Here is a 57,671-nt window from a genome sequence, read left to right as displayed (position 1 = left end):
ATTTTAAGAGATGTTCTTTATTAAATGCAACTTCCATATCCTTAGTATAATGGAATACACATTGACTGGCCCCTATAAACTCTGCTAAAAATGACGAATGGCAGAATTTACGCAATTGGGGCTATCCCAAACTATTGAAGAAGCTCTTTTAAAGAAGGGCTATACAAAACCAACTCAGATTCAAGCTGAAGGAATCCCAGCTGTATTAGAAGGCAAGGATCTTCTTGCGATCTCTCAGACTGGAAGTGGGAAGACTGCCGCATTTTCGACGCCTATTCTTGATTTAATCTCAAAGAGTAAGTCAAAACTTAAACCATTTCATATTAGATCACTTATTATTGCACCAACTCGCGAACTAGCGATGCAGGTCGAAGAAAGTTTTAAGGAGTATGGTAAGGGCCTAGCTCTTTCAACTCTTGCTGTTTATGGTGGAAGTGCAAAAAAGTTACAAGTTCAAAAGCTTGCGAAGGGGATTCAGATCCTCGTTGCAACTCCAGGACGCTTAGTTGATCTTATAAGAGATGAAAAAATCTTTTTAGATGAAGTAACGCACTTAGTTCTTGATGAAGCGGATCGTATGCTAGATATGGGCTTTAAAGATGATCTTGAATTTGTATTAAAGAGACTTCCTGAAAGTAAGCAGTGCCTTTTCTTTTCTGCTACGATGGCCAAAGAAGTAGAAGCTATTGCAAATAAACTTTTACAGAATCCTCATAAAATTGAAATTGCACCTGTTAAAGCAAGGTATGAGGGGATTCGTCAGATGGCCTATCTCGTCGAAGAAGAAAGAAAAGCTGACTTCCTATTAAAGTTTTTAAAAGATCGCCAAGTAAAAAGTATCATTGTCTTTGTAAAAACAAAGTCAGATGCCAATAAGCTTGAGAGGCATTTAAAAGCAAATCAAATAAAAGCATGTGCCATTCATGGTGATCGAGACCAGCGCCAGAGAATCTATAACTTAAAAGAATTTCAAAAAGGTAATATGCATGTTCTTGTTGCTACAGATATTGCGGCAAGAGGGCTTGATATCGATGGCGTAGGATATGTATTAAACTTTAGTCTTCCACAACAAGTTGAAAATTACACTCACAGAATAGGGCGCACTGGACGTGGGGGAAGAAGAGGTATTGCTATCTCTTATATCTCACCAAGTGAAGAAAAATATTTTAAAAGAATTCAAAAAGAACTTGGACTTGATATCCATATAAAAGGGCCTACTAAGTAGGCCCTTTTTTTATGCAATTTTATGAAAATTATTTTTCGATATTTGCACCAACAACAGCTGCCATTTGCATCATGTTGATCGTTTCACCTTCCTTCATATTACGAAGGTCAGTTACTTTACCAGACTTTGAAGTCGAGTGTGTGTGCTTAAAGATTGAAAGAAGAGTTGCATCAGCTACGATGAACTTACCTGCGTTCTCTGGCTTTCCATTTTCAGTCTTAGTTTGAAGACCTTTTTCTTTAATATAATCCCACAGTCTTTTAGTGATTTCAGTTCTTGGTAGTTCTGTCTCACCAAGCATTGCTGCTAAGTCTGATTTTAGTTTTACTGGTTTTTTTAATCCTTTTTCTTCACTCATAATTTAATCCTTTAATTAGTGTCTCTAATAATTGTTTAGGAAAAGACTTTCTTTGTACAGAAAAATCAATTACCCATCAAGTCTATCATCTGCGATATGAGTATTTAAATCCTCAATAACAGATAATTCAACTATATTTGATGCCTTATCCAATAGAATAAGACAGTCTTTACTTAAATTAAGAAGGTGTAGCTTCTTACCTTGCTGTGCGTAGCGCTCAGTAATATTCTGTAGGGCCTCAATACCAGAGTGATCCCAAACACGTGAGTTGTCAAAATCAATATACACATGCTCTTTGTCATCTTTAAAATCAAAAAGATCTTTAAATGATGTTACTGAACCAAAAAATAGTGGGCCATCTAATTCATAGATTGTCTTGTCGTCTTCATCTCTTTTCTTTGCATGCATTGTCTTTCCGTGCTCCCAAGCAAATACAAGAGCAGAAACAATAATACCAACTAGTACTGCAACAGCTAGGTCCGCTAAGATTGTCACGACAGAAACAAGAATAATAACTAAGAAGTCTGAAAGTGGAACTTTCTTAAATAGACGTAAGCTTGACCATTCAAATGTTCCAATAACAACCATAAACATTACACCAACAAGTGCTCCAAGAGGAATCATCTCAATCAAAGGTGCACCAAAAAGTACAAATCCTAGTAGTAAGATTGCCGCCGTGATACCTGAGAAGCGACCTCGACCTCCACCACGGATATTAATCATTGATTGACCGATCATGGCACAACCACCCATTCCACCAAAGAATCCGTTTACTAAGTTGGCAAGACCTTGACCAACTGATTCACGGTTACCTTGACCTCTAGTATCTGTAAGTTCATCAACTAATTGTAGTGTCATTAGTGATTCAATTAGACCAACTGCTGCTGCAAGGAATGCATATGGAAGAATTAGCTTTAGATTATCCATTGTTAATTCAACGTATGGAATTTTAAATGTTGGAAGACCTGCTGCAATTGTTGTGATTGTCTTATCTTGGTCTTGAACAAAATCAAGTACAGTTCTAACAAGGCCTGGATTTGCTTCATTTAAGAAGTAGCCAATAACAGTAGACGCGACGATACCAACGAGTGTTGCCGGTACGGCCTTTGTTAGTTTTGGTAGGAAAACACTGATCCCCATTGTTAAAGCGATCAATCCACACATTACCAGAAGTTGAGTTGAAGCAAGAAGTTCTCCACCAACCGTAAATTGAGAAAATTGAGCACGGAAGATAATGATAGCTAGACCATTAACAAATCCAAGCATTACTGGATGAGGAACGAGACGAATAAATTTTCCAAGTTTTAGTAATCCAAAAATAATTTGGATTAGTCCCATTATAATTACGGCCGCAAAAAGATAGCTTAATGCATTTTCCATTGCCGCATCAAAAGTCATTCCACTATCTTTGCTCATTTCCATTACTTTATAAACAAGGGGAGCAAAAATAACTGCAACGGCACCTGTCGCACCAGAAATCATTCCTGGACGTCCGCCAAAAATTGCTGTGATAAGTCCCATCATAAAGGCCGCATAAAGACCAACCTTTGGATGAACACCTGCTACGAAAGCAAATGCGATGGCCTCAGGAACAAGTGCTAAAGCAACTGTTAGTCCTGAAAGAAAATCATTTTTTAAGTTCTCTGGTTTCTTGATTGTTAAATCGATAAAACGATTTTTAAGCGAAGCACTCACATCTTCACTATGCTTGATTTTATCAGCTGACATGTCTCTCTTCCTATTTAAGTGTAAGGCTAAATACTATAGTATTTGACGCAACATTTAAAGGTTTTGTTCATTAAATCAAATTATCTTTTCGTTAAAATCACAATAAAAATTATTATTCACGGCGAATTGACCAATTCTCCACAAACTTTACGCTACAAAATTCCATAATAGGCATGTGGTTATCACACAACTACTACATGGAGACTTATTTATGAAAACTTTTATTGTGAACGAAATCAATCCAATGAGCTTCTCTCAAATAGAGGTGGACCGCCCAAAAGCAAAGGGACGAGATCTCCTCATTGAGGTTAAGTCTGTCTCACTTGGCTCATATGATAATGAAATGAGACCAACACATATGGGAAAGACTTTGGGCTTTGATGCTTCAGGTATTGTGGCAGAAGTTGGTGAAGGCGTTCAAGATTTTAAAGTTGGTGATGAAGTTTATTACACTAGTGATATGAAAAGAAGTGGTACTAATTCAGAATTTCAAATTGTGGATGAGAGACTTGTTTCACATAAGCCAAGTAATCTAAACTTTGCACAAGCGGCAACGCTCCCTTTAGCATCAATTATGGCCTTTGATAGTCTATTTGATAAATTACAAGTTGATCCCGAACGTAGTCGTGGGCAAACAATTTTAATTATCGATGGAGGCAATAGTATTGGTGCCATGGCCACGCAACTGGCCAGCAAAATAACGAATTTAACAATTATTACGACTGCTGATGATATGGAAACGAAGGAGTTTTCAAAGAAGATGGGAGCAGACTTGACCATTAATAGCTCCCTTCCAATTGCTACACAATTAAAGCGAATGGGAATTGATAAAGTTGACTATATTCTTTGTGCTAGCTCTCCGAATCAATACATTCGTAGGCTAAGGGCAATAGTAAGTAAGAGAACTCGTATGGTATCTCTTTTTTCGACTCGAGATGAATTTTTACCTAACGATTTTGTGAGCGCTTTACCAGAAGTTGAGCAAGAGTTTGTTTTAGTTTCTTCAAGTGGAATAGTTGATCATGAAGAATACGGAAATTACTTAAGAGAGGTGACTCATTTAGTTGAAGCGGGGGCGCTTAAGCCTCTTGTTGCAATGGACTTAGGTGAGATCTCTACTGAAACACTAGAGAAAGGACATGGGCTGATTAATCAACGAGATGTTCTTGGAAATATAAGTTTAAGTTTTTAAGCCTCATCAAAACTCCTCCAGGTTTTGTCCGGCCTCTACTCTTCAATTTTATTAAAAGGAGGCCGGTTTTTTCAAATAGACTTCGATGTGATTTCATTTATAATGATCTCTATGGAAAATAAAATTGATGTATCAGACAAAGTTAAGCAGGCATATGACATTGCAATTAAAGCGCGCTCAAATGCACATGCCCCGTATTCAAAATTTCAAGTAGGTTCGGCCTTAAAACTAAACGGTATTGATGATCCAATCCCAGGTTGTAATGTTGAAAATGCTAGCTACGGTGGAACAATTTGTGCGGAAAGGGGAAGTGTTCTATCAAGTGTTGCACAATTTGGTAAGAAGGATTTCGAATTTATCGTAGTTGTGACAGACCAAGAAGAGCCAGCAGTTCCTTGTGCTTTTTGCCTTCAAGTCATGTCTGAATTTGTAAAGGCAGACTTTCCTGTTTATCTAGGAAATCTAAAAGGAATTACGAAAAAAGTTCTATTTAAAGAACTTCTTCCGCATCCATTTACTGAATTTACTGTTTAGTTTTAGCTTCGAGAAAAAACACTTTTTGTATGGGCACTATAGATTTCGAGATCATTGAGATCTTTTAGTTGCCCAATAAGCTTCTTGTCGTCACTATCTGGAAGATCGTTTTCTAAAATCGTAAAAAAAGACTGGCGATCACTTGCTTCAAATGAAGCCTTTTGAACCACGCGGTATAGGTCTTCTCTTGTATTATTAGAAACTTCAATTAATTTATGTAAAACGAAGCTAGAAAGGTGTTTAAAGTTTTGAGTAACTTTAGATTTCATTGCTTCTTTATCAATGACGAGATCTTCTACAGTGCTATTCATACGCTCAATTGAGTAGAGTAGGATTCCAAACATATCAGGTAGAAAGAACCTTTCAGCACTTGAGTGGCTGATATCTCTTTCATGCCAAAGCAGGCAGTTGTCCATTGCTACTTGGTTATATGTTCTAAGCATTCTTGCCATTCCTGTAAGGTTCTCACTTGAGATAGGATTTTTCTTGTGTGGCATTGTCGATGAACCTTTTTGACCTTTTTTAAAGCCTTCAAAAACTTCTGCAACATCAGAGTGTTGAAGATGGCGAATCTCGACACATAGTCTTTCTAAGGCGCAGCCAAATAGTGAGATAATTGTCGTTAGCTTTGCAATGCGATCGCGAGGAATGACTTGTGTTGAAACAGGTTCAACTTTTAGTCCAAGAAAGTTTAAAACTTCAGCTTCAATTGCCGGAGTTAAAATAGTGTAATTTCCAACTGCACCTGATATTTGGCCTGTCAGTTCGTTGTCATAAAAATCTTTGAGATCACTGTAGCGTCTTTTGAACTCACAAAGATGTCCTCTCAGTTTTTGGCCAAAACTCATTGGCTCTGCAAAGATACCGTGAGAGCGTCCAATGCAGATTGTTTTCATATGCTCATTTGATTTTTCATCAAGTGTTTTAATAAGCATTTCAAAAGCTGGTAGAATACGATTGAGTGTTTCTTTTATTTGAAGTGTTAGAGCTGTATCAATGATGTCGGATGAAGTGACTCCAAAGTGAAAATACTTTCCTTCATTAGTCTCTAGTTGCTCAGTAATTGAAGTACAAAAGGCAATAACATCATGTCTTGTTTCACGTTCGATCTCCTTGATTCGCTCAGGATTAACAGTCACAAGATTTAACTTATTTGAAAATGCTTCTTTTATAATTCCGGCATTCTCAAGGGCCTTTGTCAGTGCAATTTCGACTTCAAGAAATTTTTCAAATTTAAATTGCTCGCTCCAAATTTCACTAATCTCTTTCTTTTCGTATCTTTCAATCATAAGTCTTCCAGTTAATTAAAATATAAATCCAACTCCAAGCTGAGCACTTACCCAACTCGCTGATGCTTCAGTCGTAATTGTTTCATCTGAGCTTTCTAATGCCATTAGGTTATAAATAAATCGTGCAGAGAAGTGTAGGCCACTACTTGCTCGATAAATTAGGCCATAGCTTGCATTAAAGCCAATCCCTGATAATTCTGTACCGAAAGCCTCTGAGTCACTTATATTATAAGTAAGATGTGCCTGAATTTCATCGTAAATAGACTTAATATTGATGAAGTCGTTGATTAGGATTGAGCGTCTACTTAGCCCTGCTCCGACTGAGTAAACACTTAGGCTTGCATCAAGGTTATCAAATTGTGTTACACTCGCAACATCAAGTGTATTAAGAGCGCCGTAGAGGTTTAGTGAATACCTTTCGCTGTAAAATGTAATTGTACCACTGATTGTATTTGTCGAAGCAAATTCACTTAAGTTTGTAATTCCACCATAATTAAATTCAAGTGAAAAATTATCATCTTTGATATTATAGCGTGAAAGTTCATAGCCATAATCTTCATCAGTGATATTGATATCTTCAAAACTTGTTAAGTCTTGTGCAAAACTAGTTGAGGCTAGTGTTAATAAAAGTAGAGTAGAGATAAAACTTAATTTTTTCATTATTGTCCTCCTCCCTTAATAATGGCCTTATCAAAGGCTTGGTCAGGAAGATTTTCTAGACCTACAATTTGGGCCAGTTCAACTCTCTTGGCCAGGTATTGAAATTTAATAATCGACTCTCTCGTTAGTGAGTCAAAGTAGTCCTGCATCGCTAATTGGTACTCAAGATAACGTGTCTTACGATTTGTATATTGATAAAGAGCTGTCTCCATTCTCTTTTTTAACGAGTCATTACGGGATTTAATAATATTTAGATGCTCAACTGCAGAGTTTAAAAAGTTGAAGATATTAACAATGGCCTCTTCAACCTTTCTTCTTGTAAGACTTAAATCATACATGGCCTTTTCTTTTTCTAGTCTTGCATTTGCAAGTTTTCTACGATTAAAAAGTCCACCGTCCCCAAAGATTGTCCAACTTGCGTTTAAGCTGGCCACAAGATCAATATTTGAATTACCAACTGATGTCGTGTAGTAGTCATTTGTTACAGAGCTGCCGTCAAAAATTTGAGAGTAAGTTCCAAAATTTACTGTGATTTTTGGCAGCGGAAGATTATCTCTAACTGCTATTTCATACTCGCGATTCTTAATATTTCTTTCGACTTTCTTATCAAGAATAAATGGTGAAACTTTTCTCGCTGTAGCGATGGCATTGTCTCTGCTATAAGTCGACTTTTCGTATTGATAATCGTCTTTGATGAAATAAAGTGTTCCCGGAGGATCATTTAAACGTTTGGCCATATCTTCTGAAGCGATATTTTCATTTGTCTTAGCGTCAGTATAGGCTTCTTGAGCTCTTAAGTACTCTGAGCGAGATTGGTAGTACTCGTGTTTTGTAATTTTCTTTTGTAATACTTTTTCTCGGTTCATACGATAAACAAGAGTAGCGCGTTGAAGGTATTGGCGAGCAATGATCTTCAAGTCTTTAGCGTGAATCAGTCTTACATATTCACGAACGAGTTCCTGTTTAAACTCACGAAGCGTTTCTTTGTCGCGGTCAATTTGACGCTCAAGTGATTCTTTTTCATTCTTATAATTAAGGTAGTCCTTACCCCAATTGAAAAGCGTATATTCTCCAAGCTCCAGTCCAACACTTCCGCTCGCTGTACGAGGTAGGCGAGTTAGGTCATTACTTCCACTCTTAAGTGTTCCAATTCGCTGTGGGTTTAGTTGCAAGTTAATTTTTGGATTAGGCGTCCAGAACTCTTCTTTTGTATCCTTTAATCTATTTTTTAGAATCTCAATATTTTTGCGACGGATAACATTGTCTTGGTAGCTTCTCATTCCTTGCTCGATTACTGTTCCAATATCGAGTGGACGATAAGCATTTTCATCAACTTTATCTTCACTGGCCTCTTGGATAAAGATTTCAGGAGATTGTTCTAATGCATAAGAAAAGCTTGATAGAAATAGGTAGGCGCAAACAAAGCCTATTGTTTTAGTCATAAGTGAAGTCCCTCTCATTTAGCTAATTGCTAATTTTGTGCGTCTGCTAAAATTATGACTTGCGTGATATGAGATGGCAACACTTGCTCGCTAGAGAGTCAATCCTGGACATCCACGGCGAACAATTTGTTCTTCGAGCTTAATAACTTTCAAGTTCGTAATCTTTAATTCTTGGATGACGCGGTATTGATTGTCTCTTAGCTTTGAGGAAATCGACTTTTTATTATCAGGTGTCGTCTTTAGAAGATTCTTGTTTCGATCTAAGAGAAAAAGCAGTCTTTGACGGTGTTCAACTTTTTCTTGTCTTTGGTTCATTAGTGAGTCGCAACGACGAGAAATACTTGGGTCAGTAATAATTGAATCGGAAATAGTTTGCGCATTAAGTCTATTCTCAATTGAGGCCGTATAAATAAAAACAATGGCACTGAGTGTTAAGGCGAAGTATTTCATGAGATTTATGATATCACACTTTGCAAGTATCACAGGTATTTGTTATTATTTACTGTCAAAAAGGTAAATAATGAACTTAAAAGCTTTGGTATTAATACCATCAAGATTCGCCTCGACTCGTTTCCCCGGAAAACCTCTAGCAAATATCGCCGGCAAGGCAATGGTCTCTCATGTTTATGATGGATGTGCTGGTATTGTTGAAAATTTTCCTGGTTCAAAAGTTTGTGTCGTTACGGATAATGATGAAATTGAAAAAATGTTAAATGAGTCTGGCCGCAATGTGGTTCGAGTCGATGATGATGTTCCGTCGGGAAGTGAAAGAATCTTCTTGGCCTACGATCGTTTTTTTAAAGATGAAAAGTATGACTTCGTTATCAATGTGCAAGGTGATGAGCCATTGATTAAAGCTGACTTACTAACTGAACTATTGCGAATTCATAATTCTCAAAATTTTGATGTAGCGACTGTTATAAAAGAGATGTCGATTGATAATGATCATGAGGATTACTTAAATCCAAATAAGGTGAAGGCCGTCTTTTCAAAAGAGAAAAATATTTGCCATTACTTTACAAGAAGCCCTCATCCATTCAATCGTCAAAAGACACCGGGGCTAAACTGGTATTTACATATTGGTATCTATTCATTCAAACCAGAAGTCCTTAAGAATTTCTGCTCTCTAGGTGAGTCGACTAATGAGAAGATTGAATGTTTAGAGCAATTAAGACTACTTGATAACGGCTACACAATTGGTGCCGCAATTACAGATATGACATTATGTGGAGTTGATACTCCGGAAGATATTCCATTCGTGGAGGGAGTGATAAATGGCAAATAGCCAAAAGAAGTATATTTTCATTACTGGTGGAGTTACAAGTTCTCTTGGAAAAGGCTTAGCAGCTGCATCGATTGCATCTTTACTAGAAAGACGTGGAATTCGCATTAATATGCTTAAGATGGATCCGTATATCAATGTTGACCCAGGGACAATGAGTCCGACTCAACACGGAGAAGTTTTTGTAACGGACGATGGTGCTGAAACAGATCTCGATCTTGGTCACTATGAAAGATTCACTTCTTTAACACTTTCAAAACAATCAAACTTTACGACAGGTCAAGTTTACCTAGAGGTAATTGAGAAAGAAAGAGAAGGGAAGTATCTTGGTAAGACGGTTCAAGTTGTTCCTCACATCACGGATGAAATTAAACGTCGTATTCATATTGCAGCAGAGGATGCAGATATTCTAATCGGAGAAATCGGTGGAACTATTGGAGATATTGAATCTCTTCCATATGTTGAATCAATTAGACAATTTGCTCATGACGTTGGACAAGAGAATGTTTTATTTGTTCACCTTGTTTTAATTCCTTATTTATCTGCAGCGGGAGAGTTAAAGTCCAAACCAGCTCAACACTCAGTTAAAGAGCTTCGTTCACAAGGTCTATTCCCACATATTATTATTTGTCGCAGTGATCGTGAGATCGATCAGTCGATTATGGATAAAATCTCACTATTTTGTAACGTACCAAAAGACAATGTATTCCAATCTCTAGACTTGGATTCAATTTATAAAGTACCACTTAACTTCCATTCTCAAGGGCTAGATGAAAAGATCACAAAGATCTTAGGGATTTGGTCTTCATCGCCAAAGATTGATGACCTTGAAAAGGTTGCATATAACTTCGATCATCCACTAAGAGAGGTGAAGATTGGTGTTGTTGGAAAGTATACGGAATTAGTAGAGTCGTACAAGTCTCTGGATGAGGCCTTAAGACACGGAGCTCTTGCTCACCAACTTAAGCTTGTTCCTGTATATGTTGACTCGGAAGATATTGAAAAAGAAGGAGCAGATAAGCTTCTTAAAGATGTACAAGGTATTCTTGTACCAGGTGGTTTTGGAGAGCGTGGTACGGAAGGGAAAATTTCGGCCATTCGTTTTGCTCGTGAAAATAAAGTTCCATTCTTTGGAATATGTCTAGGAATGCAGCTTGCAATTATTGAATATGCTAGAAATATTTGTGGATTAACAGATGCTACATCAGAAGAATTTAATGCTGGTGGAGATCTTTTAGTTCACTATATGGAAGGTCAAACTCGAGATGGTGCTAAAGGTGGAAGTATGCGCCTTGGTAGCTATGAGTGTGAGCTTCTTGATGGAAGTCGCGCAAGACAGATGTATGGTGAAAAACTAATTAATGAAAGACACCGCCATCGTCTAGAAGTTAACAACTTCTATGTTGAACAATTAAAAGAGTGTGGTCTTGTTATTAGTGGAAAGAATCCTGAACTTAACCTCGTTGAAACAATTGAGATTAAGGATCATCCTTTCTTCTTTGCATGTCAGTACCACCCAGAGTTTAAATCGAGGCCATATGCGGCCCACCCAGTATTTAGTGAATTTATTAAAGAGGCAGATAAATATGGAAAATAAAAAATTTGATCTATTCATGGGGACTTGTGTAATCGAGTCTGAACAAATGTGTATGGATGTTTGTGGACGTCTTTTAGAAATGCTTGAGCCTGTAAAGGATGAAATCAACTTTTCTTATAAAGGGAGTTTTGATAAGGCAAACCGCTCATCAATCGATTCTTTCAGAGGTCCTGGACTTGAAAAAGGTCTTCAGATCCTTGAAAAAGTGAAGAAGCAATATGGAGTGCAATTAATCACAGACTTTCACACTGCTGAACAAGCCGATGCTGTTGCAAGTGTTGTTGATACAATTCAAATTCCAGCATTTCTTTGCCGTCAAACAGATATGATCTTAGCAGGTGCTGAAGCTTGTAAGAAATACGACGCTCAACTTAAGATTAAAAAAGGGCAATTCCTATCTCCTGAAGAGACAGGAAATATCGTTAAGAAGGCCGAAGAATTTATTTCAAAGGATAAGATCCTTCTAACTGAAAGGGGAACTTCATTTGGATATAATAATCTAATTGTTGATATGGCATCTTTCCAAATCATGAAGTCTTTTGGTGTTCGTGCAATTCACGACGCTACTCATTGTGTTCAAAGACCTGGAGGTCTAGGGACTTCAACTGGTGGAAAGCGTGAGCAGATTCTAACTCTTGCTCAAGCGGCCGTGGCAGCAGGTGCAGACGGAATCTTTATGGAAGTACATCCGAATCCAAGTGAAGCTAAGTCTGATGCGGCCACAAGCCTGCCTCTAGACCAAGCGGGTGTTATTATCCAAAGACTATTAAGAATTAGAAACGCTATTACGGAATAATTAATGGATTTATTTACAAAAGCTCAAAAATATAAAGAAAAATTAAAAGATATTAAAGTACTCGCTTTTGATATTGATGGAGTTCTAACTCCAGGTCATGTTTGGTACCAAGATGATGAAATGGGCTTTAATCGCTCATCACATACTTCGGATGGCTATGCTTTAAAACTACTTATGAAAGCAGGATTTAAAGTTGGTGTTATTTCTGGAGGTGCATCAAAAGGTGTTCAAGAGCGTTTTGTGAATAACTTAAAACTTGATTTTGCCTTCTTGGGTGACGAGGATAAAAGAGTCGCATTTAAAAAAGTCTTAGATCTTGGATTCAAACAAGAAGAAGTACTTTTTATGGGTGATGAATTCTTTGATGTTCCTCTACTAAAAGCAGCAGGATTTGCTGCAACAACGCCACATGCATCTCACGAGATTCAAATGTATTGTGACTATGTAACGCAAAGAGAAGGTGGACACGGTGCTGTTAGAGAAGTTATTGATATCTTCCGCTATGTCCATGGCATCGTTCCTGAAGTTTTAGACTTTGACGGAAGTCCTATTGATTTTAAGGATACATGGCCAAAGTAGGAGTTGATTAGTATGGATTTAACAAAACTAAAGGCCTTATTGGATGACCAATATGAGTGGCCAGCAGTCTATAATTTTAAGTTTATTGGAAATGAGACAAATCGTGATGAGTTAATCATGGCCGTAGGAGAAAAGCCTCACCATGAAAAACCATCTAAAACAGGCAAGTACATCTCTTTCACATTCAATGTAAAGTGCAATAGTTCTGATGAAGTGTTAACGATTTATGAAAGAGTCGGGCGCCTACATGGTATACTAGCACTATGACAAAAGATAACTTTGAATATAAAACAGCTCTAGTTGTTGGAGCTGGTGCTTTCGGAACTTCGATTGCATCAATTCTGGCAAATAAATTTGAAAATGTAATTTTAAAGGTACGCTCAGAAGATATCTATAAAGATATTAATGAGGACCGTATCAATTCTGTCTATCTTCCTGGTATTAAGCTTGACGCTAATATTAAGGCAATCCTTGATTGGAGTGAGCTAGATCCTAGTGAAGAAGATAGTTTAGAGCTTATTGTTTCAGGGTTACCTACTCACGGAATTAGAACTTTCTTTAGTGAAAACCTTGTTCGCTTTAATAGCTACCTTGGTAAAGGCATTCCTTTAATTAGTCTTTCAAAAGGGATTGATCCTGATACTCTTGAGTTAAGTGATGATCTACTAAATGATTTCTTTCCGCATTATCGTGACAATATCACATTCTTATCTGGCCCAAGTTTCGCAAAAGAAATTATGGAAAAACAGATTACTCTTGTCACAATCGCAGGACGATCTAAAAAAGTGTTAATGGATGTTGCCACTAAATTAGAAACTCCATATTTTAAGGCCCTGCCAAATTACGATATAAAAGGTGTCCTTCTAGGTGGTGCTCTTAAAAACGTTTTGGCCATTGCTGGTGGTATCGTTGAAGGCCTAGGCTACAATCACAATACGCGTGCCGCTATGATTACTCGTGGAATCGTCGAAATGCTACGCTTTGGTAAGGTATTTAACGCTCGTCCTGAAACATTTTATGGCCTAAGTGGAATGGGGGATCTCATTCTAACAACAACAGGTGGACTGTCTCGTAACAAAACTTTTGGACTTGAGATCGCTAAGGGAAGAAAGCCTCTTGATATTATCAATTCACAACGTACAGTTGTTGAAGGTTATAAGACGACAAAAGCGGCTTTCTTACTAGCTGAGAAATATGAAATTCGCGCACGAATTTTTAAAGGACTTTATGAAGTTCTATACAATGATGCAAACGTTGAAGAAGTTCTAAGTCAACTAATGCAGGCACCTATTAAGTTTGAAATCGATTAAGATTTAATTGGAAAGAGCACTGTAAAAGTTGTTCCCTTATCTACCATACTATCAACTTCGATTGATGCCTTCATTTTTTGTGCAGAGTGCTTTGCAATGGCAAGTCCTAGGCCTGTTCCACCAGTATTGATACTACGAGATTGATCAACACGATAGAAGCGTTCAAAGATTCTTGCGATTTTATCATTTGGTATACCAACACCTTCATCAGTAATTGCAATGTAACGATGATTTTCTCTTTGACCACTTTCAATAGTAATTTGAGTATTTTCTCGCGAGTACTTAATCGCATTTGATACGAGGTTCGAAATACAGTGATATAGTAGCTTTCCATTAGCAACGATTGTATCAGCTCCCGTATTTGAGTAGTTTACACTCATATTCTTTGCATTTATTTTGAGCTGTTGATCATTAATGAGAGCATTAATAAAAGAAGGAAGATTAATTTCTTCTACTTCAATTTTTCCTTCATTTTCAATCTTTGATAGTGAAAGAATTCCATTGATTAACTCGTCAAGGCGATCAACGTTTTGAATAACGATATCCATAATCTCTTGTTGATCTTCGTCCGTATTAATGGACTTTAGAGTTTGAGTATAGCCTTTAATCGATGTCAGAGGTGTCTTAATCTCATGTGAAACATTTTCAAAGAAGTCACGTCTCATATTATTTACATCTTGAAGTTTTGTAATATCACTAAAGTAGAAAAGAATCTCTTTGTCTTTATTCTTAGATTCAATATCGCTAATCTTTAACTGGAATGAGTTCGTTTTCCCACTAACTTTTGTTAAGGCGATTTGAGTATTATGGATCAGATTGGCCTGGTAACCATTCTTTCTTATAAGATTAATAAAGTCATAGTCTCTAATTATACTAATAAGTTCTACGCCTCGATATCGTCCATTAAAAGGTGCAAAAGATTTCTTAAATGCATTATTACAGAAAATAACTCTGCCCTTACTATCAGTTACAACGACAGGGTCATCTATTGAGTTAATAATGACTGAATAATACTGTTTTGTATTAAAGAGATCTCTTTGAAGCTTTCGTCTCTTATTGAAGTTCTTAATAGACTTAGACTCAATATAATCCCAGTAATCACGACTATCAGTAGTATCAATAACTCCTTTCATTCTAAAAATATGAAAGAGGTCGTATAGAGGAGTAAAATAGTGGCGGAAGAGAAAGAATTGTCCTGCAATAAAGAGAATTCCTAAGATTCCCATCGCCATAAAGAGTTTGGAAAAGACTTCTGATGAAATTAGTTTTAGTGCATCAGACTCAATCCTTAAAAAGAGAGTATAGCTCTTTCCTTTTGAGTGAAGTACACGGTGATGATAGATATATCGATCATCACTATCATATTCGCCAATAATAATATTTTTAAAATCCTCAATCTTAAAGCTTGGGGCCGCACATCTAATCGTACGATTTGCATTTAGAATATAAAATTGTGTTCTCTTTGTTTGTTTGTCACACATTTTCGCAATACCATCTTGGCGTAGCGACTGTAATTCCTGATCTACGATCGAGTGAATAAAGTTATCTTTAAAGTTTATGATAAAGAATGTGCCCAGAAAGAGTAGGGATAAACAAAAGATTAGCGTTTGATAAAAGATGATATCATTTAGAAACTTTATTTTAAGGAAGTTAAAAAAGTTATTCTTCACTCTTTACTCGATATCCTATCCCGCGAACTGTTTCAACAACTTTTGATTTACTTCCAAGCTTCTTACGAAGAGCGAAAACATGAGTGTCAACAGTGCGGTCTGTAACATAAATATTTTCACCTTTTATAAGATCAACGATTTGTTTACGTGTAAAAACCTTACCTGGAGAAGAGATTAGGACACAAAGAATTTTAAATTCAGAAACTGTCAGCTTAATTTCTTTTTCATCAATAATAGTTTTTACTCCATCGACATCAACTTTTATTCCCATATGGTTATATGTGTTCTTGTTGTTGATTGGAGAGCTTGTGTGATGACTTTCAACTCGTCGTTTTAGACTGCTTACTCTTGCCTTTAGAATTCCAATATCAAAAGGCTTCGTAATATAGTCATCAGCACCGGCATCAAGTCCTTCAATAATGGATTCGCTAGAAGTTAAGGCAGTAACAAAAAGAATTCCTACATTCTTAAGCTTCTTAGTATTTCGAATATACTGACAAATTTGTACACCACTAAGGTCCGGCAGCATGCGATCCAAAACAAAAAGCTCGTACTGATTATTCTCAATAGCAGTGATGGCATCATTACCTGTATTTGCCATGTCATAATCAATGCCTATGGCCTTAAGGTTTACCCCAATTAGTTTTGCGATTGATTGTTCGTCCTCTACAATTAGTGCTTTCATTATTTGCCTTATTGATCCTCTGTATGTCTTACGTCTTTACCTGACTCTAAGAAGATTATATCTTCACAAATATTTGTTGCGTGATCACCACATCTTTCAAATATTTTCGAAACACGAATGACAGCAAAACCTTCATCAACCTCTGCCTTTCCATCTTTAAGAAGTTGATAAAACTTCTTCACTAGATCTCTATGAAGAGAGTTAACTTCGTGATCGGCCTTGATTACATCTGTTGCCATTTGAATATTGTTAGAAGCAAAGGCAATTAAACTCTTTCTTACCATCTCAAAAACTTCTGCTTGAATGATGCTGCAATGTTTTTCTCTATTTGAAATTCGCATTAAGTAGCGCTTTAAGTTAACTGCTTCATCTCCGAGTCTTTCAAGTTCAGAGTTGATCTTCATGATGGCCAATGCCGTTCTTAGATCAATTGCAGTAGGCGACTTAAGAGCGATAAATTTAAATACATGATCATCCACAAGCTTATGAAATTCATTGATTTCATTCTCAAGCTCATAGAGATTTTCCATTGTTGATTTTTCATCAACAGCAACATGTAGAATCTTTTCTACAATTGCGGCCATTTCTGTAATATCTTTTCTTAGTGTTTCAACAGTCAATTCCATTGAATGCTCCTTAGCCAAAACGGCCAGTGATATAATCTTCAGTTTTCTTTTCTTTTGGGTTGGTAAAGACATCACTACTTAGTCCATGCTCAATAAGCTCTCCAAGGATAAAGAAACTTGTATAGTCTGCAATACGTGCTGCCTGCTGCATATTGTGTGTAACAACGATTACCGTATAGTCTTTCTTTAGTTCACTCATAAGATCTTCGATCTTTCCGGTCGCAATTGGATCAAGGGCCGATGTCGGCTCATCCATTAATACGATTGGCGGGTTTGTTGCTAGTGTTCTAGCAATACAGAGTCTCTGTTGCTGACCACCTGATAGTGAAGTTCCTTCTTGATGAAGTTTATCTTTTACTTCATTCCATAAGGCCGCTTTCGTTAGACAATTATAGGCGATTTCATCGAGTTCACTTTTTTTCTTCTTTCCCCAAAGTCTTGGCCCGATGACAACATTGTCATAGATACTCATGGCCGCAAATGGGTTAGGCTTTTGAAAAACCATTCCAATTTTTCTGCGAATTTCAACAGGATCGGCAGATGGAGCGTAGATGTCATTTCCTTCAAGAATAACCTCTCCTGAAACACGTGCACCTTCGACTTCTTCATGAATACGATTTAGGGTTCTAATATAAGTTGATTTACCACAACCTGAAGGGCCAATAATCGCATTGACAGTATTCTTATGGTACTTAAGATCAATACCTTTTACAGCGTGAAAGTCTCCAAACCATGCTTGAATATTTTTTACATCTAATATGATATCGCTATTTGCCATTATGATTTCCTCACAAAGAATTTCTTAAGCTTCTTTGAATTGAATAAGAATTTTGCACTTAAGTTCAGTCCAAGAACAATAATAATTAGGGTGAATGAACCGGCCCAAGCTTGTTGTTGCCATTCTTTATATGGACTGATTGCGTAGTTATAAATTTGTACCGGAAGTGAGGCCATTGGACCTGTTACATTGTAGCTCATGTACATGCTTCCAAATGCCGTAAATAATAGGGGGGCTGTTTCTCCGGCCGCACGTGATATTGCTAGAATAACACCTGTCATGAGAGAGTTTCTTGATCCTTTAAGAATAATATTGAAGATAACTCGCCATCTTGGAAGTCCAAGAGCAAGTCCTGCTTCTCTAACATGTCTAGGGATTAGCTTTAAGATTTCTTCCGTTGTTCTAGTTACAATTGGAAGAATAATAATACTTAGAGCAAATGCTCCGGCCAGTGCTGAAAATGATTTAAAGCTTACAACAAATATTAGATAAGAAAAGATACCAACTACAATTGAAGGCACGCCTGTTAAAAGATCGATTGTAAATCTAAGGGCCGTTGCAATTTTACTTTTCCCGTATTCACTTAAGTAGACACCACATAGTGTTCCAACTGGAACCGCAATTAGTGAACCTATTGATACCATAATAAGAGTACCTAGGATGGCATGTCTCATACCACCACCGATTTCTCCAACTGGTTTAGGATCATTTAAAAAGAAGTCTAAACTTATTGAAGTTGAACCTTTTTGAAGAAGGAAAATAAAAACTAAAATTAACGGTAGAATCACTAATAAAGCAGAAAGAACTAACAGTCCCTTAAAAATTAGATTCTTTATGACACGACTTTTTGAGAGTTTCACTTTGATGCTCCCTTTGTTTGCTTCCATACAATTGTACGTGCTACTAAGTTAACTACAAAAGTAACGACAAATAAGAGAAGTCCAACGAGGCATAGAGCGGATAAGTGTAGATCACTTTCTGCTTCTGCATATTCATTTGCCATAACTGAGGCCATTGTTGAAGCTGGAGCAAAGATTGATTTAGTGATTTGAGGAGTGTTACCAATAACCATGGCCACGGCCATTGTCTCTCCAAGGGCGCGTCCTAAACCTAGAACTAGTGCTCCTACCATTCCTGAAAAGCTTGGCCTTAAAACTGCAATTTTAATCATCTCAAATTTTGTGGCCCCAAGCCCTAGGGCAGCTTCTTTGTGGAGTATATTAACTGAACGAAATACCTCTCGTGCAACAGATGTGATAGTTGGGATAATCATAATGGCCAAAATAATTGAGGCCGTAAGAATACCAATCCCAAAGCTTGGGCCTTGGAAAAAAGGTAAAAATCCAAATACTGCCTTTAGGGCAGGAGTTAGAAGGTCTTTAACAAAAGGAGCTAAGTAGTAGAGGCCCCATAAACCAAAAATGATACTTGGAACGGCCGCAATAAGTTCAACAAAAGTTCCTAGAATACTTGAAATTGATTTAGGTAAATATTCTGTAATAAAGAGGGCCACTGCAATACTAACAGGACCTGCAATTAGAAGGGCAAGAAGTGAAGTAACAACAGTACCAAAGATAAATGGAAGTGCCCCAAACTCGTCATCAATTGGATTCCAGAAATCATCGAAAATAAATTTAAATCCAAACTCACTAAATGCTTCACGACTGGCATAGAAAAGCTGACCAATCATAAGTATCAGTAGAATAATGACAATAAGTGAAAAAAAGCGAAGTGTTATATAGGCCAACTTATCCTGTTTTGAAGGAGAAATTGGCCCTAATTTTTTAAGTAGGTTCATTAAAGAGATTTTACCCTTTCTAATACCTTTTTGGAAAGTTCAGTTGGTAGGGGAGCATAGTAAAGTTCTTTAGCATAACTTTGGCCTTTACTAATTGCCCATTCAACGAATTTGTAAATCTCAACTCTTTTCTGGTCTTTTTCTACCATTGGTAGAAGGATATACGTCAGAGCACTGATAGGATATGAGTCTTTAGCGCTGCTGTTAATAAGTGAACCTGTTAACTCTTTTCCAGTTGTTTTAAACTCTTTAGCTGAAGCTGATACGGCCTCAACAGTTGGATTGATAAAGATACCAGACTTATTCTTAAGGGCCACTGTCTTAATATTATTCTTTCTAGCGTGAGCAAGATCCATATATGTGATTGAACCCTTAGTGTTGCTTACAATTGAAGTTACACCATCATTTCCTTTTGCTCCAACTCCAGTTGGCCAACGAAGTGATTTACCCGTACCAACTCTTTGCTTCCACTCTGTGCTGACTTCCACAAGGTAGTCTGCAAAGTTCTTCGTTGTACCTGATCCGTCTGCACGACGAACAACAAGAATGTCATCAGATGGTAGAGTTACACCAGGGTTAAGAGCTGCAATTTGCTCAGCATTCCACTTTGTAATTTTACCTAAATAGATATCTGCAAGAGTTGCACCATCAAGCTTAAGCTCATCTGGAATTTGTGGGTGATTATAAGCAATGGCAACGGCGCCAAGAACCATCGGAACGTGTAGAACTGGCCATTTTGCTTTCTTCTTATCTTTTTCTTTCATTGGTGCGTCTGATGCACCAAAATCAACAGTCTCTTTTAAAAGTTGGCGTATACCACCACCTGAACCAATTGGTTGGTAATTGAATTGAATTTCTGGATGAATTTTCGAGTATTCAGAAAACCATTTTGAGTAAATAGCATATGGAAATGATGCTCCAGCTGCGTTGATCTTTAAAGCGAAAGTACTTGAACTCGCCAGCAGTAGGCAAAGTGCAATTATTCTCTTAATCATGTGTGTCTCCTAAATTCAGTGTTTTCTTGAATTTAGCACATGGTAAATATGGTGTTTATTAAGATTTTGTTAAAAAAAAAGGGCGACATTGTCGCCCTGCGTGATTATTGTAATGTATTTGATACGTAAAGTCTGAAGGACTTATCTTGATTACGACGAATCGTACAGATTCCTTCTTCTCTTTTGTTTACGAGATACTCGTAATAATCAGGTAGAGTGTCCTGAATTTCAAGGATTGATTTTCCTTCGTGCTCACCAAAATCGATAAAGACGTTTTCTTCTGCGATAATTCCCGTAACTGGGCTTACTTCGTTGGCCATGTTCCCTCCCTGGATCATTTAGCAATCTATAGTTTTATTTAAATATATGTAATTAAAAATATATTAACCGGTTCCTTGGTTAATTATTATTTTGAAATATTTGAAACGTAATGAAAAGTTTTTTTTACTTGACTGAACTTGTAAAGAAATTCCTGAAATAGTTAATGATAATTTTAAACTCGTGAGGGTAGTCTTTACTAATATGTGTGCGTACTTTTTCTAGAGCATCAAAAATTGTTAAAGCCTCTCTATATGGGCGTGGAGAGATCATCGCCGCTACGATATCACAAATATTAACCATGATTGTTTCAAAACCTGTCACTGTTAAGTTTTTTAGATACTGATTATCTGAATCATACTTATCTAGAATACTGAACGTGTGATGGTTTTCTATTACTTTCATGTGAGCAGGGCTTAGTTGAATACGACCTTGTAAAATTCTCGCTGAAATTATTGGATGTTTTGCAAGTAGTACCTTATCCATCTCTGATAGGTTCTCTTTGTCATATTTATCAATTGGAATGGCAGACATTCCAATATCTTTAAAATAACTCGTGATAAAAAAGTTCTCAATATCTTTGTCATTATAAAGTTGAGATGTCTTTAATATCCCTACTAGAAAAATTGATGAAAGTAGGGGTTGTGCAAAAATATAATGATGACCTTGGGCCGCAAAAAAACGATAGAGCGCTTCGTGCATTTTTGGATTCTTAATCAAGAAAGATGCCAGTACTTTTAAGCTTTGATACTGAAGATTGAGGGCATTATCATCAGTAGGATCTTCAAAGAGATATCGAAGGTTTATGGTAATAAGATTAAGTTGATTCTTACAATTTTGATAAGTATCACCCATTGAAAAAGAGCGAGTTACTTGCCTGAGGCAATCTTGTTGCAGCTCTTTCAGTTCTTGCCTTTGTTCTTTGCTTGCAAAAACAATCGTGTGACCTCTTTCAATCATCTCTTTAAGAGTGTCATTAGAAACATATGTTCCACGGTAGAGGTTGTGCTTAAACTTACCATCTTCGAAGATATAAACATCACAAGGTGTTGTCGGAATATTAAAAAGCTCCCTAATCGTAAAAGGGGTCAAGTTTAGTGCCAAATGTGATTTACGGAATATATCCTCTGCTCTCATGTTCATATTATAGCTTAAGTCGCTAAAATCATTAAATACCAAGAATAATAGGCAATATTTCGCAATTTTGTAATTTCTTGGAAAAAGCCTAACGTTCTAAGTTAAGAGCCCGAAATCAATAGAATATAAAGGCTAATTTTAATAAGGCTCGAATTTATTAACTAAGTTGCTATATTGGTTGAATACAACGAATGTTGAGCTAATTTTGACAAGAGAGAAGGCCATGAGTGCGCTTAAGAATCTAGAAGATTACATTGCTGATCCGAAATTATTTGAATCAATTCAACTATTTGATGATAGTTCGTACAGTTTACACTGGTCGAATTGGTCGAAATTAATTTGTGCAATGAAAGAGCGTCATATCAATGGTGATTCTTCAATGAGTATTGAAGAAGTGAAGGAAGAGCTTGAAACTTTCAAAGAAATTCCTGTATGGCTTGTTAATAAGAAAGGTGAGATGGAGACGACTCTATTTGATCTTTATAACTTCTATATAGACCCAAGGCTTAAGCACTTATGGTTTGATGTTAATAAGCAAACTCTTATTTCTCTTAAGCATAAGGCCGGTCCATTCATGCATCTCCATTCAATGAGATGGGTTGATTACGATATCTACAAATTATTTGTATATGACCGTCTATTAAATAATCTTTCTCTAAGTCATCGCGACTTTAGAATGAACACAAATTTAAAAGCAAAATTTTCATTTTGGAATTCAATATTAAAACCTGTTGATGGACAGATTGTTCAGTTGAGTCGCAAGGGAATCCTTGTATCAATTGAAGGTCATAAGAACTTCTTAAGTCTATCGCAGTCCGACCAAATATCTCTTAGTGCTGAGGTTGGGGGACTCCTCAGCGCTACAGGGAAAAAATTCGAAGAATTTGATGAAGTTATTGGAAATTGTACAAGAGCAAAAACAGTTAAAATTGATTTCGATGAGAATATCTTTAAGGACTTAAATGCTCTTGAGACATGTAAAGGGGAGACATATTATATGTTCATTCCTTTTGCTAAGTTTCCAATCAAGCACCACCGCATTGGAAAAGCTATCCAACACGTCATTGATGAAGTTGAAGGTGCAGCTTCTCAAATTCTTAACAATTTAATCGACTAGTAAATAATATTATTCAAAGGGCTTGGTCTAAAAGATTTAAGCCTTTTGTATAATACATTTAGATACTCTTTGCTTACTAAGAAAGGGTGCTCTCTATTTGAAGCTCGTATAATAAAGTTCTCTTTTTTCTCAATATTAAGATCTGGAAGACTAGTTAATACCCAAGAAAGATCATATTCAATCTCTTCACCAGTTTTAATTTTTACAATAACTTTATAATATGGCTTAGCAAGATAGCGCTCAATTGCACTGTCCATCTTTTCAGTACGCTTATCAAGGATTGAATTTGATTTAAAACTCGTTAGTTTAACTAGGAACTCTTGGACTGCTTCATCATCAAGGGCCTTATTTCCTGATACCCAGATGTCTTTATCATTACGACTAAATTCAAAACGTAGTTTGCCTGAGTTTATAACTTTAACACCTCTGATATCGCTTGGAGCATAACTAAAGACTCGTGAGTCAATAAGTGATGGAAGGTCGATTTTCTCAAGTGAAAACTTAACGGCATTAACGTGGTAGATCGCATTGTCTTTATCGCTTACAACATATGTAGAGTTATCGATAGGATTGATAAGTCCAAATGAGATCGTTTCATCTTCTCCATTTTCACCCTTTAATGTAACAATTGAAGTTGGATTATCTAGTGAGAAGTTTGAAAGGTTGATTGGATCTTTTGGAAAGATCTTTTTAATCTTTACATTTTTTAGTGAGTCTAAAAGTTTATTAATGATTGCTTCATTAGCATTGATTCTTCTAGGCTTCGTAATAATCCATTGGTTTTTATTTTTAGCAAGACTAAATCGTCCAAGGTTTGATTGAAGTGAAATATCCTCAACCTTATCAATCTGATCACTTGTGAAAAGAAATTGGAGATTAGAAAGTTCTTTAGATGTAATAACCGGTGCTTGAAAAAACTCACTAATAACTGCTCCAAATAGGAGAGTAATAAAGAGTATTGAGACAAGACTAGCTGAAAAGTAATTACGTTTTATATTTTGCATAAGAAATTCTAGAATTCTTATTCGAGATCGTCAAAGAGATCGAAGTCGTCATCGCCACCTGAGCTACTTTCTTTGCTGGCCGCTACTGCCGCCGGCTCTTCTCTAACTTCTGGCTCAATAGATTTGATGAAATTTCTAAGAAGTGTACGTTCACCCTCTTTAAGAAAAGTGAACTTTATCCCTGTTCTAAATGGCATACTCGTTTGAGAGATAATGCGACTTTTCATGTTGTAGCTACGAGAAAAGACAACCACACCATTTAGGATGATACGATTTGGAATTTGAATATCAACGACAATTGATTGGCCCTGAGTAAATTGTCTTTCGCAAAAGAAATACATCCCATCCATATAAAGTTCAGATAGGAGAATATTGCCGACGTAGACCTTTTCTGGAGGTAAATCAGGAATAAATTGCTTGATGATTTTCGTTTCTTTTATCGGAGTAACATTGTCTCCAGACATGGCAGCATCTGCCAAAGCTTGTGGATCAAGTGCTGCTTCTTCACTTTCAATACTATCATTGATTGGAAGTTCACCTTTATCTTTATAAGTCTCAATAAGGTCATCAATATTAGGCTTTTCACCATTCTTGTACCTTAGTTTTACCGCTGCTTCTACTTCATCTCGAAGTGTCCAAACGTTAACTTTGATTCTTTTAATTAGGACTGGGTCGCTACTTTTACCGTGTATCATTAACTAACATTTTCTCACATTTTCAATATTTTGTATCTTTTGAAATTTTTGCCTCTGAAAGGGTGCTAAACTACTTGATAGACAATTATTTAAAAGTCTTAGCATAGGGTCTCCCATGGAAGGGAGATAAAAAGATTAGGAGGATCTAATGAGATTAAACGCATTTTTAGCACCAGCTGTTGTTTCAGCGATGGCACTTTCTCCACTAGCTGCTGATTACGTTCCAGGTGAACTAATTGTTAAGCTAAAGAAAGATGTTTCAGTTGAAAGTTTCTTTGGACAATCATTACATGGAAGTTCACTTGACCGTCGTATCGAGCTTACGTCAGGGGATCTTTATGTTGTTAAATTTAACGAGTCTCTTGTATCAATTGATTCAATTGCAAAGCAGATGAATGAAAGAGCAGAAGTAGAATATGCAGAGCCAAACTTTATCTACAAAATCGTTAAGCCAATCGTAAACACAAATGTATTAGAAGAAATCTTAAGCTATAACACAACTTCAGATGAAGGTGTTTACTACACGCCAGCAGATGAAAAATTTGGACAACTTTGGGGTCTAAAAAATACAGGTTCTAATGCTCCAAGAGGTGTTTCAGGTGTAGAAGGTGCTGACGTTGATGCACTAAGAGCTTGGGAAATCACTCAAGGTGATCGTGCAATTAAAATCGCAGTTATCGATACAGGGATTGATTACAACCACCCAGATCTAAAAGATCAAATGTGGACAAACGAAGGTGAGATTCCAGGTAACGGAATTGATGATGATGGAAACGGATATATTGATGATGTTCACGGATACGACTTCGCAAATAACGATGGTGATCCAATGGACGGACACTCTCACGGAACACACTGTGCTGGTACAATCGGTGCTTCACATAACGCAATTGGTGTTGCTGGTGTAATGAGAGATGTACAATTTGTAGGGATTAAATTCCTAACAGACAGCGGTTCAGGTTCAACTGAAGCGGCAATTAAGTCAATTGATTACGCAACAAAAATTGGTGTTGATATTATGTCTAACTCTTGGGGAGGCGGTGGCCGCTCAGAAGCTCTTAAAGAAGCAATCGAAAGAGCAAATGAAGCAGGTATCGTATTTACAGCAGCTGCTGGTAACTCTTCAACAGATAATGATTCACGTCCACACTACCCATCAAACTACAATGTTGATAACGTAATTTCTGTTGCAGCTACAACTGCTGCTGATGAACTAGCAAGCTTTTCTTGTTATGGACGCTCAACTGTACACATCGGTGCTCCAGGACACGAAATTCTATCAACTGTTATTAATGGTAGATATGCATCTTACTCTGGAACTTCAATGGCAACTCCACATGTTTCTGGTGTAATTGGACTTTTCCTTTCTGAAAATAAAGGACTAACTCCACTACAAGTAAGAAATAAAGTTATGGTAACTTCTGATCCTGTTGCTGCTCTTAGAGGTAAGACAATCAATGCTGGTCGTATCAACGCTTACAACCTTCTTACAGACACAGTTCCAGAAAGAAACGAACCAAATCCAGAAGATTGGCAAACAGTTGATGTTGCTTCTTTTGAATCAGAGCACCCATATACAGAAAACCAAACTCTTGAAACAACTTACTCAGTAGAAGGTGCAAAGTTTATGAGAGTTAGAGTTCGTAAATTTGATCTTGAGAATCGTTATGACTTTATTGAAGTTAGAGATGCAAGAGGTGTTCTAGTTGAGAAAATTACTGGAGCAGGTGAGAACTATACTTCTTTCTTCGCTGAAGGTGATACTTTAAAGCTTATCTTCAAGTCTGACCGTTCAGTTCAGAAGTGGGGATTTGTTATTGATCAAGTAGATGTTCAATACTAAGAATTTTTAAAATTCACACAAATAAAAAGGCCAGCTAATGCTGGCCTTTTCTTTATCTATATAACTTTTAAGTTAAATCTAATTAAGCGTTCCAAAGGTGCTTGTACTTCTTTAGGAACTTAGAAAGTGAACCAACTTTATCTAGAGTTCTAATTGCTCTAGTTGAAAGCTTAAGCTTAATTGTTTCACCAGTTACAGGATCAAAAACTCTCTTCGTTTGTAGGTTTGGTTTTTGAGTCATTTTTGTTCTATTTTTAGCGTGAGAAACTTTGTTACCAACAAGTCTTCTTTTTCCAGTTAAATCACATGTACGTGCCATCACTTCATCCTTATTTATTTATATAAACTCTACATTAATATATGGGTTATTAGGTTGTAGAATATAAACATAACGTCGTAAAAGTGCAACTACTTTTGTACAAATTGCGTAATATCCCATGGTTTTTACTGCAAAAAATCAAAGTTGTTTGGACATAGCAGCGAAATATCGTTATCATATAATTATTATTAAATGTAATTCTAGATAGTTAGAACTTTTTTCGAGGAAAGAGATTTGAAAAAACGAATATTATTGTTTTTGTCAGTCTTGGTCTTAATGGCCCTCGGTTACTATTTCTATACTTACTACAATGACGAATACCATCCTGAGGCCCTAAGAGAGCAGTATTCACAGAATGCTCCGGTGGCCTTCACTAACCGTGAATTACCAAAGAAAAAGTTTGTCCCGCGAAAGCAATTTCATGAAAAGAGTGATTATAAAAGGTCTGACGATGAGGTCGTTGCGTTGGTTGGGCTCGGTATGGACAATGGTGTTTTCTCTGAGCTGAGTGGTTCAATAGAAGAGCTTAGAAAGGCCAATATTGATTGTGAACAGACTTATAATGATTATATGCCTCCTGCTCAAATCATAGATCCAAATTCTGGCTTTTACGCAAAAGAAGACGGCAATGTTTTGAGTCTCCTTAATCGTGCGATGGATTTATTAATAAATATCGAAGGTAGAGCTATTGCAAAACGCTTTCCTGAACTTGCTCAAGAGGCTTTGGATAGTGTTGATGAGATAAGTGAAGATGATATGGCAAAGATTATGCGCGCTCCACTTGTTTGTCGCCAATCAAATATTACAGTTCTATTTGAAACACTAATTGAAATGTCTAGTGAAGGTAAAATTACTGACAACCAAAGGGCCGAGATTGTGGGCAGTATGGTTAATAAATTAGTTGTAAGTCTTGAAAGTGATAGCTTACAAGATAATATCTTAATGTCACTTACTCTATTAAAGGCCCTTGGAAGTTTATCAAGCAAGAATGACGAATACTTTTCTGAACTTGAGTCGATTTATGATGAGATGGCCGCGACGCAAGTTGGGATAATGAAAGATTCAGATAAGAAGGCAAAGGTTGTTAATCCTGGAGAGATCTATCGTAATTACCGCGAAAGACAACGAGGCTTTTCTTCGTCTGTAATTGAAATTCTATATATTAGTTATCCTGAATATCTAAATGATTAATTACTCTTCCATGCAAAGATAGGTACTTTTTTTAGAGGCACCTGCTTTAAGACAAAGATCTTTAATCTTTCCTAATATCCACATTCTCATTGGTCTTGGATAGCGAATCTTTCCATCTTCACCCTTAGTAAGTTCTGAATGGAAGTATGTTGTTTGTGGATAGTTCTTCTTGACCTGTGAATAGACATCTTTCGTAAAGCGTACAACACCAATGGAAATATACTCAACTTTACTTAAGGGAATCACACTGCATAGTTCACTAATTAGCTCTTCATATTCACTTTCAAAACTTTCACTGTGTATCACAGGATCAAAGTGAATACCGATGGGGTGACCTGCTTCATAAAGGCTTTTAATGGCCTTTAGGCGGGCCGCAAGACTTGGTGTCTTTAGGTCGTGAGACTTAATCTTATTCTTTGGCGAAAGAGAAAAAGAAGTGATGAAGTTTGGCAGTGGCTCTAGTTTTAGAAGCTCTTTTATATTTGCTGATTTGGTTCTAAGTTCAATGTAGCAGTGAGGATTTTTCTTTGTAAATTTGTGGTAGTAATCTAGCTCTCCAGTTAGGTGAGTTAGGGCAAGAGAGTCACTAAACTCGCCTGCGTGAAACCACATATTCTCATCCGATTGTTCAGCAATTTTTTGCATCTCACTTATAATCTCTTCGTGATTCACAAAGAGAACAAGGTCAGGAGTATTGAAATAACCTTGAAGGTAGCAGTAGTCGCACTCATAGATACAGTTGTAAGCGTGGATAAAGTAGTAGTGAGGCTCTCCTGAGATACCGTAGGCATTGGGAGCCTCTTTAACGAGTTGGCCTTGCTTTCTTGCAATAAAGAGATTTAGAGAATCTCTCTTTTGTAAGTAGGGCTTTTTAACTCTGCCCCAAATATCAGCGTAATTTTCGATTATTTGGACTGTAGCCTTTGGAAACTTAAGTGGAAGCTGATTTGAGATCAGAGAATTTTTAATTGAATCTTCGATAAAGATTTTCTCGATCTTCAAAGCTCTTCTCCATTCATAAGGGCGTTGAATTTTTGCCAATCAATCTTTGAAAGCTTCTTTTGTAGATCAAGGATTTCTTTTTCAGAATTAATTTTAGTTCTAAGGTTTAGCACAACTTTTTCAAGAGAAGGATCATAAGATAATTCATTTTTATCAAGTCCTGTTTCTTTGATAAAGTTATCTAGTTGTCTAATAATCTTAGTACGAGTCGGATAGAGTTTCTCTTTTAAGAAGTCTCTAAGCTCGAGGGCCTTCTTCTTTGGGGTTGTCTCTAATGCTTGAATATCTTTAAATGTGCTTAAGTTTAAAAGATCACTTAAACTCATATCATACTTAATAAGAATTTGTTGTACGAGATTTTTTACTTCGCGCTCAAGTGAGAGTGTAAAGTAAAATGCATCATCATTTAGTAGAGCAAGATCGTCACTTTGTAATTTTTCTTCACTTGTAAAAGACTCAATAAAGTAGCGGTAAAGCTCTTGGGAATAATCCTGGGCATGCTCTTTTATATATTCACAAATAGGTGCATCAGTGACGTGATCCGAAATCAATTTAAAAACTCTAAGTGGTGTTTGAAATTTTTTTGCAGCAAGACCAATGGCCCATGCTTCGCGATCGGCCAAAGGGGCAAAGTGTGAAAGTGATTTTGCTAATTCGCCATCAAGAACTCTTTCATTTGCAGTGATAAGATCTAGCTTAGATGAGCTTTGTTGGCATTGAAAACTTTTGAATTCCTCTTGCCCGTAGATTGTTCTGATTTCAAAAATCTCACCCTGCTTAAGATCAGCATTAAATGAAGCACATATTCCAAGATTGATGATTTGACCTATTTGAATTGCCTGGTTTTTAAGGATACCCATAGCATATGTGAGGGCCATGAGAACGTTCTGTGGGCCTTCTCCAGTCAGAATTAAGCCGTAGCTCTTATCTGCACATAAGTAGAGGTCATTAAAGTCTGGATGTGATTTAAAATCCATCTCTTTTAAAAATGTTTGAGCTTCGCCGCGGTGGGCAAATACAAGTAAATCCATAACTAGGAAATAACGTTTATCTTGTCGGTGCGTCAAGTCTTTACGCATTTAGGCGAAATAGATATTCATGACTTATGAAAATATTAGATCAATTTGGACAATTTGCTTTTGGTGGCGCCAGTATCTCTGGAGAGGGCGCGGGTTATGGATTTGGTGATATTAGTAAAGAAGATTCGATTAGTCTTTTACAATACGCCTTTGATCGTGGAGTGAAGATCTTTGATACGGCACCGATTTATGGCTTTGGTGAGAGTGAGAAGAGAATTGGCGAAGCATTTAAAAATAATCGTGAAAAAGTTTTTATTGTTTCTAAGTCAGGTGTGACTTGGCACGAGAATAAACGAGTGGATATGACTAATGATCCAGTTGTCACTCAAAAAATGATTGAACAATCACTAAGAGATCTAAATTCAGATTATATTGATCTCTATATGGTTCACTGGCCTGATGAAAGAGTGGATATCAGAAAAACTCTTGAGGTTATTGCAAAGGCCAAGCATGAAGGAAAAGTTAAGCATATCGGACTTTGTAATACAACGGCCGAAGAGTTTAAATTAGCGTCACAAGTTGATCGAGTTGAGGTGATCCAATCACAATTTAACTTTTTTGAACAAGACGTTAAAAAAGATATTTTCCCAATCGTAAATGAAAATGACTTAAGTTTTATGAGCTGGGGAACTCTTGATAAAGGAATCCTAACTGGACGAGTGACGAAGGATCGAAAATTTGACAAAAGTGACTGCCGCTCATGGGCACCATGGTGGAAGGCCATGGATAAAGAAAGTCGCTATGATATTGTTGCAAGAATGCAACCTGCACTAGAAAAGCACGGACTTACTGGTTTAGACTTTGCAATTCACTTTAATCTTTCTCATGATGAACTAAGCACTGTTCTTTGTGGTGCTAGAGATCATGACCAATTAGATGGAGTCCTAAACTCTCTTGAGAAGAAAGTTACGAAAGAAGTACTAGAAGATATTATTAATAGTGTTAGTTAGTGTCGTTATTCCCACATACAATCGGGCCAAGTTCTTGGCCCGTGCAATTGACTCTGTTTTAGGTCAAAGTTTTCAAGATTTTGAATTAATTGTTATTGATGATGGTTCAACTGATAATTCAAAGCAAACTGTTGAGTCCTACTCGGATTCTCGCATAAAATATTTTTTTCAAGAAAATAGAGGAGTTTCAGCTGCTCGAAATCTAGGTGTAAAAAAATCTTCAGGGAAATATATCGCATTTCTTGACTCTGATGATGAGTGGAAAGAAGACAAGCTTGAAAAACAATTAAGCTTACTAGATAGCTCAAAACATCGACTCTGCCATACAGGGGAGCTTTGGCTTAGAGATGGTGAAGTTGTAAAACAAAAAAAAGCTCATCAAAAAGTCGGAGGGGATATGTTTATTCGCTCTTTAAAAAATTGTGTCATTTCACCTTCAAGCGTTTTACTTGAAAGAACATTATTTGAAGAGATGAATGGTTTTAATGAAAGCTTTATTGTGTGCGAAGATTATGACCTATGGCTTAAGATAACTTCTTTGTATGAAATCGACTTCTTAGATGAGCCTCTGGTAATTAAGCATGCAGGTCATGATGATCAACTATCCTTCAAGTTCTTTGCAATGGATTACTGGAGAGTTAAGGCCATGGCCTGGGCCAAAGAAAATCGCCAGCTTTCAACTGAGAGAATTGAAGTGTTAACTCAGCTTTGTTTAAAAAAGTGCCAATACCTTATTAAGGGCTATGAAAAATACGAAAATTTTGAAAATTACGATGAAGTAAGAGCTATTGAAAATTACATCAATAGCTGAGGCTCTTCGACTAACTTTTTCTCTAGGCCTAGCTCAATCGTTTTTTGATAGAAAATCTCAAGTGCGTTTTCCCACGGAGAATCTTCAATATCGCCATTAAGTAAATTGATTAAATGAGGAAGTAATTGCTCCACATATTCTTCAGTACTTTCTCTTGGAAGAAGAGATGGAAGGTGATCAATAGCTGTAACTTCTAAAAGCTGATCTAACTCTTGAACTCTAAACGTTGGAATATCAATTGTCGTAATATCAGGATATATCGGAAGAGGGTTACAAGGACCTGTAGGATCACAACTAACATCAGAAATTACAGAAAGATTTCTTTCATTTTGTAGAATTTCTAAATTGAGAAATGGCTCGGCCGGTTTTTTATTTAAAGTACAATTGACTAGAATATCGTAATCGAGAATTTGCTTAATAGGTCTGGCCACTTGTGTATCGGCCCTTCCCCAACCAGTCATTTCAACACCAACAGCCTCAAGTAACTCTTTTGCTCCTCGGCCACAACGTCCACGGTTTCCAATGACAAGAACTCTCGGCCTTGAACCAAGCTCATCCAGCTCCTTTGATATCTCATTAATTAACTCATGCTGAGATGAATATGAGTTCAATGGGCCACAGTCATTAAAGTCTTTTCCTCTTTGTTGGCAAATCCAGTTCTTAAGTCCTAGGGCCGCTCCCACAAATCCTGCCCACTTCCCAAATGCTGCAATTCTTCTCCCTTTAGGGTCTGTTAGGTATTCAAGGTCATATAATTTTCCATCTCCTTGAATAAAACGATCAAGCATTTCTTTTGAACCTGTTTGATTTTTGTAAACATGAGCAAAGTGTATATGTCTGTGAGTTAATGGAAAAGTGTGAACATCTAATTCTTTTAAACCAAGGATAAAAGCATTTGCCGGTGCAAAGTTTATCCATGAATTTGTAGGCATCATCTTAAGGCCAAGTGCTTCGAATTCATCATCTTTAAAAATACGACTAGGTGAGCGTTCAATAATTACTTCATGACCAAGCTCCTTTAGCATTAGGGCAGCTTGGGGCGTAAGTGCACTACGCTCTTCAAATGGTTTTGTTTCATGGCGAAGCCAGATTGTCCTATTTGTCATGAAATTTAATCTCCCAGAAAAATCGTATACTTATAGCAAAGCTAATAGATTACTATAGCAAAGGGCCTTGTCACATTCTTAAATTTGTAAGATTTACAGGCCATTTTAATGTATAACTATATAATATTAGGATAATCAAGCAAGCTAAGTTTCGTTAATAAAGGAATGAATATGAAATACCATCCAGAAAAAAGTCGACTCTATTACATGGAAGACTCCCTTGGAAGTTATACTGACTATGGTATTGGCGTTCCTTTAAAAGACGAGAGAGTAACCAAAATCCTCGAAGAATTCAAAAAATCTCCATTTCTTGAAAGAAGAAAATCAACACATTTCTTTTTAAGTGACTTGGCCCTTGCCCATGATCGCGACTTTTGTGCTCGTACTAAACTTGATCCTACTGGACTTGTTCTTGAAGCTTATGAACTTATTAATGACGATGGAAGCTATCATCGTTACGAGCCTTCTGCTGCAGTAAAACCTTTAAGTGATTTTATTAATCGTGCTCTTTCTCATTGCGAAGGAACATACCTTGCTGCCTGTAATGCTCTAGAGTCGGGCTTTTCTTATCATTTAGGAGGAGGAATGCATCATGCAAAGAGTGATGGGCCAGGTGGCTTTTGTATGTTTAATGATATCGTTATCGCAATTAGAAAATTACAAAAGGAAAAAGGTCTTGGTAAGTGTCTCGTTGTAGATATGGATGCTCATAAAGGTGATGGAACTGCACAAATTGTTGCCAACGATGAGTCGATTGATTGTGTTTCAATTCATATGAAGGATGGTTGGCCACTTGATAATCCTGATAAAACTAACTCAAGTTATATTCCTAGCACTCTTGATATCCCAGTTACTCCCGATGATGACTATCTTGTAAAACTCAAAGAAGTAGGGGACTTTATCAAAGAAGATTACGATCTTTGTATTGTAGTTCAAGGTGCAGATGTTTATGAAAAAGACATTTTGGAAAGTGCTAAAGGAATTCAGCTAAGTTTAGAAGAATGTCTTGAAAGAGATAAGTATATGAATGAATTATTAGAGTCGAAAGGTATCCCCCAAGCATGGGTTATGGCCGGGGGATACGGTGATGAAGTTTACCGTGTCTTTCAACAATTTGTTCAATATAAATTTAAAGCATAGTTGAATCTTCGTGGGCCAAGATTCTTTTCTTTGGCCTAAAGTAAGTACGTGGAGTGTACTCTAGAAGATCTGTAATCTTTGCCATGTAGAAACATGCATACTTTTCAACTTGATCAGCAAAACGTGATTCTTCCAGTCCTGCTCTCATCATTTCTCCCCAGTGTGGGTTAAAGAATTGGCGATAAGCATCTAAGTGCAGAGAGATTTTTGAGTTGATCTTATCAATTTCGCTAAAGATCTTTCCAATATCTTCTTTATTATATTTTTCTGGATCTTCGTGCTTTAAAAGCTCTAGCTTATTTAGCTCATGTTCTAGCTTTTCTTTTTGTTCCATTTCAGCATCGATAAGAGCTTGTGTTGGTGTTGACTGTCTAATCGCTTCAATCTCTGCTTCAAGAGGATCTAGGATAAGAGCTGTTCTCCAGTTGAAAGTTTTCTTTAATGTAAGAACATCACCATAGATATGGTCACCAAGGTAAAGAATCTCTTCACCTTCAAGGCCTAGATCTTTTTGTAATTTTCCGGCCCATCCACCTTGGTACACCTTGTTTTGCTCTAGAGGACCTTCTGCATTTGTCATTAGTCCAGTATCCGTTTGAATTTCTAGAAACATATTGCTTACGTTAAAGAATCTTGGCTTACATGCAAGACAGATTGAAATATCAAATAGGTCTGTCCAGTTCTCATGCTCTTTTAAGAATGGATTAATCGTGTATTCCATAAGTCTTTTTGTCCAAGACCATTCACTATTTGTGATAAGAATTAACTTCTTTCCAAAGCGTTTAAACCTTTCTAGCAGTTTTGCCACTTCTGGGTCTTTGATAATAAAGTCTTCAAGATGCTCTTCGACATATCCTTTAAGAGAATTGTCAGAGTGAGCGATATCGATAACTTCTTTGATATCGTGAGATAGTGTTTCGTAATCAGGAAGTTTTAAGCCTTGGTCTTTTAGATCAACAAGGTTTGCAAACATTGCACCATTTGAAATTGAGAAGTTTGTATCTAGTGATTGATACTGTTCTGAGTTTAGGTCAATGATACTATTCCCATAGATTTCATTCTGATCATGAAAGTCCATTGGCTTTGTACCATGCTTTGCGATCTTTACTTTTCCGTAGCGGTTTGTTTGTAAAATATTTCCACGAAGACGATCGATAATTAAACCTTGAATAACTTGGTTAAAATCAAATTTTAAATCTGTTACTTCTTTTGGATAATTTTTTACATCTACTAATTTTTGAAGCACGAGTTCGAAAACAAATTTTTCGAAAGCTTCTGTTTTATAGCGAACTAGAGTGTAGTCCATATCAAAACCAATGGCCTTGATCTTCTTCATATTTAATGTTCTATTGACGTATACTGACATATAAAATCCTTTTAAATCGTTTGAGAATATAATCCCCGGACCTTAGATTTTATCTAATCTTGATTTAAATGTCATATTATTAATACGTTAAGGCGTAAATTCAATAACTTACGCCTTGGTGATTTTTAAGAGCGGTGTGTCTATTTAAGAATGATATAGTATTTTGCAAAGCCTTCATCATCAAGGCCTTTAATACGGTAAAGCTTAAATTTTGACTTCTTCTTAATATACTTTGTCGCTTTATCTGATGGAGAAGTTTCAAAGTAAACCTTAAGTTTGTCTGCATTAGCTATTGGCTTGATCTTCCAGTTCTCATTTGGACGAGCATCGACAAAACCTTTTTCTTTTGTTTCTTTTCTAATGTAGTTGATTAGAACTTGGCGATTGCTATCTGGAGCACTAAAGACGACATTGGCTTTTACTGCACCTGGAAATTTACCACCGGTTGCACGAAAGCTATTTGTTGCAAGAATAAACTCTTGCTCATCAGTAACGGCCTTTCCTTGATACTTTAAGTTTTCAATTCTGAATGAATCCTTATTTAAAACCTTACAATTTTCATCGTAGTGTCTTCTCTTTGTGATATTGATCTCGTAAGTTAGACCGTCAATCATATCAAAGTTGTATGAACGAAAGCTTCCCCAATTTAGAAGAGGTTGGTCCTTGCTGTAGTTTGGATCAATATGAGCAAACATCCCCGCAGAGCACTCTAGCCACAATTTAACTTCTTTTCCTGTGAGCTTTAGAGCGTAGAGCATATTAGGGTAGAGGTAGAGATCAGCTGCATTTCTCAATGTCAGATTTCCCTTTTCAACAGTTGTGTATCCATTTGGATCATTCTTTCTGCCACCTGTTTTAAAAGGTGCAACTGCAGATAATACTGGGAGCCCACTTAAATTAGCATCGCCTTGTATTGCTCTTTTCACATAATCAATTTGAGCGTTAGAGACAATCTGTGTTGCCGCATCATCTTGGATTAGTGAGAGGAAGCTATAAAATTCCTCCTTAGAGAAACCAACTTTTTCACCTGCGAGCTTAATTGTTCGTTGGTGATCATCTTCAATGATTTCTGCAAGTTCAAGATCAGGTTTTACACTTGAATCTGATTCTTTATCATAAATCGAGTAGACTGAGGATTGTCCATCAATCACATGCCACTTACTTCCATCAAAGTTTAATTTTAAATCAATGATTCCAACGTGTGATCCCCATTTCCCAGGCATAACGGCAGCGACTCCATTAATTGTTCCTTTCTTCGCATCAATACCTTGAATTCCTTCATATTCTTTTGAAGGAAATAGAGCATGAGTGTGACCAAAGGCAATGGCATCGATATAAGGAACGCGACTTAGGTAGTAAACTGAGTCCTCTGCATAAAGCTTGTATTCATCTGTACTAATTCCTGAATGTGGAATTGCGATGATGACATCAGCGCCTTCATTTTTCATTTTCGCCGTAAGCTCTTTTGCGACTTCAATAATATCGCGGGCCACGACTTTCCCTTCAAGATTATTCTTATCCCAGACCATGATCTGTGGCGGAACAAAACCAATGTATCCAATTTTGAGCTTATGTGGCAGACCTTTTGTGTCCTTAACTTTTTTCTCTAAAATTACATATTGCTTAAAGTAAGGCGATGCTGGCTTACCATTTTCGTCTTTGTAAACGTTAGCATTGATATAAGGAAATTTTGCATCTTTAAGAGAGGCATCTAGAAACTCTAGGCCGTAATTAAATTCATGATTTCCAATATTACCCACGTCATACTTTAGATGATTCATGAGTTTAAAAGCAGGGTGAACTCCTTCTTTTCCGTGAGTGGCCACAAAGTCGGCCATAGGATTCCCCTGAAGGAGATCACCATTATCGATGAGCGTATAATTATCTGCTTGTGTGGCATACTTTTTAATAAGTGTAGCCGTTTTAACAAGTCCAAATCTTTTACTTTCTTCGTTCTTATAATAATCGTAGTCTTTGTAGTAACCGTGTAGGTCAGTGGTTTCAATTACACGAAGTTTAACTTGTGTTTGTTCCTTACAGCCTACAATTAGAAAAAGAGACAGTGAAAATAAAAAGATTTTTCTCATATATATTCCTAGTAATAACGTCCTGAAGAGTAAGTAGCATCAAACATACGAGCTTTACCGTAAACTTTTACGTTACCCTTAAGTCCTGCAAAGCCATAAATTTGAGCTTCGCCAAAAGCTTCAGCATTATCCCAAACTGACGCCTCATCATAAACTCTTGCATTCTCATACACGTGAGCATTACCCCAAACTTTAGCGTAGTCTGAAATAATTGCATTACCTGTGATTTTTGCAAATCCTGTTACTTGGGCCTTGTCACAAACTTGTGCATTCTCACCAATATAAACATTCTTTGATACATAAGCTGTATCAGCAACGAATCCACCTTGTGTTCCATCATTGTTGATCCAATATTCACCTTCTTGTCCTGCACATGGTGCAGCTAAAGCTGGAAGGATAAAAAGCATAGCAGCTAGTAATTTCATAAATCACTCCTTAGATTTTTTCGATTAGCTCAATTAATTTCTTACCTAAATTATCCGATGCTAATCTCAAATTGGCAAAGAACTCTTCCTCTGTTGGATGCTCTCCGTCAACAATGTCAGTAACTGACTTTAAAAAGAGTGTTGGAATACTGAATTGATCAACTACCCAGCCAATAGCTCCAGCTTCCATATCTTTAAGAACTGCTTGATTTGTTTCAATTAACTTTTCATCTTCAGCACTCATATCAAGAGAGTTTCCTGTTGAAATAATTGCTGTCTTTAGGTTTAGAAGCTTTCCATATTCTTGGGCAATAGGGTGATTTGTCTTATATATTCCGTAATTTTCATATCCTGGAATTGGTATTCTGCGATCGTGGAATACTGTCGTGTCTGCCGTGTAGACATCACCAACTTCTGCACCACGCTTTCTAAAGCCTCCTGCAGTACCAGCATTAATTATCATGTCTGCTCCAAGCTCTTTTATTGCAAGAAGGGTAGAGACAACTGCTGGAGAGGTTCCTACATTTTGAACTTTATGATGCTTACATTCACCACTGATAATTATTGAAATTTTATGTCCATGATATTCACATTGATATAATTTCATTGGTAGATTTGGGTCTAATTTTTTGTCTTGATCTGTGATAGCTAGTTTCTCTAAAAGCGGTGCTGCTTCCGAGTCCATGGCCATGATGATGGCAATATTTTTCATAATGTCTCCATTTAAAATCTTTTATCTAAGTTTAATAGAAAAAGAGCATAATTTGAAATATTGCAGCTAACTTTCTAGATGGGTTGGGTAGATATTATCTTTTGAACGTGTTTGGGCGGCCACTCGTTGGAGCCACCTGATGATACGGTGGTACTTCTGCTTAATTAGATCTGCAGGAGGTAGTCCAGTAATGAGAATACGATTCAGATGGCAATAGAGTAATATATCGATATACTTGATATCGTTGCCAAAAATAAAATTCTTCGTTCCCAGTATTTCGTTAATATGAGTAATCTGTGATTCAAAATAATCAAGTGCACATGCTTGATCTTTATGAAAGATTTCATACTCTGAGATACGCTTTACTATAATTTCTTTTACTGACGAAATAACATCTTCTGGTGATTCATCTATATCTTGAACATACTTGGCCTGCTTAGCGAACTTTTTCTTCATAGCGCTAAGTCCTTTTGTATCTTTGTATGAGAAGTAAACGATACTTGCCCATAATGAATTTATACACCAATCTTGTAAGAGCTGGGCCTGCATTGCTTCTTCATTGTTTAAAAGAAAAAGCTCAGATTCTCCACGCAAGTCTTTGAAGTAGTTGATACAATTTCTAATGCCTAAGTATTTCTTATCGCCATCAATAATAGCAGGAAGACTGCTCATCTTAGCTGGCACTCCCTGAATTTGAGAGTTCACATGGACTGTTTTTAACTTAAAGTCGATATTTAGAAATGAAAAAATTCTATTTACAGTTGCACAGTACGGGGAGAAGGATTCGACTTCATCGTTTCCTGCCCAAGAAATTAATACTTTATCCATGGCATAACTGTCGGAGAGTTACTTTAAAAAATTAACTAAATTTTGATGTCTTTAGCGATTTTCCAATCGATTTAAATCATAAAGACCAAATTCAATAGGATTTGTTTTAAAGGCTATTTCATGAATTTTATCTAGTGTTGGCCAAAATCTTTTATCACTTCTTCTCACACCATACTTATCAAGAAGCCTGCTATGAGCTGCCTGTGAAGTAGTATTCTTAATTGCATTTACAAAATTCGGTAGTTGAGATTTTTTAAGTTTATAAATAGTATTCGGATAACTCCCTACAGTTCCTTTTGTTACAGTGAAGTTATCTTCTTCAGTAATTCTCTGACTTCCTTCTTTCAAGAGGTGAGAGATATTGTAGTGAGCATTGTTGTGAATTAATGTATATGTTTCATTAGTATCCTCAATCAAGATAAAAGATACTTGTGAAAAGAGATTAACTGCAGTCTTCTTCATTTCTTCGTTATTCATTAAGCTTTTGAGATTATCATCTTTAACTTCAAACCTCTTATTTAAAGCAGGAGCGAGTCTATTTTTTAAAAGTTCAAATAGTTCACTCTTTGCGTCTCTAGTTTTATATGAGATTGCGGGCTCTTTCTTTATCCAAGCATAGCGTCCTACGATATGTTCTTTAACTCTATCAGAAGCTCTTTCGTACCATAGCTCTCTTTCTTCCAATCTTTGTTTTGAAGGTAGTAATGTTAGAAAGTTGAATTCACCTTCAAGTCTTAAAAAATCCATGTAAAGTCTAGTGTTGAGTTGATGAGATAAATTCCCATATACATCAAAGCCAGCAACCAGGAGGTAGTGAATTCTTTCTAAGAGTGGATAATCAATGACCCAAGCTGTTTTTGGATTTTGACCAACAAGTCCTTTCAAAACTGTCGCACTATCAAAATGTCTAAAAATAGTTAATGCTGCATTCTGATTGTTTCCATCGCCATTCCAAATAGAATTTAGATTTAGGATAGAGGAGTTTTGATCGATAAATTCTGACTTCTTTTTAAGATATTTTTCTTCTTCATTTTTATACTTGAACCATTGAACACCACCCACATTTGCAAACTGTGCAGGAAGACTCATGCGCTCTAGCTCATTTGTAAGTGGAAAATTATTGCGGTTTTTATAAAGCTTAGGGTTTACAAAGAAAGTCCAAAAGTGATCCTGAATTACATTAAGGGCAATTTGACCGCGGCAAACAGGACCTTTTATAAAGTTAGAAATCGTGTATTGAGACTCTTTAAGAAGAAACTCATAACGTGATTCAACAGGTAAATCTTTAAAAGTTAAAAATGGGTTTGCTGCTTCTAGGGCTCGGTAGCTAGGAAGTTCTTTTACCTGATACTTTGGTGTTATAAATAATTTCTTATACCAATTCATTCTCTCTTTATCAAAGAGGTAAGGCATATGCGTTTTATCGACAATTGTCTCTTTCTGTTTCACTAGTCGATAGTAGACTCTCTTAACCTTTGGATCATCAAATGGCCTTCGAGAGGCAATGACTTTGATTGGTTTTCCAGTTGGTGTTTTAGATCTTACTAATTTATAAAAATTCGTTTCATTTTTTTCACTAAAATATAGATTTGCTAGGTAAAGGTGCTCATAAAGGTAGCGCGCCATAAGTTGATGTTTTTTACTTTTCTTGTTTAAGAAAAGTTCCCAATCTTTTATTTTTTTTAGTTCTTCTCTTGAAAGGGGAGCTTCTTTGTTGAAGTTTGAGCCTTGGGCTATCCAAGTTGTAATTAGCTCACTCTCTTTATTTGTTAGTGCAGGAAGTCCATATGGCATACCTCCAAAAGGAGAAGACTTCGCGTAGTTTTCAAATTCGTCTTCTTTTGGACAAAAACGATCATTTTCTAGGCTGAAGTCTAAGCTTGTCGGAAGAATCTTTGTCTCCGGAAGAGGCACAACCTCTTTTAACTTTATCATCTTTGCTATGACGTTTTTATTAAGATTTTTATGTGAAACTGAGAAAAAACCTTTATCTCTCCACTGCTTAGTTGAGTTTGCATCGATATAAAGTCGGCTTGGCGAAGCAACGATTAAGCGCTCTCCCATATAGACCTTATCTTTAGAGGCTCCTCTTTCAACGGCTTCTCGGGAAGTTAGTTTTAGTTGGCAAGGTGAATCGTAGCAACTGTGACAAACAACACAGCGATTATCAAATATTGGTTTAATATCTTTGTTGAAATCAACTTTCTTCTTCCCATTCCAATGGTTTGCTTGTTGTTGGGAGAAGACAACACTATTATTTTCAATCTCTTTAATGGCCTTTTTAGTTGCCTCTTGGTGAATTTCTTTATCCTTTGGGACAAGGAGATCTGTCTCGTTATTATTTGAACAACTAATAAGAAAAATGCTCACTAGAGCAAGTAAAGAGATCACCTTCATTTAAACCATACCTAATTAAAATTATTTATGAAATGTTATAAAGATTGGCCTCAATTGTCATTTGATTTCGTTTTCTTTGGACGCGAAAGGTGAGTTCCTAGGTAAATACACGTTAAGAGAATTGCAGCTCCAATTATTTCAAGTGAAGAGAATGGCTCATTAAAAAGGAATATACTTAGAGTCTTAGCAATCACTGGTTGTAATAAAATAATAAGTCCTGAAACAGAAAGTGGGGCACTTTTAAGGCCATAGCTAATTAATGACCAGCCAATGACCTGACAAAGAATAGCAAGCCCAAATACAGAAGGCAGATGCTCAAGAGCTAGGCTTTTGTGGCCGTGCTCAAATTGAGCGGTAATAAAGAGAATCGCTCCAGTCACAAGAGAAGAGTAGGTGATAATCTCTAGTGCAGTGATTTTCGTCTTAAATGTCATAAGGGACGTTTTCTTAATTGAAGTTGTATAAAGTGAGTAGCACAACCCTGTTGTCAGACCAAAGAGTACTCCCCAAAAGAATTCCTCTGACTGATAGAATTGAACTTGGCCTTTTAGAATGAGAAATACTCCAAAGAAAGCAAAGAGAAATACTAGTAGCTTTTTGAGTGTTATTTTTTCTTTATAAAGGATAAGGCCAAAAACAAGTAAGTAGAAAACTTGGGTATTGCCTAAAATTGTAGACATGCCAGCACCAATTAAGTGAACTGATCGATGCCAAACAAATAAGTCCATAGCAAAACAGAAACCTATGACGGCCGTCATAGTATAGAAGCGTTTGTCCTTGATATAATTTTTCTTAATAAGAAGTTGGTAAATAAGAAGAATTGAACCTGCAATTGAACAACGAAGAGCGCCAATCATGCTCGGAGAAAGGTCACCACTGAGATTTTTAACAAAAATAGGTGCTAATCCGATGCATATTGTTCCTAAAATTAGGCTTATGACACTTGTGTTCATTTTTACTCTCTTTTAAGTTTCTTTTGAGTTTCTTTAACTTGCCACTGTGTGCAAGAGAGTATAGCTCAACAAATGGCCCCAAGGGTATATTTTCTTTTAAATTTACTGACGATTTGACGATAATTGCATAAAGTATAGCTACGCTATAAATATAAAGGAGATATATTGTGAATTTATTCAAAATCACTGTTGTTGCCGCTCTACTAAGTGTAAGTGCTTACGCTGGAGATGCTGCTAAAGGTAAAGCAATTTACAAGAAAGTTAACTGTGCTCTTTGCCACAATGCTGATGGTATGGGGAAAGCTGCAGATGTTAGTAAAATTGCAATTGTTAAAGGTCCAAGAATTGCTGGTCTAGATGCTGCTTACGTTGCTGAGCAAGTTACTGCGATTCAATCAAAGAAGAGAAAAACTAAGAATACTTCTATGATGTGGACAAAGGTTCGTGGTCTTTCAGCTCAAGACATTAAAGATGTTGCGGCCTACGTAACGACTATGTCAAAAGATAAGTACAAAGGTATGAATCAAAAATAAGACAAATAGAAAGGGCCTCTTATGAGGCCCTTTTTTTATTATTTAATTTCAAAAAACACTCTAAAACCACCGTAATTCTGATCGTAAATTCCATTGAAGTCATTACCTGAAACTTCAATTAACCTTTTTAAACTGAAGTCTAGGCTAGTGATAACCTTTTCTCCATTTAAGTATTTCTCATACTTCTCTTTCGTTAAGAGGTCTTTAACGTTAAAGCTCGCAGTAATTTTAGAAAGGTCTTGGTTATCTATGATATCAACTTGTGAAAGTTTCTTATAAATACCATCTTGATAGAAAAGAATATTAGCACTCTTTGTTCTTACTTCCATTTCGATATTGCGAAATGTTTTATAAGTGAATAGATCAAAGATGTTCTTTTCTTTAAAGGCAAAGCTTTTATCTGTTTGACTACATTGGAGCATTTGAATGTTCAATGTCAGTTCAATATTATCTCCAATTTGCTTGGAACTATAATTTTTAACTTTATATGCTTGAAGCTTATTTCGATAGAGGTCCTTCTTCTCATTACAATTTGCCCTTGCACCGTCAGATACTTTAACGACACCCTGTGATGGCATAGCTTGGCAAATTCCTGAACATAGAACTGAGGTAAGGATTATTGATCTCATCTTTAATTCTCGCTTGTTGCTAAATAAAATAATGAACATTTATAGCACTTTTAAGGATGAGTTTGTTCAAGATGGGAAGATTTACAGGAGATGTCTTAAGTTTAGACGTAAAAAAGGCCTCTAATTAAGAGGCCTTTTTTCAAATTATGCATTTGATTTCAATAGCTTAGAGAGCCATTCTTTCACTCGATATAGCACTAAGTGAATCGTTGGAACGAGTGTGTATGTAAAGAAGATTGAACCTAGCATACCACCAATCAAAACCGCACCCATGGCCGACTTCATTTTGTCGATCATAAAGAGCTGTGGCATTGTACCAGCGATAATGGCAATAGAAGTCATTAGAATAGGCTTCAGTTTTTCCTCGGCCCCTAACCATAATGCTTCCTTAATCTCAACACCTTCATCAAGCTTTTGCTGAGTATATTCAATCATAAGAATGGCGTTGTTAACGGCAAGTCCTACAACCATTACAATGGCCATCATGGAACCAATATTAATCGTCTGCTCCGTGTAGAACATCATTAAAAAAGATCCTAGGAAAGATGTTAGAATCGCTGAACCAATTGACACTGGGAATACAAATGAGTTTAGGATCGCAACAAGTAGCATATAAGTTAAGATTACTGCTAGCATGAAGGCTTTTCCCATCTCTTGTTGAGATTCTTTCTGACTTTCTGCCTGGCCTGCAAACATGAACTTAGTCCCTTGTGGTAGCTCTGCCTTACTGAATTGCTGGCCCAGATCTCCCATGATGGCACCAACAACACCTTTTACAACAAAGGCTTTGATCTGAATGATTCTTTCTTTGTCACGTCTTTTAAGTGGCGAAGATGCTTCGACAACTTGAACCTTACCAAGGCTTGAGATTGGGATAAGTCCATCCTTTCCATGAATTAGAAATTTATCAAAGTCAGAGATATTTCTTTTAAATTCTGGCGCAAGAGTTACATTTATATCGTATTCTTCACCACCTTCTTTATAAACGGCATCATCATTACCATTTACAAGTGCACGGATTGTACCCCCAAGACGCGAGCTTGATAGGTTTTGACGAATTACTTTTTGAGGTTCAGAAATAAACTGAATCTCCATTTTTGGAATTCGGTAAGAGCTTTCAATTGAACTAAAGTATCCTGAGTCCTTCATGATCTTTTGCATTTTTTCTGATGCAATAATCATATTATCAAAATTATCTCCTGTGACGTTTATTGTAATATCACCATCATTACTAGCGTTTCGACTACCACCTGTTAGAGTAATTTCTGCTTCAGGAATATTAGATACCTTTGGAAGTAGATCATCCATGATTTCTTTATAGTCTCTTTTTCTCTTTGTTGCTGAAGTTAAGTTGACGGTAATACGTGATCTTTCTTCACCGTCATAACCAATATCTGAAAGAGTTGAAACAACCTCTGGGTACTTTCTTATAATCTCATCAACCTGTTGAGTGATCTGAGCTGTTTTTTCAATTGGTGAACCATCTGGCATAAGAATAAATGCCTTAAATTCATCACGGTCAGACTTTGGAAGGAACTCATTACCAACACGTTTTGCCGGATAAACAATTGTAAAGAAAAGCGCCATTAGGACAATAATTGAAGTAATAGGCCAATTCATAAATTTATCAAAGAACCAACGGTACTGTTTTGTTGCCCAAGCAAGTAAGCGATCGACAAGACCTGCGAGCTTAGGGAAAGGTCCTTTTAAAGTATCAGGGTCTTTTAGAAGTAAGGCACAAAGCATTGGTGTTAACGTAACAGATGCTAGGATCGAGAAGATCGTTGCAAATACAACAGTCATACCAAATTGAAGCATGAACTTACCAACGACACCACCCATGAAGGCCAGTGGAGTAAATACAACTAGGTTTGTTCCTGAAGAGGCCATTACTGCAAGTAATACTTCTTTCGTCCCATCAATGGCTGCCGACTGAGAGTCTTTTCCCATTTTTAGATGCTTGTAAACGTTTTCGATAATGATAAGAGCGTTTGCAATGAGGGTACCTAGACATGTACCGAATGCAAGAAGTGTCATAACGTTAATTGAAAACGATGACATATCCATAAGGAAAAGTGTTGAGATAATTGAAGTCGGAATTACGATACTTGCAATAAGGGCACCACGCCAGTCTCCCAGGAATGTTAAAAGAATCGCAATTGTTAAACCAATACCAATGAAGATCGAGTTAATTGTACCTTTTGTATCATCTAGTGTAATTCGAGTTGTATCAACGACTAGTTCAAGTTGCATCCCATCAGGTAGCTCACTTTGTACTTTCTCAAGAGAGCTTTTTAAGTTCTCAACGATCTTAATAGCATCACCATCAGAAAGCTTTAGTACTGATAGACCGACTACTTCCTTTTCATTGAAGCGTGCCATCGTTTCAACTTCTTTAAAGCTATCTGAAACATTTCCAATTTCTTGAAGCTTAAAAACTTGTCCCTCTCGGGAAACAACTTCTAGATTTCTGATCTCGTCAACGTTGGCAAACTCCCCAACGAAGCGAACACTAATCTTAGAGTCTGTCGTATTTATTGATCCTCCTGGGATATTTAGGTTCTTTCTAGAGATGGCCGCAAGAACATCCTCAATTGACAGATAATTTTGAATAAGAAGGTTATTATCTAACTCAATATTGATCTCTCTTTCTCGTCCACCAAAAATGTCAACAGAGGCAACACCATTGATAGATGATAGGCGAGACTTAAGTTTTTTATCAGCATACTCATATACTTGAGTCAGGTCATGCTTTGTACTTGAAAGAGCAAGAGTTGCAATTGGCTGAATTAATGGGTCAAACTTTGCAATGATTGGACGATCTGCTCCATCTGGAAAATCGTTTAAGATTGCTTCAACCTTATCTTTTACTTCAATTGATTTGATATTAGCGTCTGCTTCAATATCAAACTCAATGATAACAATACCAAAACTGTCACGTGCATCTGATTTGATTTTCTTAATTTGAGAGACTTCTGAAATTTCGTCCTCAATCTTCTTTAAGATTTGTGATTCGATTTCTTCAGGTGATGCACCAGCATAGACCGTCTGTACTGTAATAAGTGGAAGCTCAACCTTAGGTGTCGGTTCAATAATTAAGTTACCAATTGAAACCAGTCCCATTACCATAAAGATGGCAATAAAGATGATTGTTGTGGCAGGGCGTTTAACAAATATTTCGATCATCTTCTAACTCCTTAATCCTGATCCACTAGTGCTTTGATGATATTTACTTTTTCGCCATCATTAAGATAACGTTGATCACTTAGCACAATAGTGTCTCCTTCAGTTAGTCCGCTTTTCACAACATAGAAGTCTTCGTTACTATCACTTACTTCAATATTGCGTTTTGTAACGATATTCTTATCATTAACGATGAATACGTTATGCGAACCACCTCTTTCTGAAACAGCTTCTCTTTTAATCGTTAAAGCATTTTCTAATTTGTGTGTTTCGATATTCATAATATAGAGATTTGTTGGAATCTTTTTATTTGCAAAAGATACAATGATTTTATGCAGGCCCGAAAGATAATCAGCTTTGGTATCAACCGAAACTACATTTCCGTATACTTTCTTATCTTTTACGCGAATACTAACAAGTGCTCCTGGCTTTATTAGATTTGCCACTTTTGGTGCAACTGATGCATGAATTCTTGGGCCAATATTACTACCTGTTACAATGACAAAGTTTGAGAAGGCCCTTCTCGTAACCTTTGTTGTATTAACTGGAGTTCCTGAAACAGCACGAATTGTATACATAGTCGCAGTTTCTTTACCTTTCTTTCTTTGTAGGTCTAAATCTTTAACAAATAAGCTACCTGCGTAAACAAGACCAACTATTAAAACGAAGATTATTTGCTTCATAATTATTTATCTCCCTTTCCTGTACTCGTAAGAAGACGATCCATCTCAGCACGAGTTACCTTTAGTTGTAATTTCGTTTGAGCAAGATTTAGACGGTGTTGAGTAAGTTGAATTTCACTATCATTGAGCTGAAGTTGTGATACTCCACCAGACTTAAAAGAGCTAAGAGCTACTTTATAAGATGAAGAGGCTAGTTTTACAGCTTCAGCTTCCGCATCAAATCTTTCTTGAAGGCCTTCGTAGTCTTGTTCAAGTTTTAAGTATTGAGTTCTAATTTCTCTTCTTAGTTGATTAAACTTCAAGCGCGCGATATTCGCATCACTTCTTTTTATAGCTACTTCTGAGTTCTTACTTCCTCCAAGATCCCAGTCAAACGTAAACTGTAAACCAAATGAAATATCATTTTGGTTATGTGAGATATCTCCTGAGAATGGTTTATCAACACGATAAGTAAGAGGAGAGTAGGCAACAAATAATCCAAGGTCGGGAAGACGTTGGCTCTTGGCAAGCTCAACAGAGAAGTCTGATAGTTGAATGCTTTCTTTAAGAATCTTTACATCAACTGTTTCATCAAGCTTTTGTAAGTTTGAGGGTATCGTTGCAATTTTATCTTTAGCATTAAAGTTATCAGCAACTACCTTTACGTCATCTTCTGGCTGTAGGGCCAGAAAGTTTTTGATGTCTAAGATTGCATTTTTAAGGTTTTTCTTTGCAATAATCCAATTTGGTTTTCTACTGGCAAGGTCAGCTTGCATTTTGATATTATCATTTCGTGAGATACGTCCGTAAGAAACACGTTCTTCAAGCGCATTTTTATTTTTAACAGCATTTTTATATGAGTCTTCAGTTATTCGTACAAGCTCTTGGTTGAATAAAACTCTGTAGTATAATTGTCTTGCAGCATTCTCAACTTCAGCCTTTGTTACAACTGTTCTCAACTTTCCGATCTTATTTGCAGATTCTGCAATATCGACACCACTAGAGATCTTTCCAAAAGTGTATAAAGGTTGTGTGAGCTGAACTCTTGCATTGTGATTCCAATCATAACCGTGAGGCATGATATTACCTTTACCATCATTTTTCGTTAAGCCTGCAGATATTGAAAGGACTGGAAATAGATTAGATGTTGCACTACTTAGTGTTTCCTTGGCCTGTTCTAATTCTTGTCTTGCAATACCAACATTTTCATTTCTTTTGACTGCAAGTTCAACTACTGATTGTTCGTTTAAACTGTATTGAGCAGCGCTTACGCTACTAGCAAGTCCAAACAAGACAATATAAGTCTTGATCCTTCTCATGAGTGTGGTTCTCCTGTATATTCTGTCTCTTTAGATTCTCTTTAAGATTTTTTTATTTTATCTTTTTGACTGATAAAACTCTTCAATCATTCCCAACTGACATAAAAGTTTACTTTTCTCATCTTGAGAAAATCTTGAAACTAGTTCATGGCCCATGCTGAAGTAGCGAGGAAGTACTTTATTGATTAATTCAAGGCCCTCTTCAGTAAGTGTAATTTTCTTTGACCTAGTATCGTTTTCGTCAATGGCCTTCTTGACTAGATTGGCCGCTTCAAGTCTTTTAACGATTCCCGTGATATTGGCCTTCGATACTAGAAGCTCTTCTGCTAACTCTGTTGTCGTAACTGATTCTTGATCTGTTAAGTGTAGGATGACAAGGACATCAAATTGAGGCTTTGTAAGTTTAAAATGCGAAACTTCTTCAGAGATCATTTTATCGAGGATTCGAGTTGTGCGAATCATGCGTCCGATAATACTTTCCTGTACATATTCACTCTTTATTATTGACATTGTTACTCCAAATTTGTTAATGTGTTAACTATATAGTTAACATGTTAACTAAGTTGAATCAAGAATTTTATTCAAATTGACGGTAAGTTAACAAAAGGTAGTAGCTAGATGAATAAGACTAAACAGAATTTGATTGATGTTGCGATTCCTTTAATGGCAAAAAATGGTGTCTACGGTGTAAGCTTAAGAGATATAGCAAAGAAGGCCGAGATTAATGTCTCTTCAGTTCTTTATCATTTTGGTTCAAAAGAAGAATTTATTACGACATGTGGTGAACACTGTATCAACTTACTCGCTGAGCAGATTAAAGAAATTTCAAAACATACCTTTGATACTGTTGATGAGCTAAACCAAGTGATCAATCAAGGTGTTGAACAGGGTAAGGAAGCTATCGCAATTTGTGTCATGCTTCTTGTTATCGACTCACCTGGCTTTAGAGAAATTTATGAAAATTATGTCTCGGATGCATATGTATCTGTTCATGGACAAGAGAATCCATTCTTATTAAATCTTAGATCATTTATTTCTTATATGATCTTTAAGAGAGTTGATCTAAAAGTAGCAAAAGAAAAATATGAGGGGAGTGGTATGGTAGAATTATTATGCCAATCCCCAGTGAGTGCACTGTAGATTATTTTCTACAGTGCGTTTCATGCCACATCTTTTCAAGATTCTCACGATCATCAGGATGAGCAATTCTAATCAACTCTTGTGCTCTTTGATTAAGACTCTTTCCGTATAAATCAGCAATACCATACTCTGTAACAACATAGTGCATATGTGATCGAGTTGTTACGACACCTGCTCCTGACCTTAATGTTGGAACAATCTTGGGGTAACCTTTAGCACTTCGTGAGTTGATAACAATAATAGGCTTACCCCCTTCAGAAAGTGAGGCGCCTCTCATAAAGTCCATCTGGCCACCAACTCCAGAGATAATACGATGGCCGATTGAGTCTGCACAGACCTGTCCTGTAAGATCAATCTCAACGGCACTATTGATCGCACATACTTTTGGGTTTCTTCTAATGATACTTGGGTTATTTACATAGTCCGCTTCAAGTTGAATAACGCTTGGGTTGTCATTGATAAAATCATGTACATCTTTGCCTCCAACAATAAAGGCACTAACTGTTTTTCCACGGTGAACATTTTTGCATGAATTATTTACGGCGCCACTTTTAATTAAATCAAGAGCCCCGTTTGACCACATCTCTGTATGAATCCCTAGGTTCTTGTGATTCTTTAAACTAGCCAGAACTGCATCAGGAATTGATCCAATTCCCATTTGAAGAGTTGAGCCATCTTCAATAAGAGATGAAGTGAGCTGTCCTATCTTTAAATCCTCTTCACTCAAGCAAACTTCTTGATGGCCGACAATTTCGTGATCAATTTCAATCGCATAATCAATATCATTAATATGAATAAAGCCATCACCATGAACACGAGGCATATGTGGATTAATTTGAGCAATAACAACTTTTGCACTACTTACTGCAGCCTTTGCAACATCAACAGATGTACCTAGAGTGCAGTGCCCATGTTGATCTGGAGGACTGACGTGAATAAGTGCAAAGTCTAGAGGAATTCTACCGCTTCGAAATAAGTTTGGAATTTCAGATAGAAAGCATGGAAGATAATCAACTCTTTGGTAGTCGATATGTTTTCTCACATTTCCGCCAACAAAGAGATTGAGAATTTTAAAGTTTTCACAATATTCTTCATTTGCATATTTCGCATCACCGTGAGTATGTAGGTGAGTAAGTGTGACATCTTTTAATTTATGAGCATTTTCAAGTAACCCGTCAATTAGGGCCTGTGGCGTAGAATCACCACCATGAATAAAAATATTTGAATTAGAATATACTATCGATAAAGCTTCCGCTGCATTTGAAACAATTTTCACAAGCACTCCTTTGTGTTCATATTTTACGAAGATTTGGCCGAGATTTAAAGTATATTTGGTTACAATTTTTATATGCCATCTATTAAAAAATTAAGGTATAACCTCTAACTATTATGGTAGTTGCAACAACGAGTAAGAGACTCAAAGAACTTATTTATTTTACTATTCCACTTGTTATTGGCCAGGTTGGGCAGATGCTTTTTAACGTCGGTGATATTTTTGTTGCCGGACGCTATTCAACATCAGCAGTAGCATCTATTGGTGTTGCAGCAGGTATGTTATCTCCTTTTATAATGATTGGGATCTCAACGTTATTTTCTGTCAGTGCAGTTACGGCAAGAATGCGTGGAGCTGATACGAATCCACACGAGAATGGCGTATGGGGAAGTGGAATGACTTTAGCACTTCTTTTAGGAAGTGTTATTTGTACGGCCCTTTATATCTTTACTTACTTTGTTGACTATATCGGTTTGAATAAAGAGATCGTACCTCTTGTTAAGACTTATCTTTATTGGGTAAATATCTCGATTATTCCTGCACTTATTTTTCAAATGATTAAGGAATATCTTCAAGCTTTTGATAAAACAATTTTTGCCAATGCTCTTATCATTTTTATGAATGTCGTTAACCTCATTATGAACTACTGTTTAATGTTTGGGATTGGACCTATTCCTGAAATGGGAATAAAAGGTGCGGCAATTGCAACTGTTGTAACTCGCTTTATTCTAGCTTTAATTATTTATGTTTATGCTTATCGAGTACTTCCAATTGAAACGCATTTTAGTAAGAAGTCTTTTAAGGAATTGATAAAACTTGGAATACCAGTTGGTCTTGGAACTTTTATTGAAGTATTAATGTTCTCAACTGTTACTGTCTTAGTTGGACGCATGAGTCTTGTTGCATCAGCGTCTCACAACATTGTTCTAACAATTGCGGGACTAACTTTTATGGTTCCTCTTGCCATCAATGGCGCGGCAGGGGTTAAGGTCGGCTACGCTCTTGGTAGAAAAGATATGGAGATGATTAAGAATTATGCCTATGGGTGTATCTTTATGGCCGTATCTTATATGGTCATAACGGCAATATGCTATTTCTTCTTTCATGAATTCTTAATGGGACTCTTCACGACTGATCAGGCCGTTGTTCTTTATGGATCAGGACTATTCTTATATGTTGCTTTATTTCAAATACCTGATGGACTACAAGTCGCAATGTGGGGAGTCTTAAGAGGGCTTGGTATGAGTAAGCAACCAATGCTCTATTCGTTTTGTGGTTATTGGCTAATTGCAATTCCTGTTGGGATTTATTTAAGCTATCAACACGGAATGGAAGCAGCTGGTTTATGGGCGGGACTTGCAATAGGACTTACTATCGTTTCAATGATTCTCTCGCTTTTATTTAAAAAGAGAATTGGTGAACTTTCTAAGGAATGGGGCGTTTAGGATTCTGATTGCTGCTTTAGTTTTTCTTCAATATAGAGAATGACTTTGTCGAAGTCGAATGGCTTCGTCATAAGATCAACAGCACCTAGCTCCTTTGCTCTTTGTGCATTTAATTCGTCAATGAAGCCTGTAATAATTAAAACTGGAGGTGTAGGAGCATTAAGCTTTCCAATTTCTTCCAAAAGTTTTAGGCCATCCATTTTTGGCATTTTTAGATCAGTGATGACAAAGTCGACAGGATTATGTTTTGCATAGTCTAAGGCCAACTCACCATTTTTGACACCTATGGTTTCATAACCAAATGACTCAAAGGTTTCCACGTAGATATCATTTAATGTCGGTTCATCTTCGGCGACCAAGACCCTCTTCTTAGCTAACATATAAAAATTGTATTTAATCTTTCTACCTAAGGCAAACGTATAAATAAAAACTGTGTTTTAAATCACATAATACAGTTATTCTAGATAGTTACGTGAGTTAACCAAGGGCCAATTTTTTTGATTTTAACGCCCATTTTTTGCCAAAATTGACGAGAACTCTCTTGAGGTTAAGGCAAAAATTAAGATTTTTTTTTGTAAAAACTGACACTTGTCAGTTACCAATTAGTCCATTGTGCTAATCTAAATTTAATTTAGGAGGCATGTATGAAGCATATATCAGTCGAAGAATTTACTACTCCCGCAGTTCACGTTGTTGATCAAAATGCCAGTATCGATATCGCTTTTAAGATTATGAAAGATAATGGAATTAGGCATCTTCCTGTAAGTGACGGGAATCAAATTGTGGGAATCATTTCAGAAAGAGATGTTATGTCAATTTATGGAAAGAGCTGGTGTGATGGAGTTTTAGTTAAAGACTTCATGAATGAATCTGTTCTTGCTGTTAACAAGGACGATAGCTTAGGTGAAGTAGCTTATCAGCTATCAAGTAATAAAGTTGGCTCAGCAATTGTACTTAATAATAGAAATCGTGTGTACGGTATTTTTACTGTTACAGATGCACTAAATGCTTTAGTCGAAGTTTTTGTCGATGACGCTTATAAGAGAAGTGATCTTAGAAATTAATTTCATCCTTCTTGAAGAGAACCGGACATACCGGTGACTCTGAAGCTAAGTGTAGTGGGAGTGGAAAGCCTGAAAAGAAGTACTTTCCAGCAGGCACGTCGTCTAGTTTTAAATTTTCAAAAATGGCAGCTTGCTTAAAAAGTGTATTATGAATCGGCCTATTTCTGCTCCCTGGACAAAAGTCAGAAGACTTCCAAGAAGTACCATACATATCAAAGTTAGGGTTTTGTAATAAGTAGTCAGCACTTTCTTGTGAAAGTGTTAAGACATAATTAGGGTCGTGCAGTTGTGATTTGTTTATTGGCATTTCTTCGACTGACAAAATCAACTTGCATGGAATCTCATCTCCAAGCTCGGACTTAAGCTCACTTAGTGAGACTTCCCAATGGTAAATACCATCAAGGCCTTCTACAGGTTTCCAGTTTTTTCCTTTTAGTTTTACGACAACTACTGGCCCAAAAAATGAATTTATTTGCTTCTTAAAATAGTCATCGACGCTCATCCCATTTTTCATAGTGTGAGATTGTGCTTCCATATGAGTGAGACTATGTGGTTTTAAAGTATGAGCATCATAATTTACTGGAGGACCTTTTGGATCATTTATCGAGTAAATATTCTCTCGCTTATAGCCTTGACCTTCAAACCACATTCCAGGCATTGATTCTGTAATAATTGGACTTAGGATATAAGGCATTTTAACTCCAGTGTTTATTGAGTTATCATTGTAGCATTAATAAATGAATTAGAGGTAGTAGAATGCATATACCAAAGCTATTCAAGCAGGAAGATAGGATCGAGTTAATAAAGCAGATGAAGGAGACGACATTTGCGAATCTGATATCAAACGGAACTGAAGGGATTGAGGTTAATCATCTTCCACTTTGCGTTGTAGAAGAAGAGGGGAAGCTATTCTTATTTGGACATATTGCAAGAGCAAATTCTCTTTGGAAATCGACACTTGATAACAGTGAGGTTGTAACTACCTTCAATGGCCCTCATTGTTACATTTCTCCTAATCATTACCCAACTAAGAAAGAGACTGGTAAAGCTGTTCCAACATGGAACTATATTGTTGTTCATGCTCGTGGAAAAATTTCATTTATTGAAGATAAGGAGTGGATTCTTAATTCGATTGAGATGCTTACTAATGAACAGGAAGAAGGAGGCCACAATCCTTGGAAGGTTGAAGATGCTCCTCGTGATTATACACAAAAGCTTCTGGCCGCAATCATTGGAATTAAAATTGAAGTAACCTCTCTTGAAGGGCAGTGGAAACTTAGCCAAAACCAACCAGTTGAAAATAGACAAGGAGTGATCTCTGCTCTTAGTTCCTCAGATGATCCTTATCAAAGAGAAGTCGCTCAAAGAATGAAATTATAAATCTATTGTGGTGTGATGATATAAAAAAAGGTCAGTATTAAACTGACCCTTTTGTTGATAGATTAATTTTTTTGGCATTTCTCATATAATTCTCCTTGAGTTGATTTCCTATGAATTAAGTATATGTCTCAAAAAGAATTTTTAAGTTTGTTTCGAGTCTAATTTCTGCAAAGTGATTGTGAGTTTTTTGTTAGTCGTATTGAATACTCAACTATGATAACCTTTCTTTTATCAATATTAAACATTCTTAACTATTAAAACGTCGATAGGTAGTACACGAAATTTAATTATAAAAAGGATGTATCGATGAGAATTACTTTTCTTGGAGCAGCTGGAGGTGTTACTGGATCTAAAACTTTGTTAAAAGTTGGGAAGGATTATAAAGAGCAGTATCTTGTTGACTATGGACTCTACCAAGGGGCCAAGGAAAATCGTGAACGCAATTGGATGTCGTATCATGGTGCCAGTAAGCTAAGTGCAGTTTTTTTAACTCATGCACATATTGATCATTCCGGCCTTTTACCTCGTCTATATCGGGATGGTTTTCGAGGTAAGGTTTATTGTACAAGGGAAACATTTAGGCTTTGTCAGATCTTATTAATGGATTCGGCCCGTATTCATGAAGAAGATGCTAAATATGCAAATCGAAAAAAAATATCAAGACACAAGCCGGCCCTTCCTTTATATACAACGCAGGAAGCTCAAGCTGTTCTTGAACACTTTGAAGTTGTGGATTTCGAACAAGAGCTGACAGTTTCTAAAAATATTGCAATTACTTTTTTCTGGGCCGGCCATATTCTTGGAGCAAGCTTTATTCGAGTCCGCTATAGAGCAGCTACTGGTGAAGTGAAAACAATCGTTTTTTCTGGAGATGTTGGGCATAAGAGAAATATCCTTTTAAACGAACCTCAAGTTATCTGTGAAACTGATTATCTTGTTTTAGAGTCTACATATGGAGATAGGCTACATGCCCGTATTCCTGCAAAAGAAGTTTTAGGAATGTATCTAAATACAATTTTAAAGCGCGGTGGAGTTGCGGTTATACCCGCATTCTCAGTTGGTCGTACACAAGATATTCTCTATCTTATTAAAGAATTGATGAATGAAGAGGCCATCCCTAGTGTAGCTGTTCATTTAGATAGCCCACTTTCTAAGAAAGCTAACCGTATATTTAATGATTGTTTTCGAAAGGGTCATGTCAAAGATAATGTAACAGAGGATATCGATATTTATCCTGATACATTTGAAGAAATCGAAGATGTTGAAGATTCAAAGGCCCTTATGGAAAAGTCTGGACCTCGTATTATCGTTAGTGCTTCAGGGATGATTGATGGTGGGAGAGTTGTGTATCATGTAATGAAGCATATTGTGGATGAAGATAGTGGAATAATTTTAGTTGGCTTCCAACCTGAAGGAACGAAAGGTCGTATTCTAATTGATGGTGAAAAAGAACTCCATATGCATAAACAGAGACTTCCAGTTCGAGCTAGTATATTTTATATCGATTCATTATCTGCGCATGGTGATTACTTAGATCTTATCGGATGGCTAAATGAATCACGTATTTCACCTAAGCTTGTTATTTTAAATCATGGTGAAGAAAAGGCATCAAGTCATTTTAAAACTCTTCTCGAATCTCAGTTAAGTCTTAGGACAACGATTGCAACCTTAGGGGAGGAATTTGATTTAGAGAATATTTATGATAATCAAACAAAGGTCGCAAGTAAGTTAGCAGCGTGAGGTAAGAGGTTAATGAAGATTGATTATGAAAGAGGAATTACATATAAGTATCTTATTGCTTTCGTATCGATTGTCTTATTCACTATAATTGCTCAAGCTTTAATGCAATTTTTCATTCTTCAACAGGAAAGTTACTCCCAGGTTATTAACTTAGCTGGTCGCCAACGTATGCTAAGTCAAAGACTTGCTAAGCAGACCTTAATCTATTCTTTTAATACTAGTGTTGAGTCAAGGAGTGAATTAAGTAAGGAGATCCTTGTCACAAAAGAATTACTGTTT

General features: G+C 36.6%; 59 protein-coding genes (2 of these 59 running past the window's edge). 22 read left to right on the top strand and 37 right to left on the bottom strand.

Translation table 11 applies throughout. The annotated features are described in order from the left end of the window. Positions 1-37 carry the 5' portion of a DUF3820 family protein gene (locus ACMAYL_RS04600; RefSeq protein ID WP_103216703.1) on the bottom strand. 182 nt of this gene lie to the left of the window's left edge, so only the first 37 of its 219 coding nucleotides appear in the window; it begins with the start codon at positions 35-37; its stop codon lies beyond the left edge, outside the window. 60 nt (positions 38-97) lie between these two features. Here ACMAYL_RS04600 and ACMAYL_RS04595 point away from each other — a divergent pair, with 60 nt between their 5' ends. Next, complete coding sequence (locus ACMAYL_RS04595; protein ID WP_412470795.1) at positions 98-1,225, top strand: DEAD/DEAH box helicase; 1,128 nt, start codon at positions 98-100, stop codon at positions 1,223-1,225. Between the two features lie 28 nt (positions 1,226-1,253). On the opposite strand, the gene ACMAYL_RS04590 is transcribed toward ACMAYL_RS04595, so the two are convergent. Further along, the gene (locus tag ACMAYL_RS04590; RefSeq protein WP_103216705.1) at positions 1,254-1,583 is read right to left on the bottom strand and encodes an SWIB/MDM2 domain-containing protein; all 330 of its coding nucleotides are present in this window, start codon (positions 1,581-1,583) and stop codon (positions 1,254-1,256) included. A 69-nt stretch (positions 1,584-1,652) separates the two neighbouring features. Further along, positions 1,653-3,311: a SulP family inorganic anion transporter gene (locus ACMAYL_RS04585; protein ID WP_103216706.1), complete on the bottom strand. Its 1,659-nt coding sequence runs from the start codon at positions 3,309-3,311 to the stop codon at positions 1,653-1,655. Positions 3,312-3,522: 211 nt separating this feature from the next. Between ACMAYL_RS04585 and ACMAYL_RS04580 the strand changes: the two genes are divergently transcribed. Next, positions 3,523-4,503, top strand: a complete 981-nt coding sequence (locus tag ACMAYL_RS04580) for an alcohol dehydrogenase catalytic domain-containing protein (protein ID WP_412470794.1) — start codon at positions 3,523-3,525, stop codon at positions 4,501-4,503. Positions 4,504-4,614: 111 nt separating this feature from the next. Further along, positions 4,615-5,037 carry a cytidine deaminase gene (cdd, locus tag ACMAYL_RS04575; protein ID WP_103216946.1) on the top strand — a complete coding sequence of 141 codons (423 nt, stop codon included), beginning with the start codon at positions 4,615-4,617 and terminating at the stop codon, positions 5,035-5,037. A gap of 2 nt (positions 5,038-5,039) precedes the next feature. On the opposite strand, the gene purB is transcribed toward cdd, so the two are convergent. The 4 genes from purB to ACMAYL_RS04555 all read right to left on the bottom strand — a co-directional run bounded on the left by purB (position 5,040) and on the right by ACMAYL_RS04555 (position 8,878). Next, positions 5,040-6,326 (bottom strand): adenylosuccinate lyase, encoded by a 1,287-nt coding sequence (gene purB, locus ACMAYL_RS04570; protein WP_412469751.1) that lies wholly within the window; start codon positions 6,324-6,326, stop codon positions 5,040-5,042. Positions 6,327-6,341: 15 nt separating this feature from the next. Next, the gene (locus tag ACMAYL_RS04565; RefSeq protein ID WP_103216709.1) at positions 6,342-6,986 is read right to left on the bottom strand and encodes a hypothetical protein; all 645 of its coding nucleotides are present in this window, start codon (positions 6,984-6,986) and stop codon (positions 6,342-6,344) included. Further along, positions 6,986-8,428, bottom strand: a complete 1,443-nt coding sequence (locus tag ACMAYL_RS04560) for a TolC family protein (RefSeq protein WP_392991311.1) — start codon at positions 8,426-8,428, stop codon at positions 6,986-6,988. Before ACMAYL_RS04560 ends, ACMAYL_RS04565 begins: the two co-directional genes overlap by 1 nt. Before the next feature lie 90 nt (positions 8,429-8,518). Beyond that, the gene (locus tag ACMAYL_RS04555; RefSeq protein ID WP_103216711.1) at positions 8,519-8,878 is read right to left on the bottom strand and encodes a hypothetical protein; all 360 of its coding nucleotides are present in this window, start codon (positions 8,876-8,878) and stop codon (positions 8,519-8,521) included. A gap of 70 nt (positions 8,879-8,948) precedes the next feature. Between ACMAYL_RS04555 and ACMAYL_RS04550 the strand changes: the two genes are divergently transcribed. Genes ACMAYL_RS04550 through ACMAYL_RS04525 form a run of 6 tightly spaced genes read left to right on the top strand, consistent with a single transcriptional unit; the run spans position 8,949 to position 13,992 of the window. After that, the gene (locus ACMAYL_RS04550) at positions 8,949-9,713 is read left to right on the top strand and encodes a 3-deoxy-manno-octulosonate cytidylyltransferase (RefSeq protein ID WP_103216712.1); all 765 of its coding nucleotides are present in this window, start codon (positions 8,949-8,951) and stop codon (positions 9,711-9,713) included. Continuing rightward, positions 9,703-11,307, top strand: coding sequence for a CTP synthase (locus ACMAYL_RS04545; RefSeq protein ID WP_412469750.1), 1,605 nt, complete (start codon positions 9,703-9,705; stop codon positions 11,305-11,307). Before ACMAYL_RS04550 ends, ACMAYL_RS04545 begins: the two co-directional genes overlap by 11 nt. Further along, entirely contained in the window at positions 11,297-12,103 is an 807-nt protein-coding gene (kdsA, locus tag ACMAYL_RS04540; protein WP_412469749.1) for a 3-deoxy-8-phosphooctulonate synthase, read from the top strand. The genes ACMAYL_RS04545 and kdsA overlap by 11 nt, the downstream gene beginning before the upstream one ends. Before the next feature lie 3 nt (positions 12,104-12,106). Then, on the top strand, positions 12,107-12,682 hold the full coding sequence (locus ACMAYL_RS04535; protein WP_103216715.1) for a KdsC family phosphatase: 576 nt from the start codon (positions 12,107-12,109) through the stop codon (positions 12,680-12,682). A gap of 12 nt (positions 12,683-12,694) precedes the next feature. Beyond that, positions 12,695-12,949, top strand: a complete 255-nt coding sequence (locus ACMAYL_RS04530; protein ID WP_233189678.1) for a DUF493 family protein — start codon at positions 12,695-12,697, stop codon at positions 12,947-12,949. Further along, positions 12,946-13,992, top strand: a complete 1,047-nt coding sequence (locus ACMAYL_RS04525; protein ID WP_103216717.1) for an NAD(P)H-dependent glycerol-3-phosphate dehydrogenase — start codon at positions 12,946-12,948, stop codon at positions 13,990-13,992. Before ACMAYL_RS04530 ends, ACMAYL_RS04525 begins: the two co-directional genes overlap by 4 nt. On the opposite strand, the gene ACMAYL_RS04520 is transcribed toward ACMAYL_RS04525, so the two are convergent. The 9 genes from ACMAYL_RS04520 to ACMAYL_RS04480 form a co-directional block, all read right to left on the bottom strand. Next, a complete protein-coding gene (locus tag ACMAYL_RS04520; RefSeq protein WP_412462816.1) occupies positions 13,989-15,662 on the bottom strand; it encodes an ATP-binding protein in 1,674 nt (557 codons plus the stop codon). The two genes, ACMAYL_RS04525 and ACMAYL_RS04520, sit on opposite strands and share 4 nt — an antisense overlap. After that, a complete protein-coding gene (locus ACMAYL_RS04515; protein ID WP_103216719.1) occupies positions 15,652-16,347 on the bottom strand; it encodes a response regulator transcription factor in 696 nt (231 codons plus the stop codon). Before ACMAYL_RS04515 ends, ACMAYL_RS04520 begins: the two co-directional genes overlap by 11 nt. An 8-nt stretch (positions 16,348-16,355) precedes the next feature. After that, positions 16,356-16,973, bottom strand: a complete 618-nt coding sequence (phoU, locus tag ACMAYL_RS04510; RefSeq protein WP_392991318.1) for a phosphate signaling complex protein PhoU — start codon at positions 16,971-16,973, stop codon at positions 16,356-16,358. Between the two features lie 10 nt (positions 16,974-16,983). Next, positions 16,984-17,751 (bottom strand): phosphate ABC transporter ATP-binding protein PstB, encoded by a 768-nt coding sequence (gene pstB, locus ACMAYL_RS04505; protein ID WP_103216721.1) that lies wholly within the window; start codon positions 17,749-17,751, stop codon positions 16,984-16,986. Then, on the bottom strand, positions 17,751-18,611 hold the full coding sequence (gene pstA, locus ACMAYL_RS04500) for a phosphate ABC transporter permease PstA (protein ID WP_103216722.1): 861 nt from the start codon (positions 18,609-18,611) through the stop codon (positions 17,751-17,753). The genes pstB and pstA overlap by 1 nt, the downstream gene beginning before the upstream one ends. Continuing rightward, complete coding sequence (gene pstC / locus ACMAYL_RS04495) at positions 18,608-19,549, bottom strand: phosphate ABC transporter permease subunit PstC (protein WP_103216723.1); 942 nt, start codon at positions 19,547-19,549, stop codon at positions 18,608-18,610. Before pstC ends, pstA begins: the two co-directional genes overlap by 4 nt. Beyond that, positions 19,549-20,544: a phosphate ABC transporter substrate-binding protein PstS gene (gene pstS / locus ACMAYL_RS04490; protein ID WP_103216724.1), complete on the bottom strand. Its 996-nt coding sequence runs from the start codon at positions 20,542-20,544 to the stop codon at positions 19,549-19,551. Before pstS ends, pstC begins: the two co-directional genes overlap by 1 nt. A gap of 104 nt (positions 20,545-20,648) precedes the next feature. Continuing rightward, complete coding sequence (locus ACMAYL_RS04485; protein WP_103216725.1) at positions 20,649-20,864, bottom strand: hypothetical protein; 216 nt, start codon at positions 20,862-20,864, stop codon at positions 20,649-20,651. 124 nt (positions 20,865-20,988) lie between these two features. Beyond that, complete coding sequence (locus ACMAYL_RS04480) at positions 20,989-21,999, bottom strand: HD-GYP domain-containing protein (RefSeq protein WP_146037759.1); 1,011 nt, start codon at positions 21,997-21,999, stop codon at positions 20,989-20,991. Positions 22,000-22,177: 178 nt separating this feature from the next. Between ACMAYL_RS04480 and ACMAYL_RS04475 the strand changes: the two genes are divergently transcribed. Continuing rightward, positions 22,178-23,116: a hypothetical protein gene (locus ACMAYL_RS04475; protein ID WP_103216727.1), complete on the top strand. Its 939-nt coding sequence runs from the start codon at positions 22,178-22,180 to the stop codon at positions 23,114-23,116. Here ACMAYL_RS04475 and ACMAYL_RS04470 read toward each other — a convergent pair. After that, the gene (locus tag ACMAYL_RS04470; protein ID WP_103216728.1) at positions 23,113-24,120 is read right to left on the bottom strand and encodes a DUF4340 domain-containing protein; all 1,008 of its coding nucleotides are present in this window, start codon (positions 24,118-24,120) and stop codon (positions 23,113-23,115) included. The genes ACMAYL_RS04475 and ACMAYL_RS04470 overlap by 4 nt on opposite strands. A gap of 17 nt (positions 24,121-24,137) precedes the next feature. Further along, positions 24,138-24,815 (bottom strand): hypothetical protein, encoded by a 678-nt coding sequence (locus ACMAYL_RS04465; protein ID WP_103216729.1) that lies wholly within the window; start codon positions 24,813-24,815, stop codon positions 24,138-24,140. Positions 24,816-24,963: 148 nt separating this feature from the next. Between ACMAYL_RS04465 and ACMAYL_RS04460 the strand changes: the two genes are divergently transcribed. Beyond that, positions 24,964-26,658 (top strand): S8 family serine peptidase, encoded by a 1,695-nt coding sequence (locus ACMAYL_RS04460; RefSeq protein WP_412470793.1) that lies wholly within the window; start codon positions 24,964-24,966, stop codon positions 26,656-26,658. Between the two features lie 82 nt (positions 26,659-26,740). Here the strand turns inward: ACMAYL_RS04460 and rpmB are convergent, their stop codons facing one another. After that, a complete protein-coding gene (gene rpmB, locus ACMAYL_RS04455; RefSeq protein ID WP_103216731.1) occupies positions 26,741-26,977 on the bottom strand; it encodes a 50S ribosomal protein L28 in 237 nt (78 codons plus the stop codon). 234 nt (positions 26,978-27,211) lie between these two features. On the opposite strand from rpmB, the gene ACMAYL_RS04450 reads away from it, so the two are divergent. Beyond that, positions 27,212-28,168: a hypothetical protein gene (locus ACMAYL_RS04450; RefSeq protein WP_412470792.1), complete on the top strand. Its 957-nt coding sequence runs from the start codon at positions 27,212-27,214 to the stop codon at positions 28,166-28,168. Here ACMAYL_RS04450 and ACMAYL_RS04445 read toward each other — a convergent pair whose 3' ends face one another. Both ACMAYL_RS04445 and ACMAYL_RS04440 read right to left on the bottom strand, forming a co-directional pair. Beyond that, on the bottom strand, positions 28,169-29,170 hold the full coding sequence (locus ACMAYL_RS04445; protein ID WP_412470791.1) for an SPL family radical SAM protein: 1,002 nt from the start codon (positions 29,168-29,170) through the stop codon (positions 28,169-28,171). Continuing rightward, positions 29,167-30,201 (bottom strand): hypothetical protein, encoded by a 1,035-nt coding sequence (locus ACMAYL_RS04440; RefSeq protein WP_412470790.1) that lies wholly within the window; start codon positions 30,199-30,201, stop codon positions 29,167-29,169. Before ACMAYL_RS04440 ends, ACMAYL_RS04445 begins: the two co-directional genes overlap by 4 nt. A gap of 74 nt (positions 30,202-30,275) precedes the next feature. Here ACMAYL_RS04440 and ACMAYL_RS04435 point away from each other — a divergent pair, with 74 nt between their 5' ends. Both ACMAYL_RS04435 and ACMAYL_RS04430 read left to right on the top strand, forming a co-directional pair. Further along, positions 30,276-31,199, top strand: coding sequence for an aldo/keto reductase (locus tag ACMAYL_RS04435; RefSeq protein WP_412469744.1), 924 nt, complete (start codon positions 30,276-30,278; stop codon positions 31,197-31,199). Next, positions 31,189-32,010, top strand: coding sequence for a glycosyltransferase family 2 protein (locus ACMAYL_RS04430; RefSeq protein ID WP_199177505.1), 822 nt, complete (start codon positions 31,189-31,191; stop codon positions 32,008-32,010). The genes ACMAYL_RS04435 and ACMAYL_RS04430 overlap by 11 nt, the downstream gene beginning before the upstream one ends. Here the strand turns inward: ACMAYL_RS04430 and ACMAYL_RS04425 are convergent. Beyond that, positions 31,995-33,116, bottom strand: a complete 1,122-nt coding sequence (locus ACMAYL_RS04425; RefSeq protein WP_412469742.1) for a saccharopine dehydrogenase — start codon at positions 33,114-33,116, stop codon at positions 31,995-31,997. The genes ACMAYL_RS04430 and ACMAYL_RS04425 overlap by 16 nt on opposite strands. 171 nt (positions 33,117-33,287) lie before the next feature. On the opposite strand from ACMAYL_RS04425, the gene ACMAYL_RS04420 reads away from it, so the two are divergent. Beyond that, entirely contained in the window at positions 33,288-34,256 is a 969-nt protein-coding gene (locus ACMAYL_RS04420; protein WP_412470789.1) for a histone deacetylase, read from the top strand. Here the strand turns inward: ACMAYL_RS04420 and ACMAYL_RS04415 are convergent. From ACMAYL_RS04415 to ACMAYL_RS04385, 7 genes are all read right to left on the bottom strand, one after another. Continuing rightward, entirely contained in the window at positions 34,246-35,622 is a 1,377-nt protein-coding gene (locus ACMAYL_RS04415; RefSeq protein WP_392991334.1) for an HAD-IG family 5'-nucleotidase, read from the bottom strand. The genes ACMAYL_RS04420 and ACMAYL_RS04415 overlap by 11 nt on opposite strands. Before the next feature lie 140 nt (positions 35,623-35,762). Then, complete coding sequence (locus ACMAYL_RS04410; RefSeq protein ID WP_412470788.1) at positions 35,763-37,709, bottom strand: bifunctional 2',3'-cyclic-nucleotide 2'-phosphodiesterase/3'-nucleotidase; 1,947 nt, start codon at positions 37,707-37,709, stop codon at positions 35,763-35,765. Positions 37,710-37,717: 8 nt separating this feature from the next. Continuing rightward, on the bottom strand, positions 37,718-38,134 hold the full coding sequence (locus ACMAYL_RS04405; protein ID WP_412469739.1) for a hypothetical protein: 417 nt from the start codon (positions 38,132-38,134) through the stop codon (positions 37,718-37,720). 10 nt (positions 38,135-38,144) lie between these two features. Continuing rightward, complete coding sequence (locus ACMAYL_RS04400; RefSeq protein ID WP_412462809.1) at positions 38,145-38,846, bottom strand: 5'-methylthioadenosine nucleosidase; 702 nt, start codon at positions 38,844-38,846, stop codon at positions 38,145-38,147. A gap of 66 nt (positions 38,847-38,912) precedes the next feature. Next, a complete protein-coding gene (locus ACMAYL_RS04395) occupies positions 38,913-39,674 on the bottom strand; it encodes a glutathione S-transferase C-terminal domain-containing protein (protein WP_392991342.1) in 762 nt (253 codons plus the stop codon). A gap of 51 nt (positions 39,675-39,725) precedes the next feature. Further along, positions 39,726-42,044, bottom strand: a complete 2,319-nt coding sequence (locus ACMAYL_RS04390) for a fatty acid cis/trans isomerase (RefSeq protein ID WP_412470787.1) — start codon at positions 42,042-42,044, stop codon at positions 39,726-39,728. A gap of 77 nt (positions 42,045-42,121) precedes the next feature. Then, complete coding sequence (locus ACMAYL_RS04385; RefSeq protein ID WP_103216745.1) at positions 42,122-43,024, bottom strand: DMT family transporter; 903 nt, start codon at positions 43,022-43,024, stop codon at positions 42,122-42,124. 167 nt (positions 43,025-43,191) lie between these two features. Between ACMAYL_RS04385 and ACMAYL_RS04380 the strand changes: the two genes are divergently transcribed. Further along, on the top strand, positions 43,192-43,557 hold the full coding sequence (locus tag ACMAYL_RS04380) for a c-type cytochrome (RefSeq protein ID WP_158246778.1): 366 nt from the start codon (positions 43,192-43,194) through the stop codon (positions 43,555-43,557). Positions 43,558-43,595: 38 nt separating this feature from the next. Here ACMAYL_RS04380 and ACMAYL_RS04375 read toward each other — a convergent pair whose 3' ends face one another. The 5 genes from ACMAYL_RS04375 to ACMAYL_RS04355 form a co-directional block, all read right to left on the bottom strand. Continuing rightward, the gene (locus ACMAYL_RS04375) at positions 43,596-44,186 is read right to left on the bottom strand and encodes a hypothetical protein (RefSeq protein ID WP_146037762.1); all 591 of its coding nucleotides are present in this window, start codon (positions 44,184-44,186) and stop codon (positions 43,596-43,598) included. Positions 44,187-44,330: 144 nt separating this feature from the next. After that, positions 44,331-47,372 (bottom strand): efflux RND transporter permease subunit, encoded by a 3,042-nt coding sequence (locus tag ACMAYL_RS04370; protein ID WP_103216748.1) that lies wholly within the window; start codon positions 47,370-47,372, stop codon positions 44,331-44,333. Positions 47,373-47,383: 11 nt separating this feature from the next. Continuing rightward, entirely contained in the window at positions 47,384-48,052 is a 669-nt protein-coding gene (locus ACMAYL_RS04365; protein ID WP_412470786.1) for an efflux RND transporter periplasmic adaptor subunit, read from the bottom strand. A gap of 2 nt (positions 48,053-48,054) precedes the next feature. Beyond that, on the bottom strand, positions 48,055-49,350 hold the full coding sequence (locus ACMAYL_RS04360) for a TolC family protein (RefSeq protein ID WP_412469736.1): 1,296 nt from the start codon (positions 49,348-49,350) through the stop codon (positions 48,055-48,057). Positions 49,351-49,407: 57 nt separating this feature from the next. Next, entirely contained in the window at positions 49,408-49,860 is a 453-nt protein-coding gene (locus ACMAYL_RS04355) for a MarR family winged helix-turn-helix transcriptional regulator (RefSeq protein WP_103216751.1), read from the bottom strand. Between the two features lie 108 nt (positions 49,861-49,968). Between ACMAYL_RS04355 and ACMAYL_RS04350 the strand changes: the two genes are divergently transcribed. Then, positions 49,969-50,490 (top strand): TetR/AcrR family transcriptional regulator, encoded by a 522-nt coding sequence (locus ACMAYL_RS04350; protein ID WP_103216752.1) that lies wholly within the window; start codon positions 49,969-49,971, stop codon positions 50,488-50,490. 1 nt (position 50,491) lies between these two features. Here ACMAYL_RS04350 and ACMAYL_RS04345 read toward each other — a convergent pair whose 3' ends face one another. Next, the gene (locus ACMAYL_RS04345; protein ID WP_103216753.1) at positions 50,492-51,766 is read right to left on the bottom strand and encodes an acetyl-CoA hydrolase/transferase family protein; all 1,275 of its coding nucleotides are present in this window, start codon (positions 51,764-51,766) and stop codon (positions 50,492-50,494) included. 113 nt (positions 51,767-51,879) lie between these two features. On the opposite strand from ACMAYL_RS04345, the gene ACMAYL_RS04340 reads away from it, so the two are divergent. Further along, positions 51,880-53,208, top strand: a complete 1,329-nt coding sequence (locus ACMAYL_RS04340) for an MATE family efflux transporter (RefSeq protein ID WP_103216754.1) — start codon at positions 51,880-51,882, stop codon at positions 53,206-53,208. Here ACMAYL_RS04340 and ACMAYL_RS04335 read toward each other — a convergent pair. Beyond that, a complete protein-coding gene (locus tag ACMAYL_RS04335) occupies positions 53,205-53,588 on the bottom strand; it encodes a response regulator (protein WP_103216755.1) in 384 nt (127 codons plus the stop codon). The genes ACMAYL_RS04340 and ACMAYL_RS04335 overlap by 4 nt on opposite strands. A 264-nt stretch (positions 53,589-53,852) precedes the next feature. On the opposite strand from ACMAYL_RS04335, the gene ACMAYL_RS04330 reads away from it, so the two are divergent. Beyond that, entirely contained in the window at positions 53,853-54,272 is a 420-nt protein-coding gene (locus tag ACMAYL_RS04330; protein WP_103216756.1) for a CBS domain-containing protein, read from the top strand. Here ACMAYL_RS04330 and ACMAYL_RS04325 read toward each other — a convergent pair. Next, a complete protein-coding gene (locus ACMAYL_RS04325) occupies positions 54,262-54,966 on the bottom strand; it encodes a hypothetical protein (protein WP_412469735.1) in 705 nt (234 codons plus the stop codon). The genes ACMAYL_RS04330 and ACMAYL_RS04325 overlap by 11 nt on opposite strands. Positions 54,967-55,028: 62 nt before the next feature. Here ACMAYL_RS04325 and ACMAYL_RS04320 point away from each other — a divergent pair, with 62 nt between their 5' ends. The 3 genes from ACMAYL_RS04320 to ACMAYL_RS04310 form a co-directional block, all read left to right on the top strand. After that, positions 55,029-55,652: an FMN-binding negative transcriptional regulator gene (locus ACMAYL_RS04320; protein WP_412469734.1), complete on the top strand. Its 624-nt coding sequence runs from the start codon at positions 55,029-55,031 to the stop codon at positions 55,650-55,652. A 306-nt stretch (positions 55,653-55,958) separates the two neighbouring features. Beyond that, a complete protein-coding gene (locus tag ACMAYL_RS04315; RefSeq protein WP_103216759.1) occupies positions 55,959-57,392 on the top strand; it encodes an MBL fold metallo-hydrolase RNA specificity domain-containing protein in 1,434 nt (477 codons plus the stop codon). Positions 57,393-57,404: 12 nt separating this feature from the next. After that, positions 57,405-57,671, top strand: the beginning of a protein-coding gene (locus tag ACMAYL_RS04310; RefSeq protein WP_412470785.1) for an ATP-binding protein. Its footprint extends 1,080 nt past the window's final position; 267 of the gene's 1,347 nt are visible here — the first part of the coding sequence; its start codon is at positions 57,405-57,407; the stop codon falls past the right edge of the window.

This window comes from Halobacteriovorax sp. RT-2-4 (assembly GCF_047085445.1).
GTDB lineage: Bacteria > Bdellovibrionota > Bacteriovoracia > Bacteriovoracales > Bacteriovoracaceae > Halobacteriovorax_A.
Note: the sequence above shows the minus strand (reverse complement) of the source record. Positions and strands in the feature narration are given on the sequence as shown.

Excerpts from the sequence above, each read along its gene's own strand:
- ACMAYL_RS04595 (WP_412470795.1), top strand. The coding sequence starts at position 98 with ATGGCAGAATTTACGCAATTGGGGCTATCCCAAACTATTGAAGAAGCT.
- ACMAYL_RS04590 (WP_103216705.1), bottom strand. The coding sequence starts at position 1,583 with ATGAGTGAAGAAAAAGGATTAAAAAAACCAGTAAAACTAAAATCAGAC.
- ACMAYL_RS04585 (WP_103216706.1), bottom strand. The coding sequence starts at position 3,311 with ATGTCAGCTGATAAAATCAAGCATAGTGAAGATGTGAGTGCTTCGCTT.
- ACMAYL_RS04580 (WP_412470794.1), top strand. The coding sequence starts at position 3,523 with ATGAAAACTTTTATTGTGAACGAAATCAATCCAATGAGCTTCTCTCAA.
- cdd (WP_103216946.1), top strand. The coding sequence starts at position 4,615 with ATGGAAAATAAAATTGATGTATCAGACAAAGTTAAGCAGGCATATGAC.
- purB (WP_412469751.1), bottom strand. The coding sequence starts at position 6,326 with ATGATTGAAAGATACGAAAAGAAAGAGATTAGTGAAATTTGGAGCGAG.
- ACMAYL_RS04565 (WP_103216709.1), bottom strand. The coding sequence starts at position 6,986 with ATGAAAAAATTAAGTTTTATCTCTACTCTACTTTTATTAACACTAGCC.
- ACMAYL_RS04560 (WP_392991311.1), bottom strand. The coding sequence starts at position 8,428 with ATGACTAAAACAATAGGCTTTGTTTGCGCCTACCTATTTCTATCAAGC.
- ACMAYL_RS04555 (WP_103216711.1), bottom strand. The coding sequence starts at position 8,878 with ATGAAATACTTCGCCTTAACACTCAGTGCCATTGTTTTTATTTATACG.
- ACMAYL_RS04550 (WP_103216712.1), top strand. The coding sequence starts at position 8,949 with ATGAACTTAAAAGCTTTGGTATTAATACCATCAAGATTCGCCTCGACT.
- ACMAYL_RS04545 (WP_412469750.1), top strand. The coding sequence starts at position 9,703 with ATGGCAAATAGCCAAAAGAAGTATATTTTCATTACTGGTGGAGTTACA.
- kdsA (WP_412469749.1), top strand. The coding sequence starts at position 11,297 with ATGGAAAATAAAAAATTTGATCTATTCATGGGGACTTGTGTAATCGAG.
- ACMAYL_RS04535 (WP_103216715.1), top strand. The coding sequence starts at position 12,107 with ATGGATTTATTTACAAAAGCTCAAAAATATAAAGAAAAATTAAAAGAT.
- ACMAYL_RS04530 (WP_233189678.1), top strand. The coding sequence starts at position 12,695 with ATGGATTTAACAAAACTAAAGGCCTTATTGGATGACCAATATGAGTGG.
- ACMAYL_RS04525 (WP_103216717.1), top strand. The coding sequence starts at position 12,946 with ATGACAAAAGATAACTTTGAATATAAAACAGCTCTAGTTGTTGGAGCT.
- ACMAYL_RS04515 (WP_103216719.1), bottom strand. The coding sequence starts at position 16,347 with ATGAAAGCACTAATTGTAGAGGACGAACAATCAATCGCAAAACTAATT.
- phoU (WP_392991318.1), bottom strand. The coding sequence starts at position 16,973 with ATGGAATTGACTGTTGAAACACTAAGAAAAGATATTACAGAAATGGCC.
- pstB (WP_103216721.1), bottom strand. The coding sequence starts at position 17,751 with ATGGCAAATAGCGATATCATATTAGATGTAAAAAATATTCAAGCATGG.
- pstC (WP_103216723.1), bottom strand. The coding sequence starts at position 19,549 with ATGAACCTACTTAAAAAATTAGGGCCAATTTCTCCTTCAAAACAGGAT.
- pstS (WP_103216724.1), bottom strand. The coding sequence starts at position 20,544 with ATGATTAAGAGAATAATTGCACTTTGCCTACTGCTGGCGAGTTCAAGT.
- ACMAYL_RS04485 (WP_103216725.1), bottom strand. The coding sequence starts at position 20,864 with ATGGCCAACGAAGTAAGCCCAGTTACGGGAATTATCGCAGAAGAAAAC.
- ACMAYL_RS04480 (WP_146037759.1), bottom strand. The coding sequence starts at position 21,999 with ATGAGAGCAGAGGATATATTCCGTAAATCACATTTGGCACTAAACTTG.
- ACMAYL_RS04470 (WP_103216728.1), bottom strand. The coding sequence starts at position 24,120 with ATGCAAAATATAAAACGTAATTACTTTTCAGCTAGTCTTGTCTCAATA.
- ACMAYL_RS04465 (WP_103216729.1), bottom strand. The coding sequence starts at position 24,815 with ATGATACACGGTAAAAGTAGCGACCCAGTCCTAATTAAAAGAATCAAA.
- ACMAYL_RS04460 (WP_412470793.1), top strand. The coding sequence starts at position 24,964 with ATGAGATTAAACGCATTTTTAGCACCAGCTGTTGTTTCAGCGATGGCA.
- rpmB (WP_103216731.1), bottom strand. The coding sequence starts at position 26,977 with ATGGCACGTACATGTGATTTAACTGGAAAAAGAAGACTTGTTGGTAAC.
- ACMAYL_RS04440 (WP_412470790.1), bottom strand. The coding sequence starts at position 30,201 with ATGGATTTACTTGTATTTGCCCACCGCGGCGAAGCTCAAACATTTTTA.
- ACMAYL_RS04435 (WP_412469744.1), top strand. The coding sequence starts at position 30,276 with ATGAAAATATTAGATCAATTTGGACAATTTGCTTTTGGTGGCGCCAGT.
- ACMAYL_RS04425 (WP_412469742.1), bottom strand. The coding sequence starts at position 33,116 with ATGACAAATAGGACAATCTGGCTTCGCCATGAAACAAAACCATTTGAA.
- ACMAYL_RS04420 (WP_412470789.1), top strand. The coding sequence starts at position 33,288 with ATGAAATACCATCCAGAAAAAAGTCGACTCTATTACATGGAAGACTCC.
- ACMAYL_RS04415 (WP_392991334.1), bottom strand. The coding sequence starts at position 35,622 with ATGTCAGTATACGTCAATAGAACATTAAATATGAAGAAGATCAAGGCC.
- ACMAYL_RS04410 (WP_412470788.1), bottom strand. The coding sequence starts at position 37,709 with ATGAGAAAAATCTTTTTATTTTCACTGTCTCTTTTTCTAATTGTAGGC.
- ACMAYL_RS04405 (WP_412469739.1), bottom strand. The coding sequence starts at position 38,134 with ATGAAATTACTAGCTGCTATGCTTTTTATCCTTCCAGCTTTAGCTGCA.
- ACMAYL_RS04400 (WP_412462809.1), bottom strand. The coding sequence starts at position 38,846 with ATGAAAAATATTGCCATCATCATGGCCATGGACTCGGAAGCAGCACCG.
- ACMAYL_RS04395 (WP_392991342.1), bottom strand. The coding sequence starts at position 39,674 with ATGGATAAAGTATTAATTTCTTGGGCAGGAAACGATGAAGTCGAATCC.
- ACMAYL_RS04385 (WP_103216745.1), bottom strand. The coding sequence starts at position 43,024 with ATGAACACAAGTGTCATAAGCCTAATTTTAGGAACAATATGCATCGGA.
- ACMAYL_RS04375 (WP_146037762.1), bottom strand. The coding sequence starts at position 44,186 with ATGAGATCAATAATCCTTACCTCAGTTCTATGTTCAGGAATTTGCCAA.
- ACMAYL_RS04370 (WP_103216748.1), bottom strand. The coding sequence starts at position 47,372 with ATGATCGAAATATTTGTTAAACGCCCTGCCACAACAATCATCTTTATT.
- ACMAYL_RS04365 (WP_412470786.1), bottom strand. The coding sequence starts at position 48,052 with ATGAAGCAAATAATCTTCGTTTTAATAGTTGGTCTTGTTTACGCAGGT.
- ACMAYL_RS04360 (WP_412469736.1), bottom strand. The coding sequence starts at position 49,350 with ATGAGAAGGATCAAGACTTATATTGTCTTGTTTGGACTTGCTAGTAGC.
- ACMAYL_RS04355 (WP_103216751.1), bottom strand. The coding sequence starts at position 49,860 with ATGTCAATAATAAAGAGTGAATATGTACAGGAAAGTATTATCGGACGC.
- ACMAYL_RS04350 (WP_103216752.1), top strand. The coding sequence starts at position 49,969 with ATGAATAAGACTAAACAGAATTTGATTGATGTTGCGATTCCTTTAATG.
- ACMAYL_RS04340 (WP_103216754.1), top strand. The coding sequence starts at position 51,880 with ATGGTAGTTGCAACAACGAGTAAGAGACTCAAAGAACTTATTTATTTT.
- ACMAYL_RS04335 (WP_103216755.1), bottom strand. The coding sequence starts at position 53,588 with ATGTTAGCTAAGAAGAGGGTCTTGGTCGCCGAAGATGAACCGACATTA.
- ACMAYL_RS04330 (WP_103216756.1), top strand. The coding sequence starts at position 53,853 with ATGAAGCATATATCAGTCGAAGAATTTACTACTCCCGCAGTTCACGTT.
- ACMAYL_RS04325 (WP_412469735.1), bottom strand. The coding sequence starts at position 54,966 with ATGCCTTATATCCTAAGTCCAATTATTACAGAATCAATGCCTGGAATG.
- ACMAYL_RS04320 (WP_412469734.1), top strand. The coding sequence starts at position 55,029 with ATGCATATACCAAAGCTATTCAAGCAGGAAGATAGGATCGAGTTAATA.
- ACMAYL_RS04315 (WP_103216759.1), top strand. The coding sequence starts at position 55,959 with ATGAGAATTACTTTTCTTGGAGCAGCTGGAGGTGTTACTGGATCTAAA.